Annotated in this window: 29 protein-coding genes and 1 pseudogene (1 of these 30 only partly in view); 19 read left to right on the top strand and 11 right to left on the bottom strand. The window is 60.2% G+C overall.

The window, feature by feature from the left end; genetic code table 11:
- The 3 genes in view from AAGR22_RS01780 to AAGR22_RS01770 are tightly spaced (at most 9 nt apart) and all read right to left on the bottom strand, a layout consistent with a single transcriptional unit that may run on beyond the window.
- Positions 1-549: the 5' portion of an ABC transporter permease subunit gene (locus tag AAGR22_RS01780; RefSeq protein ID WP_345831530.1), read on the bottom strand. It extends 300 nt beyond the left edge of the window; the window shows 549 of its 849 coding nt (coding positions 1-549); it begins with the start codon at positions 547-549; its stop codon lies beyond the left edge, outside the window.
- The gene (locus AAGR22_RS01775; RefSeq protein ID WP_345829930.1) at positions 549-1,364 is read right to left on the bottom strand and encodes an alkaline phosphatase family protein; all 816 of its coding nucleotides are present in this window, start codon (positions 1,362-1,364) and stop codon (positions 549-551) included. Before AAGR22_RS01775 ends, AAGR22_RS01780 begins: the two co-directional genes overlap by 1 nt.
- Positions 1,365-1,373: 9 nt before the next feature.
- Entirely contained in the window at positions 1,374-2,435 is a 1,062-nt protein-coding gene (locus AAGR22_RS01770) for an ABC transporter substrate-binding protein (protein ID WP_067704578.1), read from the bottom strand.
- Between the two features lie 613 nt (positions 2,436-3,048).
- Between AAGR22_RS01770 and tssD the strand changes: the two genes are divergently transcribed.
- Genes tssD through AAGR22_RS01755 form a run of 3 tightly spaced genes read left to right on the top strand, consistent with a single transcriptional unit; the run spans position 3,049 to position 4,378 of the window.
- A complete protein-coding gene (gene tssD, locus AAGR22_RS01765) occupies positions 3,049-3,540 on the top strand; it encodes a type VI secretion system tube protein TssD (protein WP_345829927.1) in 492 nt (163 codons plus the stop codon).
- Between the two features lie 11 nt (positions 3,541-3,551).
- Positions 3,552-3,914 carry a tlde1 domain-containing protein gene (locus AAGR22_RS01760; RefSeq protein ID WP_067704585.1) on the top strand — a complete coding sequence of 121 codons (363 nt, stop codon included), beginning with the start codon at positions 3,552-3,554 and terminating at the stop codon, positions 3,912-3,914.
- Positions 3,911-4,378, top strand: coding sequence for a hypothetical protein (locus AAGR22_RS01755; RefSeq protein WP_067704588.1), 468 nt, complete (start codon positions 3,911-3,913; stop codon positions 4,376-4,378). The genes AAGR22_RS01760 and AAGR22_RS01755 overlap by 4 nt, the downstream gene beginning before the upstream one ends.
- 281 nt (positions 4,379-4,659) lie before the next feature.
- On the opposite strand, the gene AAGR22_RS01750 is transcribed toward AAGR22_RS01755, so the two are convergent.
- Both AAGR22_RS01750 and AAGR22_RS01745 read right to left on the bottom strand, forming a co-directional pair.
- Positions 4,660-4,989, bottom strand: a complete 330-nt coding sequence (locus tag AAGR22_RS01750) for a hypothetical protein (RefSeq protein WP_345829923.1) — start codon at positions 4,987-4,989, stop codon at positions 4,660-4,662.
- A gap of 178 nt (positions 4,990-5,167) precedes the next feature.
- Entirely contained in the window at positions 5,168-5,671 is a 504-nt protein-coding gene (locus AAGR22_RS01745) for a hypothetical protein (protein ID WP_345829922.1), read from the bottom strand.
- A gap of 39 nt (positions 5,672-5,710) precedes the next feature.
- On the opposite strand from AAGR22_RS01745, the pseudogene AAGR22_RS01740 reads away from it, so the two are divergent.
- Both AAGR22_RS01740 and iclR read left to right on the top strand, forming a co-directional pair.
- Positions 5,711-6,545 (top strand): annotated as a pseudogene (locus AAGR22_RS01740) (IS3 family transposase).
- Between the two features lie 139 nt (positions 6,546-6,684).
- Complete coding sequence (gene iclR / locus AAGR22_RS01735) at positions 6,685-7,518, top strand: glyoxylate bypass operon transcriptional repressor IclR (RefSeq protein ID WP_345829921.1); 834 nt, start codon at positions 6,685-6,687, stop codon at positions 7,516-7,518.
- A gap of 462 nt (positions 7,519-7,980) precedes the next feature.
- On the opposite strand, the gene AAGR22_RS01730 is transcribed toward iclR, so the two are convergent.
- A complete protein-coding gene (locus AAGR22_RS01730; RefSeq protein ID WP_345831646.1) occupies positions 7,981-8,130 on the bottom strand; it encodes a hypothetical protein in 150 nt (49 codons plus the stop codon).
- Positions 8,131-9,023: 893 nt separating this feature from the next.
- Here AAGR22_RS01730 and AAGR22_RS01725 point away from each other — a divergent pair.
- Complete coding sequence (locus tag AAGR22_RS01725; RefSeq protein ID WP_345829919.1) at positions 9,024-9,164, top strand: hypothetical protein; 141 nt, start codon at positions 9,024-9,026, stop codon at positions 9,162-9,164.
- 232 nt (positions 9,165-9,396) lie between these two features.
- Here the strand turns inward: AAGR22_RS01725 and AAGR22_RS01720 are convergent, their stop codons facing one another.
- On the bottom strand, positions 9,397-9,540 hold the full coding sequence (locus tag AAGR22_RS01720) for a hypothetical protein (RefSeq protein ID WP_156485047.1): 144 nt from the start codon (positions 9,538-9,540) through the stop codon (positions 9,397-9,399).
- Positions 9,541-10,087: 547 nt separating this feature from the next.
- Here AAGR22_RS01720 and AAGR22_RS01715 point away from each other — a divergent pair.
- The 11 genes from AAGR22_RS01715 (at position 10,088) to AAGR22_RS01665 (ending at position 48,087) form a co-directional block, all read left to right on the top strand.
- Positions 10,088-26,512 carry an SDR family NAD(P)-dependent oxidoreductase gene (locus tag AAGR22_RS01715; protein ID WP_345829918.1) on the top strand — a complete coding sequence of 5,475 codons (16,425 nt, stop codon included), beginning with the start codon at positions 10,088-10,090 and terminating at the stop codon, positions 26,510-26,512.
- Entirely contained in the window at positions 26,509-27,528 is a 1,020-nt protein-coding gene (locus AAGR22_RS01710) for an NAD-dependent epimerase/dehydratase family protein (protein WP_345829916.1), read from the top strand. The genes AAGR22_RS01715 and AAGR22_RS01710 overlap by 4 nt, the downstream gene beginning before the upstream one ends.
- 20 nt (positions 27,529-27,548) lie before the next feature.
- On the top strand, positions 27,549-28,793 hold the full coding sequence (locus tag AAGR22_RS01705) for an aminotransferase class I/II-fold pyridoxal phosphate-dependent enzyme (RefSeq protein WP_345829914.1): 1,245 nt from the start codon (positions 27,549-27,551) through the stop codon (positions 28,791-28,793).
- Between the two features lie 22 nt (positions 28,794-28,815).
- Positions 28,816-29,097 (top strand): acyl carrier protein, encoded by a 282-nt coding sequence (locus AAGR22_RS01700; protein ID WP_067710183.1) that lies wholly within the window; start codon positions 28,816-28,818, stop codon positions 29,095-29,097.
- Positions 29,098-29,167: 70 nt separating this feature from the next.
- Positions 29,168-31,153, top strand: a complete 1,986-nt coding sequence (gene fabD / locus AAGR22_RS01695; protein ID WP_345829911.1) for an ACP S-malonyltransferase — start codon at positions 29,168-29,170, stop codon at positions 31,151-31,153.
- Positions 31,150-36,963: an amino acid adenylation domain-containing protein gene (locus tag AAGR22_RS01690; protein WP_345829909.1), complete on the top strand. Its 5,814-nt coding sequence runs from the start codon at positions 31,150-31,152 to the stop codon at positions 36,961-36,963. The genes fabD and AAGR22_RS01690 overlap by 4 nt, the downstream gene beginning before the upstream one ends.
- A 103-nt stretch (positions 36,964-37,066) precedes the next feature.
- Positions 37,067-40,558: a solanimycin non-ribosomal peptide synthetase SolG gene (gene solG, locus AAGR22_RS01685; RefSeq protein ID WP_345829908.1), complete on the top strand. Its 3,492-nt coding sequence runs from the start codon at positions 37,067-37,069 to the stop codon at positions 40,556-40,558.
- On the top strand, positions 40,555-45,438 hold the full coding sequence (locus AAGR22_RS01680) for an amino acid adenylation domain-containing protein (RefSeq protein WP_345829907.1): 4,884 nt from the start codon (positions 40,555-40,557) through the stop codon (positions 45,436-45,438). Before solG ends, AAGR22_RS01680 begins: the two co-directional genes overlap by 4 nt.
- Complete coding sequence (solI, locus tag AAGR22_RS01675; RefSeq protein WP_067710175.1) at positions 45,431-46,708, top strand: solanimycin biosynthesis cytochrome P450 SolI; 1,278 nt, start codon at positions 45,431-45,433, stop codon at positions 46,706-46,708. Before AAGR22_RS01680 ends, solI begins: the two co-directional genes overlap by 8 nt.
- Complete coding sequence (solJ, locus tag AAGR22_RS01670) at positions 46,701-47,408, top strand: solanimycin biosynthesis MBL-fold hydrolase SolJ (protein WP_345829904.1); 708 nt, start codon at positions 46,701-46,703, stop codon at positions 47,406-47,408. Before solI ends, solJ begins: the two co-directional genes overlap by 8 nt.
- 76 nt (positions 47,409-47,484) lie before the next feature.
- Positions 47,485-48,087 (top strand): MaoC/PaaZ C-terminal domain-containing protein, encoded by a 603-nt coding sequence (locus AAGR22_RS01665; RefSeq protein WP_345829903.1) that lies wholly within the window; start codon positions 47,485-47,487, stop codon positions 48,085-48,087.
- Between the two features lie 66 nt (positions 48,088-48,153).
- On the opposite strand, the gene AAGR22_RS01660 is transcribed toward AAGR22_RS01665, so the two are convergent.
- Positions 48,154-49,548: an MATE family efflux transporter gene (locus tag AAGR22_RS01660; protein WP_345829901.1), complete on the bottom strand. Its 1,395-nt coding sequence runs from the start codon at positions 49,546-49,548 to the stop codon at positions 48,154-48,156.
- Between the two features lie 347 nt (positions 49,549-49,895).
- Between AAGR22_RS01660 and edd the strand changes: the two genes are divergently transcribed.
- Positions 49,896-51,716, top strand: a complete 1,821-nt coding sequence (gene edd / locus AAGR22_RS01655; protein WP_067710169.1) for a phosphogluconate dehydratase — start codon at positions 49,896-49,898, stop codon at positions 51,714-51,716.
- 12 nt (positions 51,717-51,728) lie between these two features.
- Positions 51,729-52,364, top strand: coding sequence for a bifunctional 4-hydroxy-2-oxoglutarate aldolase/2-dehydro-3-deoxy-phosphogluconate aldolase (locus AAGR22_RS01650; RefSeq protein ID WP_067710167.1), 636 nt, complete (start codon positions 51,729-51,731; stop codon positions 52,362-52,364).
- Here AAGR22_RS01650 and aceK read toward each other — a convergent pair.
- From aceK to aceB, 3 genes are all read right to left on the bottom strand, one after another.
- Entirely contained in the window at positions 52,316-54,073 is a 1,758-nt protein-coding gene (gene aceK / locus AAGR22_RS01645) for a bifunctional isocitrate dehydrogenase kinase/phosphatase (protein WP_067710165.1), read from the bottom strand. The two genes, AAGR22_RS01650 and aceK, sit on opposite strands and share 49 nt — an antisense overlap.
- Before the next feature lie 131 nt (positions 54,074-54,204).
- The gene (gene aceA, locus AAGR22_RS01640) at positions 54,205-55,509 is read right to left on the bottom strand and encodes an isocitrate lyase (protein ID WP_345829896.1); all 1,305 of its coding nucleotides are present in this window, start codon (positions 55,507-55,509) and stop codon (positions 54,205-54,207) included.
- A gap of 32 nt (positions 55,510-55,541) precedes the next feature.
- Positions 55,542-57,140, bottom strand: coding sequence for a malate synthase A (gene aceB, locus AAGR22_RS01635; protein ID WP_345829895.1), 1,599 nt, complete (start codon positions 57,138-57,140; stop codon positions 55,542-55,544).
- Positions 57,141-57,671: the final 531 nt, after the last annotated feature.

Genomic DNA, 57,671 nt, shown 5'->3' with positions numbered 1-57,671 from the left:
GGCACCTAATAGCGCCGCCGACTCCTGCCACTCCTTCTTCAGCCCGTCAAAGGCCGGGTAGAGCAGCAGGATCCCCAGCGGGATCTGAAACCAGCTGTAAACCACAATCAGCCCGTCGGCCGAGTAGAGGTTAAAGTTCTGCATCAGGCCATATTTATGCATCAGCAGCGTCACGCAGCCGTTCAGCCCCAGCAAAATCACAAAGGCGAAGGCCAGCGGCACCCCGGCGAAGTTGCTGGTCATATTGGTGAATGACATCAGGAAGCGGTGCAGCCTGCCGCCGCCGAGCTGATGCAGCGAATACCCGCCCGCCAGGGCAATAAGCAGGCCCCAGACGCTGGACCAGAACGAGATATCCAGCGAGAAGCGCATCGCCTGACGGTAAAAAGTGGAGGTCAGAATATCGCTGTAGTTGCCCCAGCCCCAGGCCTCATACATCTCGCTGTAGAAGCTGTGGATGGCAATCCACACCAGCGGCGCAACCTGAAAGGCAATATAGAACAGCGTAAACGGCACCAGGCACAGCAGCGCTAACCCTTTGCCCCTCATCACTCTGCCTCCCGCCGGGCCAGCAGCTCGGGGCAGAGAGGCTTATCATGATCGACGCCGAGAAGTTCACACAGCGTGCCACACAGCTCGGTTTGCAGCGGCGCGGCATCCATTTGCAGTGAAAAGGCCTGGCCGAAAACGAACAGCGGCACCGAGGTTTCCTCCGGCAAAATGCCGCCGTGGCTGCGATCGTCATTCATGCCATGATCGGCGGTGACCAGCACCTGATACCCCGCCTCCAGCCAGCCCGGCATCCAGTGCGACAGATAGCCGTCCGCCATCCGCGCGCGATTACGGTACTGCGGCGAGGAGAGGCCAAACTTATGTCCGGCGTCATCAATATTCATCGGATGGATCAGCAGGAAATCGGGGTTATGGCGCAGCCGCAGGCTTTCCGCATCCTCAAACAGATGGGAATCCGGGTAGCCGTCGTCATAATAGAAATGACCGTACTGGATGGGCAGCGCCGCATCGACGGTATGACGATCCCGGGCGGGCTGCCACGGCGAACGGTTATACAGCTCGCTCACCCAGTGGTAGGCCGCAGCCGCCGTGGTCAGCCCGGCCTCGCGCGCATAGTGGAACACGCTGCGTTCCCGGCTCAGGCGATTGACGCCATTATGCACCACCCCGCTTTTGACCGGCGTGACGCCGGTAAGAATGCACTCATACAAAGGGCGCGACAGCGAGGGAAGCTCACAGGTCAGCTGATAGAGCTGCCCGTTACCCTGCGCGCACTCCGCCTGGAGATAGCCCATCGTCGCCTCAGCCACCTCATAATTCAGCCCGTCCAGCACCACCAGAATCGTTTTCATCCCGACTCCCTACTGCTTCATATTGACGATGACGTTTTCCTGCCACAGGCGCGGCAGCATTTTAGCGGCTTTATCCCACGCAGCCGGATCGGCGATGGGGTGTGCGCTCTTATAGGCGGAGGCGGGCAGCAGTTTGGCCTGCACGTCGGCGGGCAGCGTCAGATGTTCAGCGCGGATCGGGCGGGCGTAGCCGCGCGCAAGGTTAATCTGCCCGGCGTCGGAGAAAATATACTCCCGCGCCAGCTTCGCGGCATTAGGGTGCTGCGCATATTTATTGATGATGGTGGTGTAGCCCGAGGTGATGGATCCATCGGACGGGATAACGACCTCAAAGCGGTTCCTGTCAATGCGATCGCGATAGTTCAGGCCGTTAAAGTCCCACACCACCGCCACCTGAATCTCGCCCTTCTCGATGTTGGCAATCACCGGATCGCTTACCCCCAGCCGCCCCTCTTTCGCCAGTTCGCCAAAGAACGCCAGCGCAGGCTTGAGGTTGGTCTCGCTGCCGCCCAGCGCATAGCTGGCCGCCAGCACGCCGTTGGCCGCCTGGGCCGCCACGCCAACGTCGCCGATGGTCACCACGTATTTGCCCTTTTTCAGATCGGCCCAGCTGTGCGGCACCTCCTTCACCTGGTCCTTATTCACGATAAACGCGATGGTACCGGTGTAGGCCAGCGCCCAGTTGCCCTCTTTATCCTTCGCCCACGCCGGGATCTGCTCCCAGGTGCTGGGCTTATAGGGCTGCGCCAGCCCCTTCTGTACCGCGATCGGCCCAAAAGAGGACCCTACGTCACCGATATCCGCGCTGGCCTGGCTCTTTTCTGCCGCGAACTTCGCCAGCTCCTGCGCCGACGACATATCGGTGTCGCTGTGCTTAATACCGTACCTGTTGCTGAGGTCATCCCAGGTTTGCTTCCAGTTGGCCCAGCTGTCCGGCATCCCGACGCTGTTCACCTCCCCTTCACTTTTTGCCGCTTTCTCCAGCGCAGCGAGGTCGCCGTCCGCCGCGCGGGCGCCGGAGAGGTTCAGAAGAAGGGCACTGACTAAAACAGATGCGAATATTGGTTTCATCACTGCTGCTCCGGGTGGGTCGTTGAAGGGATTTCTGGATTAATCCAGCAAGATCCGCGCCAATCTAACCTGGTGAGATGACAGTTTTATGAAAAGACGCGGGCATGGGCGGATGTCAGGCAGCCAGCGCATGAAGCACGAAACCGCCCTTAACTGAGATAGCAGCCGGCCGGGCTTTATGCGCGGCTTTCGATCCGTTTATGTGCAGCTTCGCACTAAATAGAGGCCTGATAGCCCATGCGCTGAGTCAGGTCGTCCCCGTCGTGCTTCGGGCGTTACCAGGGAGATAAGCAGGACGTTATCACGCGCGGTTAACCAGCCAGTTGTGCTGTCTGCCAGCTGTCAGGCAGCGACGCCAGCTTTCTCCACAGACGACGATTAACTCGTTCACTTACTTCACCAATAATCCTTGTCAGCGTGGAGGCGGCGGGCAGTCATTTAAAACGGTGGCAGAGAAAACGGGCATATCCCGCGCCACGTATTTCCGTCTGAAACGAAAATCAAAAGCAATTCATTCTATTGATCTAAATCAATAAAAAATCAAGTAGTGTTTTCTCCATAAAGGAACAGAAGGTGATAATTCCCCCTTTAATCACGAAAAGGAGTTCACAGAATGGCAATACCTGTTTATTTATGGCTGAAGGACGATGGGGGAAATCCCGTCAAAGGCTCTGTTGATGTGCAGCAACGCGAGGGAAGCATAGAGATAACCGCGCTGGCTCACAGCGTATCTCTCCCCACAGATGATCTGTCCGGTAAGATAACGGCCACTCGCGAACATGCTCCCTTTATCCTCACCAAAGCGCTGGACTCTTCCAGCCCGTACCTTTATCAGTTCGTCAGCGCCGGGAAGCTCTTAAAATCTGCCGAGCTTAAATTCTATCGCATTAATTACGCCGGACAGGAAGAAGAATATTTTAACGTACTCCTTGAGAATGCCCGCATTACCTGTGTCGTCCCCTTTATGGAAGATGTTAAAGACCCGGACTACGAACGTCACGATCACCTTGAATTGCTCGAAATGACGTATGAAAAAATCACCTGGAAATATCTGGACGGCAATATTATTCACTCTGATTCCTGGAAAGAGCGCAGCGCGGCATAGGAGAACAACACATGGCATGGATATACCACCAAAGTACCGGCGAACTGTGGCACAACGGTAAGTTAATGGGTAAAGGTTATTCGGGGAGTCTGACCAACAAAAACAACCCGGATCGTCAACACGTTAAAGGTATGGGGCCAATTCCTCGCGGAACGTATCGCATTGGTGACTATACAAACTCAAAGGGGCCAATGACAATCATTCTGATTCAAACGTCCGGAGAAAGTTTCGGCCGCTCCCTGTTCCGTATCCACGGCGAGAAAAAGCCGCCGAAAGTCCCTGGATTCGCCTCTGAGGGCTGCATAATCATGGGGCCGGTAGTACGCGGAAAAATCATTCATTCCAGTGATAACAAGTTAGAGGTTGTCAGATGATCCGCCGTGGCATCGTTCTCGCAACTTGTCTTCTTTCTGCCTCCTGTATGGCATCAGAAAGCAACTGGGACACATACATTAATCTGGTCGTCAGCGCTGACCCCGCGACAATTCAGGCATTGCCAGCGAAAATTAAAAGCATTGGTGACAGCCTGGATGACAAGCACACGGAACAACTGACGACCGCTATAAGCATGGCTCTGATTAAGGAGCCGGTAGCTGTGCTTAACGTCACCAATCAGTTTAAGACGAGCCCAGACCGTCTACAGCAGCGTTTTGGCACATTACTGATATGCAGCATTCCACTGATGACGAATGCCACAATGACACAAGTTGAGGAGTATTTCGCGAAGGCAGTACCCGTGCTGGAAAAGGCTGGAGCTGCTGCCGCAGAATGTCTGAGCAATATGCGTGACACGATTGACGAGGTCAGACAAGAAACCGCACAAAACCCAGCAAAGTAATCCTCAGAACAAACCTGGCGCTTGCCGGGTTTTCTTAACGAATGCCTAATTAATTAAATTTAATTTAAAACAATACATTATGTTATTAGCGTGGTTTTTTACACGGTTGACCCTCAAACCCCATTATCTGCTCCGGATACAGACCTTCTGCGGCAGTACGCCGCGATGTCGGTCTCACTGAGTGTGGCGGTCTCGATAATCACCGCCAGGCGGGCTTGCGCCGGGCACTGTTCGCTGTTTTTGTCTGCACCCGGCACCGATTGTCCCCTTCTCTTGCCTGACTACGCCAGTTGTAGAGAGTCGCTTCCGATATCCCTTCCATTTGCGCAACTGCGGAGACCGTCATGTTGTAGGGAGGGAGTAATTTGGCCTGTGTGGTAACCTTTCGTTTCGGTGAAATGCGTTTCATACCAGCGCCCCATCGCCTCATTAGCGTATTTGATGGGGTTGACACGTATCCTGACACTGGGGAGATATACAAGATCATGAAGTTGTTCAACATTTGTTAATGATTCATTTTCTTTCTTTTTATGACAGGCAAATTTTAATGCCCAACTATTATTATCAGAAACTACTTTAGATAACACATCTGCTTGAGCATAAAAAATCATACACTTAATAGATACAGAGTAGACAGTTTAACTTTCATCTTTATTCCTTCATTCGTGATAAATAAATAATTCCAACCTTTTCCTAACATACCAGAAAAATAGTTCATCAGAAGATGATCAGCAGCACTAAAAATATATAGAAATGCATTATAAAACAGTTTTTTATAATTAAAAAAAATCAAATGAACCCAGATGACAATGCTTTACTGAGGATATATTCTTTAACTGTATCATCAATGCTAATTGTAAAGCAATCGTCAGCATACTGAATTCTAACATAACAAGCAGTGTTTATAGGATTAACAAATCCTTTGCATAAAGTATCTCCCCCGTTATTGACAAACAACCTAATCCTCCTAACCTCAACAGAAGATCCGAAAAAACGATCAGCTACTTCACCCCGAATTGGCTTTGATTGTCGAGAAATAAAGTCAGAATTACCGTCATAACCACAAAACGTTGAATCAATATGGTTCCCATACACTTCACCTGAAGTAAATGTAAACTTTTCATTAAGAAGTGATGTATAGTCAATATTTTTGAACTCAGAAACCAGGCTAACAACAAAGATGGGATATTTATATGAGTAAATAGATGAATTACTCGCAGCAGGAAACGTATGCTGTTCTGAAAAATATAATCTCGTTATAAGGTAATCCCCCCAAAAAACCGGTGTGTTCATAAGTAGAGTTTTCTCGTAATCTGAACCGGGGAGATTTCTATGAAAAAATCACGTTTTACCGACAGCCAGATAATGGCCATCCTGAAGCAGGCCGAAGCCGGAACGCCAGTGGCTGAACTGTGCCGCGAGCATGGCATGAGCAATGCCAGTTTCTACAAGTGGCGTTCTCGCTTTGGCGGTATGGATGCTTCCATGATGGCCCGACTGAAAGAGCTGGAAGACGAAAATCGCCGTCTCAAGAAGATGTATGCCGAAGAACGACTCAAAGCCGAAATCATTCAGGAAGCCATGGCAAAAGGGTGTACCGGATTTACGGCGAGTTGTCGCTGAACATGCGGATCAAACCGAAAAAACGACTGAAACGGAATAAACCTGATCCGCTAGCTGTGCCTGATAACAGCAACGAATGCTGGTCGATGGACTTCATGCATGAGCAGCTATCGGATGGCCGTTCCGTCCGTTTACTGAATGTTATCGATGATTTTAATCGTGAGGCCCTGGCCATTGAGGTGGATTTTTCTCTGCATGCAAATCGTGTGATGAGGACTCTCAAGCAACTCATTGAATGGAAAGGTAAACCGGCAGCGAAACGATGCGATAACGGGCCAGAATATACCGGTAAGATACTGATATCATGGGCGGCTGAGCAGAATATAACACCTCGCTTTATTCAGCCCGGTAACCCTCAACAAAACGCTTATATTGAGCGATATAACCGGACGGTGCGTTATGACTGGCTGGGGCAGCACCTGTTTACATCACTTGAGGAGTTGCAGAGCTATGCCACGCGATGGCAATGGTTTTATAATCACGAACGTCCGAATAGGCGCTGAATGGCTACACGCCGATGCAGCATAGACAACGCACGATCTGATCCTACTTATCACCTACGTTAAAAATGGGGGGATTACCTCAGCCTCTGCTGCATACTGATCCGACCAGATCGCGCCGCTTGCAAAATCGCCTGATAAAACGAAAATGGTTTCCATAATGTGAAAACGAAGGGATCCGCTATGACCACGCCAGCAGTTATCAAACGCGGCAAGAAACCCCGCGCCGCGCAGGCGCAGCCCGCCCAGCCCGCCGGCCAGGTCCAGTCGCTGACCCGCGGCCTGAAGCTGCTGGAGTTTATTGCCGATGCCCACGGCAGCGTGGCGCTGACCGAGCTGGCGCAGCAGGCGGGATTACCCAACTCGACCACCCATCGCCTGCTGACCACAATGCAGCAGCAGGGATTTGTCCGTCAGGTGGGCGACCTCGGCCTGTGGACCATCGGCGCACACGCCTTTGTGGTGGGCAGCAGCTTTTTGCAGAGTCGTAACCTGCTGGCGCTGGTCCACCCGATGCTGCGCAAGCTGATGGAGGATTCGGGAGAGACGGTCAATCTGGCCGTGCTGGACATTAGCGATCGCCAGGCAGTGATTATCGACCAGGTGCAGTGTACCCAGCTGATGCGCATGTCTGCCCCCATTGGCGGCAAGCTGCCGATGCATGCTTCCGGCGCGGGCAAAGCCTTTCTGGCCAACCTCTCCGAGGCGCAGGTCAGCGAGCTGCTGCACCGGCAGGGGCTGCATTACTACACGCCACGCACCCTGATGTCGCCGCACAGTCTGAAGGAGAACCTGGCGCTGGTACGCAAGGTCGGTTTTTCCTTCGATGATGAAGAACACGCCCTGGGGCTGCGCTGCGTCGCGGCCTGCATCTACGACGAACACCGCGAACCCTTTGCCGCCATCTCCATTTCCGGCCCGGTGTCCCGCGTTACGGATGACCGCGTAACCGAGCTGGGCGCGCTGGTTATCGGCGCGGCGAAGGAGATAACCCGTGAATATGGCGGGTTGAGGTAACCTAAGGTTTCGGGCCAGTAACCCGGTACTGCGCGGTATTGTGGCGGTGATATGCCGCCGCTATGCCGATATATGCGGTCATCATGACGGTACGGCATAAACCTACGCCCTGATTAATAACGCCAATTAACGGCTATTTGAACAGCTGAGGGGCAAAAGTACCGGATTGCCGGCATCGTAAGCCTGGTGCTGAATAACCTTCCGAACGGCGGCAACTGCCGTGCCGATAAAACCGGTCGCGCCTGTAAGAAAAATTCGCATTTTCATCCGTCCTTCTGTGAGTATTAGATGACTTTCACAACCCGATGCGGCTATTTTAGATGCGGAACGTTATACAATCTATGCTGCAAATTCGCCGTTTTATGTCCGATCGTCCGGGGCAGGTTCAGGTTATGGATCCGCCTGGCTTTGCTGAATAAATCAGATTTTTTGGATACGCATCCCCATAGGCAGTGGCTGCTCTCAGGAAATACGCACACTTTCTGGCATTCCTTCCTTCGTCATTTTGTTCAGCGCACGCACCATGGCCAGAGACTCTGTAATCTGACCACGGTTGATAAGAGCGTTGTTGTCGTTGCGCCAGTTGGTGATTCTGAACTTCTGCTTTGCCACGGGACGACCTGTGTTGCAGGGTAATGCGTGCTCTTATCCTTCAACTCAGAAAAAGTTCGATTTATTCAAATAAGCCTTTCTGTGGCAGCGGTAATAGTTTTATCTTCTAGCTAATTGTTGTACGAAAGAAAATACTCATGACCGTTTTCCTTAAGGTTTTTTACTGCCAGTCTGGAAGATGATTACTATAATTTCAGGCATCTGAATTTTTATAAGCCTTCGGCTTCATTTTTGAAATATTTTCCAATAAATTCTCATACTTTAATATTTTACTCTCAATCAATACTTCTTTTTTTTGAGAAGAGTTTGGATTGATCAGTTCACAATGCATCTTTTCATTTTTAACTGAGATGGTTTTTTCTGCAAATTAAATGTAATTCTTATTTTTTTCTGCCAGACTGAATGCAGCATTGCTGCTGTTTAAAATTTTGCATGAAAATAATTGACTATCTGCATCTTGTAATCCTTATGCCCCACCAGGTTAACAATTAATTTTACAAGTTAATTTGAGTTCCGCTTCCAAGTTTATCTACCAGGGCGGTGTTAGAATGGGATACTGGATTACCAGGACCTGATGACACAATCGCTGATACTACGCGCAAATCTACTGCATTATGGCGCCGATGCCCCCTGCTCAATCCGTGTATTGACTGCTTAACGTTATTGATGTTGCGTACCAACTCCGACGATGAATTGGTCTGATTGCGGACGTTTGCAGGTGTGCTGGCGACCCCGTAATTTTGAGAGCCACTACCAATTCCACTTACAGGCATATAAATATCCTCCTTAAAAAAAATATGTTTCAATATTAATAGAGTGGTAGATGAGATTTCTATAAAAAAACGATCATGTATAATTTAACAGTACTGGAAACTATGACATAAGAGAGGCCGGTGTTCGAAATCGCTGCACTGGACATTTATTCAGAATATGCCGCTTTGTCCTGGCTGACGACGGGGGGCAGGACGGAGCTGCTGGCCGGTATCGACCTGCAGGAAATCCAGAGCTACAACGAAGAAACAGCTGACGGCTGAGTGATGCGCCGCAGGGCAGGGAGCTTATCTGATGGTTTCAAGGAGGGTGCCGCAGAAGGGTGAAATCTGGCACGTTAATGGTGATCCGGTTGAAAGGCGCGAATTTAAAGGGCCGCATTATTACCTGGTAATTTCGCAGCGCAAGCTGTTAGCCGCGCTGAACGTATCCTGAGCGGGGTTTTGTTGAATAAATCAGATTTTGGATAAGCATCCCCATAGCCGGTTACTGCTCTCAGGAAATACGCACACTCTCTGGCATTCCTGCCTTCTTCATTTTGTTCAGCGCACGCACCATGGCCAGAGACTCTGCAATCTGACCACGGTTGATAAGAGCGTTGTTGTCGCTGCGCCAGTTAGTGATTCTGAACTTCTGCATGTGCTTTCACGTCTTCAACAAATTCATCATCATTAAACGGCATTTACGATCGGTTCTTTTACTGTGACCCTGCCCCAAAACCTCTGCGACAAACCGCCTGTTGAGGGGACTTTTTAAGCGCGGCTACCGCACCACCCTCCCGATCGGGCTGCCCTTTTATTAGAAACACTAATTTATCGATTCTGAGACCAGCAAAGGTCAGAGAAATGCTTACCCACGCCTTTTCCCTTCAAAGTTACTGAACTCATCAGGGCCGTTCTGGAAACACCGGATGTTTTCAGAATCCCACATCCCTTAGGGGCTTACCGCAGCACTTACTTCTGCGACATAAAACCAGCAGGTCGTGCGACCTAGCGCGTTCAACGAAACATTCAGCAAACAAAATACATACATTAAAATAATATAATTAATGTTATTAATATAATCTGCGATTACCTTACTGGCTAACAAAAAATGTTGTCATTATGAATTATATCCTTTTAATCAGTTAGTTGTATAAATGTCGTGCGTTTTTAAACCACCTGTCAACCTAATCAATGAGAAGTAAATGGACATAGCAATCATTGGAGTTTCTTGTCAATTTCCTGATGCAAAAAATTATAGCGAATTTTGGAATAATGTCATAAACCATCGTAATTCTGTTACTGAAACATCAGGACTGCGCTGGAATAGTTCAGATTTAAGGAAAAATTCAGATGATTATTCTGATTGCGCTCGGTCGCAGTGGGGTGCTTTTCTGGACAGAATTGATTGTTTCGACAACCAATTCTTTGGCGTTATTCCAAAAGTTGCTGAAACCATGGACCCTCAACAGAGGATTATGCTGGAACTCACCTGGTCCTGTCTGGAGGATGCCGGGATACCTCCCTCCACGCTGAGGGGGAGCAAGGTTGGCGTGGTTATCGGCGTTTTCAACAACGATTACAAAGAGCTACAGGAAAACGCTGGCAGCCCTGTTGAGGCGCACCATGCCACCGGCACGGCTACCTCGATTATTGCTAACCGCATCTCACACTTTTTTGATTTTCGCGGACCAAGCATGCCGATCGACTCGGCCTGCTCCAGCTCGCTGAGCGCAATTCACAGCGCGATCCAGGCCATTCAGCACGGTGACTGCGACATCGCCATCAGCGGGGGGATAAACCTTATCCTCACGCCGACCCGGCACACCTCTTTTGAAAAAATGGGCATGTTGTCGCCAACCGGTGCCTGCCACTCCTTCGATGCCGAAGCCGATGGCTACGTGCGGGGGGAAGGCGCTGGCGTGCTGCTGCTTAAGCCTTTAGATAAGGCGCTGATCGACGGCGACAATATCCACGGCGTGATCAAAGGCAGCGCGATAAACCATTGCGGCTCGACCTACACCCTCACCTACCCCAGCGCCTCTGCGCAGGCTGACGTGATAGTAGACGCCCATCTGCGCGCGGGCATTCCCATCAATACTGTTGGCCTGATTGAAGCACACGGCACGGGCACCCCGAAGGGCGACCCCATTGAGTTCGAGGGGCTGGTCAGGGCATTTGGTACCCTGGCGGAACAGCAGAAGGTCTCGCTGGAAAAGGCGTTCTGTGGCCTGACGTCGGCAAAATCTAATATCGGCCACCTCGAGGCTGCCGCAGGCGTGGCGGGGATCATCAAGGTGTTGCAGGCCTTCAAAAACCGCAGGCTGCCCCCGCTGCGCAGCTTTTCGGCGCTGAACCCCCGCATTGACGCCACCGCCACCCCGTTCTTCTTCGTGGATCGGGTAAGTGACTGGGCGCGAATCGAGCCGAACACGCCGCTGCGCGCGGGCGTCAGTTCGTTCGGGTTTGGCGGCACCAATGCCCATCTGGTGCTGGAAGAGCCGCCTGCCGATGCCGATCGCGGGCTCGCGGCAGATGAGCCTGCGGCGTATCGCGACTACCCGATCGCGCTGTCGGCAAAAACGCCGGAGGCGCTGCTGCAAAGCCAGCGGGATCTTGCGCACTGGCTCAGTGAAAATCCCGCTGTGCCGCTGGCCGATATCAGTACCACGCTGCTGACGCGTCGCGACAGCTTCGCCTGCCGTTTTAGCTGCGTAACCCGCGATGTGCCGGGCCTGATCGCCGCGCTGGAAAGCGCTATCGCCCCCGGCCCGCTTAAGGTGCCCGAGCACGCGAGGCAGGAGGCAGAGCAAGCCAGCGTCGAAGCGGCCGCGCTGCTCGATGAAATCGTCGGCGTAGCGGGGGAGTCGGCCGCGTTTGCAGCACTCCTGCAACGGCTGTGCGACTGCTATCAGCGCGGGGCGGAGGGTACCTGGGGCCAGCTGTTTAAGCAGGCGCGTTTCCGCCCAATCGGGCTGCCCGGCTATCCCTTTACCCGCAGCCATTTTTGGATCCCGACAGCCTGCCGCGCCGCGTCACCGCGCGCCGCCCTGCCCGCCCGGCTTAGACGCAGGGCTGACGGCGGGCGCTCCCGCTATCAGGGGCAGCTTGAGGGGGACGAGTTCTTTTTTGCCGATCACCAGATCGCCGGACAGGCTGTCCTGCCGGGCGTGATGTACCTGGAACTGGTTCGCGCCGCCCTCACCGATGCGGCCACGCTGAAAAATGACCACCGGCTGAGTTTTTCACAGGTGGCCTGGCTACGACCGCTGACGTATCGAAACGCGTCGCAGGAGCTGCACGTTCAGCTGGACCCGCAGGAAGCGGCGCACTGGGGCTTTCAGATCCTCGGCAGCGACGACACCCTCTACTGCCAGGGAACGGTAGCGGCAGAAGGGATCGCGCCAGATTCATCTCCGCGTGCGGAGAGGATTTCGTCTGACTTATCTCCGCGTGTGGAGGGAGCTGCGCCTGACGCATCCCCGCGTGCGGAGAGTGATAGCGGCGTGCGCCTGCTGGATGCGGAAGCCTGCTACCAACAGCTCGATGCACTGCAAATGCACTACGGCGAGGGGTTAACCGCTCTGCGTCAGCTTGCTGCCGGCCCGCGTACCTGCGTCGCCAGCCTGGCGCTGCCTGATGCCCGGGGGACGGCCGCCCCTGCCAACTGGGTTATTCACCCCAGCCTGGCGGATGGTGCGCTACAGGCCGCGGTGATTTGGGTCGCCGGAATGCTGGACGCCGTGCAGCCGGACGAGAAGCTGAACGGCCCGATCGTTCCCTTTGCGCTGGAGAGGCTGGAGGTGCTGGGCTCCTGTAGCGCGACGATGACGGCTACCGTCACGCTTGCGGGAGAAAATACGCTTAGCGAAGGCGTGGCCAGGGTAGATATCAGCCTGGCCGATGCGGCGAACCCGGAGCAGATCGCGCTGCGTTTCTATGGCGTTACGCTTCGCCTGTCCGGGGAGCGTGCCGCGCAGGAAAACGCACATCGCGCCGCCGCCCCCTCTCTGACCCCTCATGAAGCGGAGAGCCTTTACCAGCCCTGGTGGATCCCACAGGCGGCGACAGAGGCAGAAGCGCCGCTCCGCCAGGTGCTGATTATCGGTGCAGCGCAGGATACTGAACGGCTCGCCAGCCTGCTGGCGCAGGGGGAAACCCCTCCGCAGATCCAGCAAATTCAGTTTGCATCCGCGGCCAACACCGGGACTCAACAGGGCGTTGTCTCTGTGCGGCCGGGAAACAGTGAAGATTTTATCTCGGCGGTTGATGGGCTGCTGGCGCAGGGCGCCACGCTGGATCGTATCCTGTGGGCCGCCCCCACGCTTGCCGAAGAGGACTTTGCTGCGCGCCTGTGCGCCGGGCCGGAGAGCCTGTTTGCGCTAACCCGGGCGCTGATGCGCAAGGTGAAGAGCGTACGCTTTATTCATCTTCATCTTGTTACCCCGCGCCTGCCCGATGTCGAAGCCCTCAGCGGTTTTTATCGCACCCTGCGCATTGAAAAACCGGCCTACGCGGGCCGCGTACTGTGCTGTGAGGGCGAAAACGACGCCGCACGACTGGCGGCGCTTATCAGCAACGAATTTAGCGACCCTTCAAAAGAGGCCGATGTACGCTACGTGCAGGGCGTGCGCCTGGTGCGCCGCTTTGCCGCCCAGGCGCAGTTGCCTGTTGCACACCAGATGTGGCCACACACTGCCAGCGCCGCCCAGTCCAGCGTGAATCCGTCGCTCTGTGAGCCGGTCAGGCTGCGCCAGCAGGGAACCTACCTGATCACCGGTGGGCTGGGCGGGCTGGGCCTGATCTTCGCCCGCTTCCTCTGTTCGCGCTTTGATGCCACCGTCTATTTGAGCGGCCGCTCGCAGCCCGGTGAAAAACAGCAGCAGCAGCTGATCGCGCTGACCGAACAGGGGGGAACCGCCCACTATGTCGCCTGTGATATCAGCGAGCGCGATGACGTACAGCGCCTGATCGACAGCGTTCGCCAGTCGGGCCGCGCGCTTAACGGCATTATCCACTCGGCGGGCGTGATTGAAGACAACTTCATTCTGCGCAAGAGTCCGGAGGCCTTTAAACGGGTTATCACGCCGAAGCTGATGGGAAGCTGGCTGCTGGATGCCGAAACGCAGGACTGTCCGCTCGACTTTTTTGCCCTGTTCTCCTCCGTTACCGGCGTGCTGGGCAATATCGGCCAGTGCGATTATGCCTTTGGCAACGCGTTTGAGGATTATTTCGCCAGCCACCGTAACCGGCTCCAGCAGCGGGGTGAACGCACCGGCAAAACGCTGTCGATCAACTGGCCTTACTGGAAAGAGGGCGGTATGCGCCTCACCGACAAGGAAGAGGCCATTCTGAACCGCCATTTCGGGATTGTGCCGCTGCTGACCGATGAAGGCACCGCCATCTTCGAATATGCCCTCAACAGCCGCGCCTCGCAGGTGGTGGTAATGCCAGGGGATGCCGCGCGCATCGCGGAAGCGCTGAACGTGGTCGACCCCGCGCCGGTCAGTGAACCCCAGGGCCACGACGAGCCGCTTGCGGTGCAGGATACGGTGGTTGACTATCTTTCCGACCTGTTTGCCCGTCGGCTGCGCATCCCGCCGCATTTCGAGCGCAACGGCTTCTTCCGTGACTACGGCTTCGATTCAGTGGTGGCGATAGAGCTGGTCAGCGAGCTGCAAAAGGTATTTGGCAAATCGCTGCCTATGACGCTGTTCTTCGAGCATCCCACGATGGAAGAACTGAGCCGCTTTCTGGTCGACAATTATCAGCAGGCCTGCTGCGCGCTGCTGCCTGAGACGGCTCCCCCTGCCGCCCCGACCGCTGCCGCCTTACGCCTGGCCCCACAGGACACGGCCGCATCCATACGTCCTGTCCAGCAGGGATCCGCGGTATCCCTGCGCCCTGCACGACAGGACAGCGCGGCCTCCGCCGGGGCAGCGGAGGCGGCGTTAAAAACGCAGCACGGCTATGAGGGGGACATTGCCATTACCGGCCTTGCCGGACGCTATCCCGCAGCAGAAAATCTTGAGCAGTTCTGGCAGAACCTGAGCCAGGGACGTGATTCTGTGACTGAGGTCCCTGCTGAACGCTGGGAAGAGGCGCGCTGGTTCCAGCCAGGGGCGGCAACGCCCGGTAAAAGCTACAGCCGCTGGGGCGGCTTCCTCTCCGACGTCGGGCGTTTTGACCCACGCTATTTCAATATCTCCCCGAAAGAAACGGAGATTATGGATCCCAACGAGTGGCTCTTTCTGGAAACCGCCGCGCAGGCCATTGAGGATTCAGGCTATACCGCTGACCGGCTGGCCTCCCCGCTGCGCGGGCAGGAAAACCGCGTCGGCGTGTACGTCGGCATTATGTGGGGCGACTATCAGCTTCACGCGGTCACCAGCCCCGAGGCGGAGTGGACCACATCGCACTCCTCTTACTGGTCGGTGGCCAATCGGGTTTCGCACTTCTTCAATTTTTCCGGCCCGAGCCTGGCGATCGATACCGCCTGCTCCTCCTCCATTACCGCCATCCATCTGGCCTGCAATGCCCTTCGCAGCGGCGAGATATCGGTTGCCATCGCGGGCGGCGTCAACCTGTCCCTGCATCCGTACAAGTACCATTTGCTCTCTAATATGCACTTCCTCTCGACGGATGGGCGCTGCCGCAGCTTTGGCGAAGGTGGCAGCGGTTATGTCCCGGGTGAAGGCGTCGGCGCGGTGGTGCTTAAACCCCTCGCGCAGGCGCAGGCGGATGGTGACTCTATTTACGGCGTGATCCGCGGCAGCGCGGTCAATCACGGCGGGAAAGCGTCCGGCTTCACCGTGCCGAATGCGAAACGCCAGGCCGATCTGGTGACGGATGCGCTGGCGTCGGCGGGCGTTGACCCGCGCCATATCAGCTACGTTGAAGCACACGGAACGGGAACGAAACTCGGCGATCCTATTGAAATCAGTGGGCTGAACAAGGCTTTCACCGTGGCGGGCGAACCTGCCGGCCGCTGCGCCATTGGCTCGGTCAAGGCCAATATCGGGCATCTGGAGGCGGCTGCCGGGATGGCATCCCTGACCAAAGTGCTGCTGCAACTCAAGCATCAGACGCTGGTGCCCTCCATTCAGTCACAGGTTATCAACCCTTTTATCGACTTTCAGAGCGGTCCCTTCCACGTTCAGCAGACGCTGGCCCCGTGGCAGCGCCCGGTGGTGAACGGCCTCTCAGAGGGAGGCACCGCCGTTCCCCGCGAGCTGCCGCGCATCGCCGGGATTAGCGCCTTCGGTGCCGGCGGCAGCAACGCGCATATGATTGTGGAGGAGTACGCTGAACCCCTGCGCGCAGCGGATGAGACGGGCCAGCCCGCGCTTATCGTGCTCTCTGCCCGTCGCGAAGCGGCGCTGCTGACGATGGCCGAACGGCTGGCCACCTTTATTGAGCAGCATCCTGACCTGTCGCTACAGGACGCGGCCTGGACGCTCCAGGTTGGGCGCGTTGCACACGAACACCGGCTGGCGCTGGTGGCGGAGAAAGCCGGGGATGCCGTCAAAGCGCTGCGCGCCTTTACGCAGCAGCATCTCTCCGGGCTGATGACGGGCCATCGTGATAACGCCCGTCAGGCGACGAACACGCCGCCGCTGGCCGAGTGGATCCGCCAGGGCCGCCTTGGCGCGCTGGGTGAGGCCTGGACGAATGGCCACGCCGTCGACTGGTACGCACTGCACGCCGGTCATTTACGTCGACGCGTCTCGCTGCCCGGCTACGCCTTCCAGCGTCAGGATTGCTGGGCGCCGGCCGCCCCTGCAACACCGCGCACCGCCGCGCTGCATCCGCTGATTGATAGCAATATTTCTACCCTTGCCGAACAGGCTTTTCACAAAACGCTGCGGGCGGATGAATTCCTGCTAAATGACCACCGGCTGGGCGAGAATCGCATCCTGCCCGGTGCCGCCTGCATTGAAATGGCGCTAACCGCCAGCGAACTCGCCCTGAAAGGGAACGCGCTGCCCGCGACGGGCGATTTGCCTGCCCTGTCGCAGGTGGAGGATGTGCAATGGCTACGACCCGTTGCGGTCAGCGGCTCGCTTGAGATTGGCATTGCCCTGCTGCCATCGCGCGGTGGGCTTGAGTTTGACCTCTACCGCACCGAGGCGGAACACCGACACACCTGCGCGCGCGGACGGCTGAGTCCCGGCACCGCATCGCCGCCCCCGGCGGTTGATCTTAATCGCTTTTTTGACGGCGGCCAGATGCTGCAACGCACTGAGCTGGACGCTGAGTTTACCCAGCGTGGCTTCACCTTTGGCCCGGCGTTCCAGATCCTCGAACGCCTCTGGTTCAGTGCCGACGAGGCGCTGGCGGAGCTGAAATTCCCCGGCGGGCTGAACAGGGTTCCCCTGCTACAGCCGTTTATTCTGCCGCCGTCGCTGCTGGATGGGGCATTCCGCACGGTATTAGGCATCGGTGGCCTCACTGCGGCGAAAAACGTCATTGAGGTCCCGGTTGCGCTGGCGCGCTTGCAGGTGTTCGGCCCGGTTAACGCCGTCTGCTATAGCTGGGCGCGCCGTCATACCGCCCAGGCGGCAGGCGCTACCGCCACCCACTACGATATCGATTTGCTCGATAGCGCAGGCGGCGTGGTGGTCAGGATCGAACGGCTACAGACCCAGCTCGCCCCCCACCTGGGGCTTCAGGCCAGCGCGGATGCGTCACACAGTGCCAACCGGGCAGTCAGCGCAGGTATATCGCACAGTGCCAACCGGGCGGTCAGCACAGGCATCGCGCACAGCACGGACATATCACACAGTACAAACCGACCGCCTGGCGCGACGGCGGCTGCGCCGCTTCACGCCGTGGCGGCGGCACCGCAGGCGAAAGCTACCGTTCTGCCTGCGGCGGACTCGCCCCGCGAGAGCGTCCTTAACCTGCTGATCGCCAGGGTTATCGAGGTAACCAGGCTTGATGCGGGAGAAGTGAGTGCCACGACGCTGCTCGCCGATTACGGTCTGGATTCAATCATGATTCTGGCACTGAACGAAACGCTTACGGCGGCGTTCGGAGAGGTGCCGCAAACGCTGTTCTACGAATACGAAGACCTCGCCTCGCTGGCCGACTTCCTGATTGAGACCTGCGGCGACCAGGCCGCCGCCCTGCAGCCAGCGGCCGCCAGGGTAGCGGTAGCGGCACCCGTGCTATCGCTGGTGGCAGCAGAGGCAGCAGGTAAACCGCTGTCGCCACTGATAGCAATGGATGCTGCGGATAAACCGGCGCTGAACCCATTATCAGGGGCGGCGGGGTCGCCTGATGACCTGCCTGGAACGCGCGATCTTCTGTCTGTCATCACCGATGACCTGCCTGGAACGCGCGATACCCTGCTCGCGGCCATGACGGCGGCGCTGGACTCTGCGGCGGCAGGCTGTACCTGCCAAACCCCGCTGTACCTGTGGCCGGTGGATACCATTAGCCAGATCCGGCTTCAGGCCGAGCTGGAGAGGCATTTCGCTGGCGTCAGCGCAAACCATCTCTATTTCCACACGACCCTGGATAGCTGGGCGGCAGAGATTGACGCCGATGACCCGGCGAAAGCCAGTGCGCAGACGACGCGCTCCGCCAGCATCTCTACGGCGGCCAGCGCAAATACGCCTCGCTCCGCCAGCACCTCTCCGGCGACCAGTGCAAATACGCCGCGCTCCGCCACGGCCTCATCGGCAACAAATACGCGTTCGGCGCATAGCGCGCCCGCGTCTGCGCCGCATTTGCGGCTGAGCCTGGCGGAGCTGCTGAATTCATCCCGTGCCGACACGCTGAAGCGACACGCCGGGTTAAGCCCGCAGGAAACGGAGGCCCGGCAGGATATCGCCGTTATCGGGCTAAGTGGCCGCTATCCGGGTGCCCGCAACCTTGAGGAGTTCTGGGCCAACCTCTGCGCCGGAAAGGACAGCATCACGGAAATCCCGCTGTCGCGCTGGGACGTCAGCGAACACTACTCCCCCGAGCGGGGAAGCAAGGATTCGGTGTACAGCAAGTGGGGCGGATTTATTGACGATATCGACCAGTTCGATACCCAGTATTTCAATATTTCTCCGCGCGAAGCGGAGCTGCTGGATCCCCAGGAGCGGCTTTTCCTGCAAACCGCATGGGAGTGCGTTTCCGATGCCAGCTATTCGCGCCAGGCGCTGAGCAGGTCGCAGGTCGGCGTCTACGTTGGCGTCATGTGGGGCCAGTATCAGTTTATCGAGACCACCGCCAAACAGCACGAGTCGGGCTGGGCGATGGCGCTGCACTCTTCGGTAGCCAACCGCGTCTCCTTCTACTTCAACCTTGACGGTCCCAGCGTCGCGCTGGACTCGATGTGTTCATCATCCCTGACCGCCCTGCATATGGCCTGCCAGGCCATTCACAGCGGTGACTGCAACATGGCGATCGCGGGTGGGGTCAATCTCATCGTCCATCCGATGAAATATTACCAGCTGGGTCAGAACCAGTTCCTCTCCAGCGACGGCCGCTGCCGCGCCTTCGGTGAAGGTGGCGATGGCTACGTGCCGGGAGAGGGCATGGGCGCCGTGCTGCTCAAGCCGCTACAGCAGGCGCTGGAAGACGGTGACCAGATTTATGGCGTCATCAAGGCCACGGCCATCAATCACGGCGGCAAAACCAGCGGCTTCACGGTGCCGAATCAGGCCGCGCAAAGCCAGGTCGTCAGCACGGCGTTCCAGCGCGCGGGCTGGCAGCCTGACTCGCTGAGCTATATCGAAGCGCACGGCACCGGCACTTCGCTGGGTGATCCCATTGAAATCGCCGGTCTGACGAAGGCCTTCTCGCGCATTTCGGCTGAAACGGGAGGCGCGCAGCAGCCTCAGCCAGGCCAGTGCCGCATCGGATCGGTGAAAAGTAATATCGGCCACCTGGAGTCCGCTGCGGGTATCGCCGGGCTGACCAAAATCCTGCTGCAAATGCGACATCGCAGGCTGGTGCCGTCGCTGCATGCCGACAGGCTCAACGAGAAAATCAACTTTACCGCCTCGCCGTTCCGCGTGGTACGCGCGCTTGAGAAGTGGGAGTCGACGCCCGATCTGCCGCGACGAGCGGGCCTGAGCGCGTTCGGTGCCGGAGGATCAAACGCGCACGTCCTGATTGAAGAGGGGCCGCGCCCTGCCTCATTCGCCAGTGCGGCTGCTGAACCCCGGCTGTTTGTCCTCTCGGCGGACAGCGACGCGCGTCTGGCGCGCTATGTGGAGCGGATGATCGCTTTTCTGAGCCGCATCGCACGCGACCCTGACGCCGCGCCCGACTTCGCGTCGCTGGCTTACTCCTCGCTGATTGGGCGGGATGCCATGACCGAACGTCTGGCGGTGGTGACGGGAAGCGCGGGAGAACTCCTCACGCAGCTTGAGCAGTACCGCGATAAAGGCGCGGCCACGCAGCTCTACCGTGGGCGACTGGTCGGCAGCAACGACCGGCTGGATACGATCCTGGCGGCGGCGCAGCTTGATGAACTGGTAGATAGCCTGGTTCAGGCGCGGCAGCTGACCCGGCTTGCCCGCCTGTGGACCACCACGCTGGACCTCAGCTGGGATCGCTACGCCAGGCCACTGTTTGACAGCGCCTCCGCGCCGGGCGCGGTGCGGCGCGTCTCCTTCCCGCCGCTGCCGCTGATAACGCGCAGGCACTGGCTGGAACTGCCTTCCGCTCAGCCCGGTCAGGGCCGCGCCAGCGCGCTGCATCCGCTGCTTGACGAAAATATCTCGACGCTCTCACGTCAGGGATTTAGCAAGCAGTTTACCGGGCGGGAAAGCTATCTTCGCGACCATGTGATTGATACCGGCGAGCCGCGGATGATACTGCCTGGCTCGGCCTGGCTTGAAATGGTGCGGGCGGCGGGCGAACGGGCGATTGATGACGGCTGGAGGGTCGGCGCCATCCGCAATCTGATGTGGATGACGCCCGTCGAGGTAGAGGGTACGCCCGTGGATATTGACGTCGGGCTGGCGCATCAGGGCGGTGAGAGCGTCCGCGTGGAGGTGCTAAACCTCGCCACCCACCAGCTGGCCATAGAGGCAGAGGTGGTGTATTACCCCGACGCGTCTGACGCCGCGGACGAATGGATCGACCTTGCCGCGCTGCGCGCCGCCGGGAAACGCGAGGATGACCAGGCCGCGTTCTACGCTGAATTTGCGCAAATGGGCTTTGCTTATGGCCCGAGCTACCGGGTGACGCGTGAGCGCTATCGCTTCGCCGACTCGGCGCTAAGCCACCTCTGCCTGCCGGAGACCGCTGCCGCCACGGCCGATGCGTTTTACCTGCACCCTTCCCTGCTGGACGGTGCGCTGCGCACCTGCCTGGCGGTCGGGCTGGAGCCGTCTGGCTACACCCTGCCGATGGTGCCGTTTTTCCTCGGCGAACTGGCGCTGCGCCATCCGCTGGGCCGTGAGTGTTATGCCTGGGTCACCCCGGCGCAGTCGCGCACCCAGGACGACGACCTTAACAGCAGCGTGCGCAAGTTCGATATTACGCTGATGGATACCGAAGGCCGCGTGCTGGCCCGACTGACGGACTTTGCGGCGCGGATGCTGACCGGCAGTGACAGCAGAGTCAGCAGTGAACGCAATATTAGCAGTGACAGCAGTGACAGCAGTGACAGCAGTGACAGCAGTGACAGCAACGAACGCAATATTAGCAGCGATGGCAACAGCGCGAACGCCGTTCCGGCGCAGCAGGCGGTGCAGTTCTATGGCTATAGCTGGGTTGAATCGCCCCTGCCCGCCGCCCGGTCGGCAGGCGGTGACCTGGCCTGTTCGCGAAGCGGTAACGCCGCCGTGCCCCAGGTGCTGGTCATCAGTCAGGATCCCTCGCTGGCTGAGGCCCTGCGCGGGCTTTATGGCGACAGCGCCAGGGTCATTGCCGTGACGCCAGGCAGTGAGTTTGTTCAGCATGATGCGCACCGGTTCAGCGCCGATCCGCTGTCGATCGCCAGCATGCAGACGCTGTGCGCGCAGCTCGACGCACAGCAGCTCTGGCCCAGCCATATCGTTGAGGCATCCGGCGCGGATACGCACTTTGACCCGTTGCTGGACGACGGTTGTGCCGCACGGCTGCATAGCGGCCTGCAGACGCTGCGCTCGCTGTTCGTTGCGCTGGAGCGGGTGAAGCCGGGCCAGGCCCTGCGCTGCGCCAGCCTGTATGTTGCACAGCCGCACCGGGCCGAACCGCAGAATGACGCGCTGAGCGGCTATGCACGCTCGCTGCTGACCATCAACCACCGCTTTGAGCTGTTTACGCTGCGCAGCGATGCCGGGGACAGCGCCGCGCTGGCCGGATGCGTCTGGCGGGAGTTCGTGCAGCGTTCCGCATCCGAAGCCGGGCTGGAGCTGGCGTACTGGGGCGGCAAACGCTACCAGCGCCAGCTCAGCGAAATAACGCCTCCGGTCGCAAACGACGATGCGCGCCTGCCATTTGTCCGTCAGGGCTGCTATCTGATCACCGGCGGCGCAGGCAAGCTGGGCCTGCTGATGGCCCGCTATCTGGCGTCACACTATCAGGCGCGCCTGGTGTTAAGCGGGCGCGCTGCCCAGCCGGGTGAATCCGTCCAGCAGCAGCTGGCGATAATGCGCGAGCAGGGTGCGGAAGTGTGCTACGTCGCCGCGGATATCGCCCAGCCGGGCGGTGCCGACGCGCTGGTAGCACAGGCGAAAGCGACATTTGGCTCGCTGAATGGCGTGCTTCACTGCGCGGGCGTCGCCAGCGCCACGCCTGTCACCGAGCTGGACGATGCGGAGTTTGCCGCGCTGATTGGCCCTAAAGTCGATGGCCTGGTCGCACTCGATCGCGCTACGGCGCAGGAGCCACTCGCCCTGTTCGTCAACTTCTCCTCTGTCTCGGCGGTGCTGGGCGATCTCGGCTCGGGTGCCTATGCCGCAGGCAACCGGTTTATGGACAGTCATGCCGTCTGGCGTACCGCAATGGTCAGTCAGGGCCTGCGTTCCGGCCAGAGCCTTTCCGTCAACTGGCCGCTGTGGGCCAGCGGGCAGATGGATATCACCGCCGATGATGTCTCGCTGTTTGAGTTTTCCGGCATGGCGGCGCTGGAGGCAGATGCCGGTATTGATGCCCTCAGGCGCGCCCTGCTTGAACAGCGCCCTGAGCTGCTGGTGATGGTCGGCGACCGCGTCAAAATCGCCCGCGCCCTGCGTATCCAGGCCCATCCACGTCGGGCCGATACGGCGAAACCGCAGGGAGATCGCGCGGTGGCTCATGGCGGTGCGGCGGCGGCGCATAGCGCGATGGCTTATAAGGACTCCGCGCCCGCATCGCATAACGCGGCGGCTTCGACCGACGCAGCTTCGGCAGCACAACATCGTGCCCTGACTCAGGCTGAAAACGCGCTCAGGGTGCATATCTCGGCGATCACTAAAATGCCCGCCAGCGAGATCGCCGTGGATGCCACCTTTGAGCAGTTGGGTATGGATTCCGTCATGCTGATGGAGCTGCGCGCGCTGCTGGAAAAAGAGTATGACGGGCTCTCGAAAACGGCACCCTTTGAGTTTGATACCACCTCGAAGCTCGCCGCACACCTGCACCAGCGCTATGGCGCAGGCCTGCCACCGCAAGCAGCGGCGGCACAGCCACAGGCCGCCCTGTCTGCGGCTCAAAGCGCCACCGCAGCGGACACCGCACAGATTGTCGGACAACGCCGCGCAACCGCAGTGAATACGGCACAAATCGCCGGACAACATCGCAGCCGCGCAGCAAATACGTCAGGAATTGCCGGACAACGCCGCGATACGGTAGCGAAAATCGCACAGAATGCCGGTAAGCGTAGCGAATCCGACCACATCCTGCGTTCGCGCTTTGTGCCGACATCCTCCTTACCCGCCAACGTGCAGAGCGACAGCGAGGCGGTGGCGATTGTCGGCCTTGCCGGAGAATTCCCCGGTGCCGACAGCCTGGCGGCGTTCTGGGACAACATCCAGGCGGGCAAAGAGTGCCTCAGCGCCATTCCACAGGCGCGCTGGACGGTCCGGGCGGATAATAACGGGAACCCGCGCTACGTCAATCGCGGCGGCTTCCTCGACAATGCGGATCGTTTCGATCCCGATATGTTCCGCATGACGCTTGAGGAGGCCAGCCGCCTTGATCCCCAGGTACGCGTGCTGCTGCGCTCGGCGTGGCACGCGCTGGAGGATGCGGGCTATACGCCATCGTCGCTCAGGGCGCAGCAGGTCGGCGTTTACGTCGGCGCGATGAACGAGGACTTCACCTGGATTATGTCCGGCCTGTATGCGGAAACGGGCGTCTATCCCGGTGCGGGTTCCGTGGTCAGCGAGCTGGCTAACCGCATCTCCTTTTTGATGAATCTGCGCGGGCCGAGTCTTAGCATCGCGGCGACCTGTGCCTCATCGCTGACCAGCGTGCACCTTGCGCGGCGGGCCATTCTCGGCGGCGAGTGTGATATGGCGCTGGCGGGCGGCATCAACCTCAGCCTGCACCCCAGCAAATATATGCTGCTGCAAAATATGAAAGTGCTGTCGCCGCACGGCAGCGAACGCACCTTTGACGATCGGGCCGATGGGCTGATCCCCAGCGAAGGATCCGGCATGGTGGTGCTAAAAAGGCTCAGCCGTGCGCGGGAGGATGGCGACCATATCTACGGCGTGCTGCGCGGTTCGTGCATCGGCCACGCGGGAACCGGTGCCGGGCAATATATGCCCAGCCTGGCAGTGATGGAAGAGACGGCCAGCCGGGCGCTGAACGAAGCGCAAATTGATATCCGTGAGCTGACCTATATCGAAAGCCACGGTGCCGCGACCGAGCTGGGTGACCCCATTGAGCTGAAGGCGCTGGCTAATGCGCTGCGTCGGCAGACGGATGCCTCGCAGTTCTGCTCGCTGGGAACGAAAGCGAACCTCGGGCATATGGAGGCCGCATCCGGCATCTGTTCGCTGATCAAGGTGCTGTTAAGTATGCAGCATGGGCGGATATCGCCCTGCGCAAACCTGACCCACATCAACGCGTCTTTCGATCATCAGGCATCGCCCTTTACCTTCCCGCGTGAGGCGTGCGACTGGAGCCGCAATGCGCGAGGTTCCCGCCTGGCGGGGATCAACTCCTTCGGCATGGGCGGTTCCACCGCATTTGTCGTTGTGGAGTCGCCAGAGGCCGACGCGCCGCAGCCTGTTGCGGGCAGCGACAGGGATGTCACCCCGCAGATTGTGGTGCTCTCCGCGCGCCGGGCTGAACGCCTGACCGCTTATGCCAGCGCCCTGCGGGACTTTGTGCAGGTGCAGGGCAGCAGGCTGAATCTGGCCGATCTCGCCTGGACCAGCCAGACCGGACGAGTCGCCTTTGAAAACCGGCTGGCGGTGGTGGCAACCAGCAGCAGTGACCTGCTGGCGAAGCTGGGATCCTTTATTGCCGACCCTGACGCCGGCCAGGCAAACCCTGACATTTACAGCGGCAACGTGCGCGAGCGGAGCGAAGTCTCGCAGCTGATCGCCGGTGAGGCAGGAAAAAGCTTTGTCCGCGAACTGGTGCAAACGCAGCAGCTTGCGCGAGTGGCGGCGCTCTGGTGCCGCGACTGTGACGTTGACTGGATGCTGTTATACCGCGATGCCCCGCGTCAGCGCGTGGCCTTTCCTGGCTATCCCTTCGCAAGCGAGCTGTGCGACCTCTATGCCGCCCTGCGTGTTGACGCGCCGCGCCGGGCAGCAGCCGATGAAACGGCCTCTGCTGCGGTGCCGGTTCCGGTGTCCGGGGCGATTGAGGGCCCCGCGCTTCCTCAGGCGTGGTTTGCTTCCCGGCTAAGCGACCGCAAAGCCGTGGCGCTGAGCAAAAAGCAGCTGAAAGCGTTCTGGACGAGCGAAACAGCAAGCTGCACGGAGTCAGGCTCGCTGCTGACCGCCCTGGGCCTTATCACCGGGGAAAGCCAGGAGGACGCTTTCCGCACGTTAGCCGGACATTGTCTGGTGGAGCGGCAGCCGGGTAGCGATACCGTGGCGGTGCTGCAGGCCTGCACGCAGCGTCTGGAAATAAGCCTGGAAACGCTGATCGCCGCAGGCTGGGCGCTGCTGATCAACCGCCATACGAAAGCCACCGCCCCGGAGTTCGGCTGGCTGCGATCCGCCGGATCGGATCGCGAATCGCCGCTAACCCCCCTGCCGGTGAGGATCCAGGCCGTCGGGCGACAGAAGATCGCCCCCTGGCTCGCGGCCATAGAGGAACAGCTTGCACAGCGCCTCGATCATGCTGGCACCGCGCCAGGACAGATTGCGCCGTGGACGCGCGGCATCGCCCCGTTTGAAAGCGCGCTAATCCTGACCGACCCCGCCACAGACACCGTCCCCGCCACGGCTACTGTCAGCGCCAGTGAGGCTCGCCTGGTTGATGATCTTTTCGCCGCTCACCCCACGCTGCATCTGGCGCTGTGGGTCCAGGTTGAGGCACATGGCCTGCATTTACGCCTGGGTTATCGGGCGGACAATCTGCCTGCCGCACCGCTGGAGCCGCTGCTGGAGCAGCTTGAGATCCTGCTTGAAGGACTCGCCAGCCACCCTGACCGCAACCCGGCAGCGCTGACGATGCGCAGCAAACACGAAGGGCGAAAAGCCTTCTGGAACACGCTTGAACAACTTAATCCGCAGGAGCAGGCCCAATGAAAGTATTGCTTACGGGTGCGAACGGGTTCGTCGGACTCAACGTGGTGACCGCGCTGCTGGCGGCGGGTCATCAGGTGACGGCCTGGGTGCGTCCCACCTCCAATCTGACCTTCCTTAAGCCTCTCGGCGTCGACCTGTTGCAGGGAGAGCTGCACGACCGGGTGGCGCTGCGTACGGCGATAGAGAGGCATGACGCCGTGATCCATACGGCAGGGAATACCAGCAGTAACCGTCGTGACTGGCCGCTGCTGGAAGCGGCGAATATTGCAGGCACCCATGCGGTCACCGACGCGGCGCTGGAGAGCGGTATCGCACGCCTCGTCTATACCAGCACCACGTCAACCATTGGTGCCCGTAACGACCCGTACGCCCTGGCGACCGAAGAGACGCCGCTGCGCGGTTTTCGCGCGGGCAATCCCTATGCCATCAGCAAACTCCGCGCCGAGACGCTGGTGCGCCGCGCCTGCGACCGCGGGCTGTCTGCGGTGATCCTCAATCCCGCCGAAGTGCTGGGCGCATTTGATTATTCCATGCAGTGGGGGCGTATGGTGCTGGCGGTTTACCACAACCAGCTCCCCTTTATGCCGCCGGGCGGCGCCAGCTTCTGCTCCGCCGCCGATGTCGGCCAGGCGCACGTCAGCGCGCTGACGCGCGGTCGCAGCGGCGAGAACTACATCATTGCCGGAACCAACGCGCACTATACCGAGCTGATCGCCAAAATCGAATCGGTCCTGCTGCGTAAGGTGGATATCCCGCAAACCCATTATTCGCGTTTCTGGCTGAAAACGCTGTTGCAGGAAAAACTCCCCTGGCTGGTGCGCGGCGAACCGGTAGTCGATGCCTATCGTCTGCGCGTATTCGGCGGGGTTTATTACTTCAGCAGCGCCAAAGCAGAGCGCGAACTGGGCTATCAGCCCACTTCCCTGCGCCGAATGGTAAGCGACTGTGCCTCCTGGTATGAGGCCAATGGCTTTATTGCATCCGGGCAACCTGAAACATCCTCCGTGAAAGAGTAACCCTCTAAGGTGTCGTATTAATGGATTTCCGTGAACTGATTGAACTTGAGCGCAAACCCTTCAGGGAGCGCGTCGAACTGAAATATAGCGCGTACCAGAAAGAGGTCGAAAAGGGCCTGATGATAGGGCGCGAGGGTTCGGGACCGGTCGATGCGAGGATGCAGTATAAGGATCTGCGCGACGAGACCTTCCGCGACGTGCTGGTATTTGGATCGAACAGCTATCTTGGCATGGCTAACCATCCCTATATCAAAGCGAAGGTGATTGACGCGGTAGAGAAATATGGCATCGGCACCGGGGGATCGCCCGCATTTTCAGGCTACACCCGACAGCATAAGGCGCTGGAAAAACGCCTGGCCGCGCTGGCCGGGCATCAGGATGCCGTACTGCTACCCAGCGGCTATATGGCCAACCTCTGCTGGGTGAACGGGCTGATGAATCGTAACGATATCATCATCTATGACCAGAACAGCCACGCCAGCGTGGTGAATGCCATCAGGATGACCGGCGTGCCTTTCTTCACCTTCGATCCGGAACGTCTTGATGAGTTTGAAGCGCTGCTGCCGAAAATTCGCGAGCGATCCAAACCGGGTGCGCAGATCTTCTCAACCGTCGAGGGCGTTCGCTCCACGGACGGTTCGATCATCGATCTTAAGCGCTACATTGAGATCTGTCGCAAAAACGACATCATCACCATCCTCGATGACGCGCACGGCCTGGGTACGCTGGGACGCTCCGGCAAGGGCACGCTTGAGCATCTCGATCTGCTGGGTCAGGTCGACCTGCGGATGTCTACCTGCAGTAAGTCGCTCGGCGCGCAGGGCGCCTTTGTGTCCGGCAGCAATGAGTACATCTTTATGCTGCGCAACTTCTCCTATCCCTATCTGTTTACCTCGGGTCTGGCACAGCCGACCGTGGCGGCCATTTCTGCCGCGCTGGATGTGATGGAAAACGAGCCTGAACGCATGGCGCGCCTGCATGAGAATGTCCGCTACATGCAGGATCGGCTGGAATCAAACGGCTTCAATATCATTCGCGGCGAAGCCGGGATTATCCCCATTTTCTTCAGTAAAAGCGGCGTGGCCGGGAATATCAATCGTCTGATTTATGAGCGAGGCCTGTTCGCCAACATCATGGAATACCCGATGGTTCCGCCCGATAAAGAGCGGCTGAGGCTGTCGCTGATGTCCTCCCATACGCGGGAAGAGATAGACCAGGCGGTAGAGATCATCCTTGATGCCGCACGCGAATTCGATGCGATTTAAACACTGATAAAGAGGGATTGAAATGCGCAGTCAGCAGGAGCTTTTGGCCGTGGTGCTCGACATCATCAACGAGATTATGAAGACCGGCTTTACGCCCGAAACGGTGGATATGGAGTCATTCCTCGGCGGTGAGCTGGGGGTGAACTCGGTGGAGATGCTCGAAGCCTGGTACGGCATCGAGAAGCAGCTAAACATCAGAGTCAATGATGGCGAGAAGCGGGATATCTACACGCTGGGCGACCTGATTCGGGTTATTCAACAGCACCTGCCTGCGGAGGCGCAAGCCTCTGCATTCGGGTCCTGAGCCACAGGCTAGTGACGGAATAACCAGGCGGCGCCTGGTTATTATTCTGGGAAAAGGTAATAGGCGACTCATGTCTTCTTCAATTTGGGTATTTCCCGGTCAGGGATCGCAGCATAAAGGGATGGGAAAGGCGCTGTTCGATCGTTTTCCCACGCGGGTCGACGAAGCCGACAGCGTGCTCGGTTATTCGCTGCGCGAGCTCTGCCTTGATGACCCGCAGGGCGTGCTGAACGAAACCGCATTCACCCAGCCCGCGCTCTTTGCAGTTTCCGCGCTTGGGTTTCTGGCAAAGCGCGAAGCGGGCCTGATGCTGCCTGACGCCTACGCGGGCCACAGTCTGGGTGAGTTTGCCGCGCTGTTCGCCGCCGGGGCCTTTGACTTTGCTACCGGCGTGTCGCTGGTGAAGGCGCGCGGCGCGCTGATGTCAGCGGCACCGCGTGGCGCAATGGCGGCGATCCTCGGCATCGATCGACTGCAAGTGGCTGAACTGCTGGCCTCCTCATCCTTTTCCGGCATTGATATCGCCAACGTAAACTGCGCCCAGCAGACGGTGATTTCTGGCCTGTACGACGACATCGCTGGCTGTGAGTCGCTGTTCACCGGGGCCGGAGCGCGCTTTGTGAAGCTGAACGTCAGCGCCGCGTTTCACTCCCGCTATATGCACGATATCGAAGCGCAGTTCAGCGAGGCGGCCTCGGGCTTTACCTTTCATCCGCTCACGGCGCGCGTGATTTCCAACTACACGTCCCTTCCCTATCCGCAGACTGATTATCTGCCGCTGCTGACGCGGCAGATAAGCCAGCCGGTGCGCTGGTACGAAAGTCTTTCGCGCCTGCTGGCGCAGGGTGACGTCGAGCAGAGCGAGATCGGGCCGGGTCAGGTACTAACCCAGCTGTTCGCAAAAATCAAAGCGCAGCCGATGGCACTGCCAGCGGGTACAGCAGCACCGGGTACGCAGTCGACGCAGCCAGCAGGTGCAGCAGCACCGAATGCCCAGTCGACGCAGCCAGCGGGCGCAGCAGCACCGAATGCCCAGTCGACGCAGCCAGCGACAGCGGATGCCAACGCCGTGCCGGGCAGGCCGCGCCTGGTGTTTATGTATAGCGGGCAGGGATCGCAGTATTACGGCATGGGCCTGGAACTTTATCAGCAAAACAGCGCGTTCCGCAGCGCCATGGAGAGGTGTGATGCCCTGTTTCACCAGCATACCGGCAGCAGCCTGCTGGCACCGCTCTATGACGAGGCCCGGCGGCGAAATCCACTCTCTGATGTGATGCTCTCCCATGCGGCGCTGTTCAGCCTCGGTTTCAGTCTGACCAGCCTGCTTCAGGCCGAAGGGATCGAACCTGACGACGTGCTGGGCTACAGCCTGGGCGAATACGTCGCGGCGACCGTGGCCGGGGTACTCAGCCTTGAGGATGCGATGAATATGGTGGTGTGCCAGGCGAGCCTGCTGAAAGAGCACGCGCAGGATGGCGGCATGCTAAGCGTCCTCAGCCCCGTGACGCACTTCCACCAGCACCCCGAAATTTATCAGGGAAGCGAGCTGGCCAGCATTAACTTCCAGAAAAACTTTGTGGTTAGCGGCGAGCGGGCAAGCCTGCTGGCGGTAAAACAGCGCCTGAGCCAGCAGGGGATCGTCTCGCTGCTGCTGCCGGTTGAACACGCCTTTCACTCGTCGGGCGTTGATGCCATTGAGCAGGCGTTCTGCGCCTTTGCACACACGCTGACCTGCCACCCTGCCCGACTGCCGGTTTACTCGGTCATGCAGGGGACGTCCGTTGAGCGCTGGGACAGCAACCGGTTCTGGCGGGTGGTACGGGAACCGGCTGATTTCTATGGCTTAGTCAACGGGATGCCCGGACGGGAGAATACCTGTTTCATCGATCTTGGCCCGGCGGGCACCCTGTCGACCTTTCTTAAATATGGCTTTGCCGACCGTCTTCAGCACCGCGCGGCGATCAACCAGTTCGGCAGAAACGTTGAAACGGTTTCTGCCCTGGTGAACAGCGTTAAAAGCCTGTCGGGCTGGTCAGAGAGGGAGCAAGGCGCATGACTTTCGAGCAGAATCCATCCTTCGGACAGAATACGTCCTGTTCCTCCACAACAATGCCGCTGCTGACGATGCCGGTGTCGCCTGCGCTGCGGGCGTCGCTGAGCGCACTGGCGCATCCTGAATCTATGGCGCTGGACGCCCTGCTGATCGCCGCCTGGGGCCTGCTGTTGAGCAAGTATAGCGGCGAGGATGAGGTGATCCTGGGCTATCCCGCTGCCGGTACGGCGGGGACCAGCCCGCTGCGCCTGCGTCCGGAGGCAAACCGTCCGCTGGCCGAATGGCTACAGGAGATTGACGCGCAGCTGCGTCCTTATCCGCCGCGACGTGCCAGCAGCGCCGATGGGCTGCCGGACCGTACCGACGGGGTGCAGGAGCCGATGCGTTACGCCTCGCGGGTCAGCATCGGGAACGGAAGCCGCGCCGAAGCACTGTACGGCCAGCCTCCGGCACCTCACGACATCGCCAGCACTGCGCCACTGCATAACGACCCGCTACCGGCACCCCACGGCATCGCCAGCACTGCGCCACTCCACCTTACCCTGCATACCGGGGCGTCAATGTCGCTGACGCTGCGCTATGACCGGGAGGCGTTCAGCGAAGACGGGGCGCGCATGCTTCTCGAGCGTGTGCAGCAGCTCCTCGCCAACATGGTGCAGGACGCCGGGCAACGGGTCGGCGAGCTGTCGCTGCTGAACGCGGCAGAAACGGCACGGGCGATCCATGACTGGAACGCAACCGGGCTGGATATCGCGCGGGATTGCTCGCTGTATACGCTATTTGCGGCACAGGCCGCGGCCCGCAACGAGGCGACGGCGCTGGTGGCGGGCGATCTCCGTCTCAGCTATCGCCAGCTTGCCGACCGTGCCGGGCAGATTGCAGCAGGGCTTAGCCGCGTCGGCGTGGTCAGGGGCGATCGCGTGGCCCTGAGCATGGAGAAAACGCCGGAGCTGATCGCCGCAATGCTGGGGATAATCAAACTCGGCGCGGCCTATGTGCCGGTAGGAGTGGACGCGCCTGCCGAACGGCGGGCGTTTATTTTGCGTGATGCGCAGGTCAACTGGACGCTGACGCGCCGCGCCGACCGGGCACATTTTGCCGCTGATGACGCCCACACCCTGCTGTTTGTCGATGACTACGCCGAAGAGACGCAGGAAGAAATCGCGGTGAACACGCGGGACGCCGTTGATGCGCACACCCCGGCCTATATCATCTATACCTCAGGTACCACGGGCACCCCGAAGGGCGTGGAGATCACCCACCGCAACCTGATTAACTTCTGCGCCTGGTGCGACAGCACCGGCATTTTCACCGCCGGAGAGGCGATCACCCAGTTCGCGCCCTACACCTTTGATGCGTCAGCGGGCGAAATTTTCGGCACCCTGACGCGCGGCTGCGAGCTGCATCTGCTGTCGAATGCGCTGATCCATAATCCGCCGGATCTGATGGCGTACATGGTCGCCAACGCTATTCGTTTTTCTGCCTTTCCTCCCTCCTATCTGCGTCAGCTGGATCCGGCCCGCGTGCCGCAGGGCATGACCATCCTGACCGCCGGTTCGGCCCCCACCGCCGAGCTGATCGCACAGTGGAGCGGGCGCTGCCGCTATATCAACGGCTATGGTCCGACCGAAACCACAATTATGTCCTCGGCGTGGATGCAGGGCTTTGAGCAGGGCGGGGATAACCGCCTGAGCATAGGCCGCCCGATTGCCAATACCCGCCTCTATATTGTCGACAGCATGGGCCAGCTCTGCCCGCCGGGCCTCACCGGTGAGATTTGGATCGGCGGCGAAGGCGTTTCACCGGGCTACATCAATCGCCCGGCGCTGACCGCAGAACTGTTTATTGCCGATCCCTGGATAAGCGGCGGAAAGGTCTACCGCACCGGCGATACCGGCCGCTGGCTGGACGATGGCCGCATTGAATTCATCGGGCGACGTGACCACCAGATCAAGCTGCGCGGGTTCCGCGTGGAGCCGGGTGAAATCGAGTCGCAGATTGCCGCGCTTGCAACGGTCAGTGAGGCTGCGGTGTTGGCCCTTCCGGCCGCAGACGGGGAGATGCGCCTGGTGGCCTGGGTTGTGCCGGCGTCAGCCGACGGAGAGCCTCCGGTCGCCCGCTGGCGCGAGGAGCTGGCGACCCGGCTGCCGGACTATATGATCCCGGCGGCGTTTGTCCTGATGCCCGCGCTGCCGCTGACCGCCAACGGCAAGATTGACCGTAAAGCCCTGCCCGCGCCGGGAGAGAACGACCGGGAACGCCAGGACTATCAGGCGCCCGGAGCCGGTATCGAATCGACCCTGGCGGATCTGTGGCAGTCGCTGCTCGGCATCCGCCAGGTGGGACGGCAGGATCACTTTTTCAGGCTGGGCGGCCATTCGCTGCTGGCGATGCAGCTCTCCGCCAGGCTGCGTGAGCAGAACCTGCATACCGACGTGCAAACGGTGTTTGCTTACCCGGTGCTGGCGGACCTGGCCGGTCGTATCCGTCAGCAGGAGGCGGTGCCGTTGGGTGATGCCCTGCTGCCTGAGCTGATTACTCCCTCAACGACGGTGATCACCCCCGATCTGCTGCCGCTTATCGATCTCACTCAGCGGCAGATTGACCTGATTGTGGCCCGGACCCCGGGCGGCGTGGCCAGCATTCAGGACATCTATGCGCTGACGCCGCTACAGGAGGGCATTCTGTTCCATCACCTGCTGAATGAGCAGGGCGACCCCTATCTCCAGGTGGGCCATCTCTCATTTACCCGGCGGGATACCCTGGAGCGCTATCTGGCGGCGATCCAGCGGGTGATTGACCGACATGACATCCTGCGCAGCGCTTTTATCTGGGAGGGGCTGGAAACGCCCGCGCAGGTGGTGCTGCGCAGCGCACGGCTGCACGTCACCGAGCTGAGCGCGGTTGTCGATACCCCCGCCGTGGCGCAGCTCAGGTCGCTCGTCGATCCGCTGGAAAACCGCATCGACCTGTCACGGCCCCCGCTGCTGCACGTCGCGGTGGCTTACGACCCGACAGAGGCCCGCTGGGAGATGCTGCTCTCCATCCACCATCTGGTGGATGACATCTTTTCACTGCAAATTCTGCTCGCCGATATTCAGGTATTTCTTCACGGCCAGGGCGACGCACTGCCGCCCGCCCGGCAGTTCCGTCAGCAGGTCGCCCAGCGGCGGCTGCACGATGATGCCCGGCGTCAGCAGCTGTTTTTTACGCAGATGCTGGCGGATATTGATGAGCCGACGATGCCGTTTGATCTGCAAAGCGGCCATGCTGACGGGCAGCGGCTGATTGAGTTCAGCCGCGCGCTTGAGGCCCCCCTGGCTGCGCGTTTGCGCGAGCGGGCGCGGCATCTGGGCGTAAGCGTCAGCAGCCTGTGCCATCTGGGCTGGGCCAGGGTTCTGGCGGCCGCCAGCAACCGCGACAGCGTGGTTTTCGGAACCCTTCTCTCCGGCCGTATGCAGCTGGCGGACGGCGAGCTGATTATGGGTCCGTGCATTAATACGCTGCCGCTGCGGCTCGATCTGGGCGGCGTGGACGCCGTGAGCGCCGTCCATCAAACCCATGCGCGCCTGACCGGGCTGATGGATCATGAGCAGACGCCCCTGTCGCTTGCCCAGCAGGCCAGCGGTATCGCGGCCCCCACGCCGCTGTTCAGCGTCCTGTTCAACTATCGCCACAACCGTCCCACAGAGACCAGCGTGACCGGCACTCTCGAGCAGGAGGGTGCGATCTGGCACGGTTTTACCGAAGGCACGCACTACCCGCTGACTCTCTCCGTCGATGACGCGGGCAATGGGTTTACCGTTAACGTGCAGGCGGTCGGCGCCCTCTGCCCAGAGCGCATTTTTGGCTATTATCGACAGAGCCTGCTCAGCCTGGCAGCGGCGCTGGAAGACGGGGTCCTCGCCCCGCCTGCGGCAGCATCCTGCCACACGCCAGTGTGCGGACTGAACATTCTCCCGCCGGAGGAGCGTCAGCGGCTGCTGGAAACCTGGAATGATACGGCCGCGCCCTTCCCGACGGATGCCACCGTCCACCAGCTGTTTGAGCGGCAGGCCGCGCGCCAGCCCCTGGCTCTCGCCCTGCAAATGGGGGCGTGCCGGATCAGCTACGATGAACTCAACCAGCGGGCGAACCGGCTGGCGCACTACCTGATATCGCTGGGGGTCACGCCGGATACGCGCATTGCGGTCTGCACCGGGCGCAGTGAATCAATGCTGGTCGCGCTGCTGGCGGTGCTCAAGTCGGGCGGGGCCTACGTGCCGCTAGACCCGGAATATCCCCCCGCGCGGCTGGCCTGGATCCTTGAGGATGCCGCGCCCGCCGTACTGATGGTCGATGCACGCGGGCGCGAGCTTTTCGCGACGGCGCAGACGGCGCAGACGACGAGCGTCAGGCTGGTCGACCTGGCACAGGATGGCGATCGCTGGGCTGGGCTGCCCGTCGCCTGCCCGGAAGTGCAGATGCTGAACCCCCGCCATCTGGCCTATGTGATCTACACCTCTGGCTCGACCGGCAGGCCAAAAGGGGTGATGGTGGAGCATCGCCAGGTGGTGAATTTCCTCGCCGCCATGCAGACGCTGTTTACCCTGACGCCCGCGGATCGGCTGCTTGCCGTCACCAGCATCTCCTTTGATATTGCCGCGCTGGAACTCTACCTGCCGCTGATGACCGGCGCAGCCGTTGTGCTGGCCAGCCGCGAACAGGGGATGGACCCCTGGGCGCTGCATCATCTGCTGACCACCGCCGACATCACCCTTATGCAGGCCACGCCGACCACCTGGCGTGCGCTGCTGGATACACGCGCCGCCCCCTGCCCGCAGCTGAAAATCCTCTGCGGCGGCGAGGCGCTGCCGAGCGATCTCGCCACGCGCCTTTATGCCTGGGGGGCGTCGCTGTGGAACCTCTACGGGCCGACGGAAACCGCCATCTGGTCAACCTGTAATCGCGTAAAGGCAGAGGATGTGGCGCTGTTCAGCCAGCCGATTGGTCATCCGATCGCCAACACCCAGGTTTATCTCCTGGACGCGCACGGCGAACCGGTGCCAGCCGGAGCGGTGGGCGAGCTGTATATCGGCGGCGAGGGCGTGACGCGCGGCTATCATCAGCGCCCCGATCTGACGGCGGAGCGGTTTATCCCCAATCCCTTTGCCACCGGCGCGTCACTCTATCGCACCGGCGACTTCGCAAAATTTATGCCGGATGGCCGACTGGTCTACCTGGGCCGCGCCGACCACCAGTTGAAGCTGCGCGGGCATCGCATTGAGCTGGGCGAAATCGAAGCCCGCCTGCTCAGCTACCCTGGCGTACGTGACGCCGTGGTGGTGACCCAACCCGATACCGGCGGCCAGCCGCAGCTGGTGGCCTATACGGTGCCGGCCCAGGCCGACGGAGATCGGGTGCCGTTCAGCCGCCTGGCGCTACGCCACTGGCTACAGGCGGCGCTGCCGGACTATATGGTGCCGGCGGCCTTCGTGACGCTCGACGCCCTGCCGCTGACCCCCAACGGCAAGACGGATCGCAGCGCATTGCCGCTGCCGGATGATACCGCCTTTGCCCGACGCGCGTACGAGCCACCGCAGGGCGCGATGGAAACCACCCTGGCCGCCATCTGGGAAACGCTGCTCGGCGTGGAGCAGGTGGGACGGCAGGATCACTTTTTTGAACTCGGCGGCTATTCGCTGCTGGCCGTGCGGCTGCTCGAACAGCTGCGCCAGCGCGGGCTGAGCATTGAGATACGCACACTTTTCGATACCCCGGTTCTGGCCGACCTCGCGGCCCGAACCGTTGAGCTGACGGAGACGCGCTTATGAAGACCCTGATCCCGGCATTTTTGACCCGCGAGCGTACTCGCTTCCTAACGTTGCATGATGAGAGCAGAAATAAACCCATGAATATTAAAAGGAATAAACAGGCATGAGCGATTTCGACCAGTTACTGCTTGCGCTTGAGGAAGCTAAGATCTCGATTTCGCTGGACGGCGACGATCTGGTTATCACGGCGGCGAAAGGCGCCCTGACCAGCGAGATAAAAAGCGCCCTGCGCGAGCATAAGCCGACGTTTATTGATGCGCTGCGCAACGGCAAACGGCTGTCCAATGCCTTTGAGGTGGTGGTACCGGCCAACAAGATAACCCCGGATACCCAGGCGATCGTCCCCGGTATGCTGCCGCTGATCGACTTTACCCAGTCTGATATCGACTACGTCGTTGACCAGGTGCGCGGCGGCGTGAGCAATATTCAGGATATCTATTCGCTGGCCCCGCTTCAGGAGGGGATCCTCTTCCACCATATGCTGGCCAGCAAGGGCGACCCCTACCTGCAAACCGGCAGGATGACCTTTGACAGCCGTGAAAAGGTCGACAGCTATCTGGCCGCCGTGCAGAAGGTTATCGATCGCCACGATATCCTGCGCACCGGCTTTTACTGGGAAGGCGTCTCCACCCCCTGCCAGGTGGTACAGCGGCAGGCGAGCCTGCACGTCCACGAGGTCGAACTGAACCCCGCCGACGGCCCGGCTGCCGAACAGCTTGCCAGCCGCTTTGACCCGCAGCACTATCGTCTGGATCTCGCAAAGCCGCCGCTGCTGCATGCGTTTGTCGCCTGGGACGAGCGTCAGGGCTGCTGGGAGATGTACCGTCTGCTGCATCACCTCATTGACGACATTTCCTCGGTGCTAATCCTCTCCGCTGAAATTCACACCTTCCTGGCGGGACGGGGGGCGATGCTGCCCGAACCTCAGCCCTTCCGCCGCCTGATTGCTCAGGTGCGCCTGGGCAAGACGCCGGAAGAGCATGAGCGCTATTTCCGCAGCACGCTGTCCGATATTGAAGAGCCCACCGCGCCCTACGGCCTGGTCAATATGCTCGACGATTCCGCCATTATCGAGGTCACGCGTAAGGTGCCGCAGCGCCTGAACGACCGCCTGCGCGCTCAGGCCCGCCAGCTTGGCGTCAGCCTTGGCAGCATTTGCCATCTCGCCTGGGGCCAGGTGCTGGCCTGTATCAGCGGGCAGGACGCGGTGGTTTTCGGCACCATTCTGTTTGGCCGTATGCACGCCGGGAAAGGGGCCGACCAGATTATGGGGCCGTTTATCAATACCCTGCCGCTGCGCCTGGATATGTCGGGTGCCAGCGTCGAGGAGAGCGTGCGCACCACCCACAAGCGCCTGGCGGAACTGCTCAGCCATGAACATGCCTCGCTGGCGCTGGCGCTGCGCTGTAGCGGCATTTCTGGCGCCACCCCGCTGTTTAATACGCTGCTTAACTACCGCCATAACCGGGAATCTGAGAGCACCGCGCTGGACTTCGCCTCGCCGGGCGCGGATCAGTGGGATGGCTTTGAGGAGCGCACCACCTATCCGATTACCCTGTCGGTTGACGATTATGGCGATGGTCTGGGCCTGAACGTGCAGGTGGTGGAGTCGCTCGACCCCGAGCGCCTGTTCGCCTATATGCAGCAGACCCTTGAGAGTATCGCCAGGGCGCTGGATGATGCGCCGCATACGCCGATTCAGCAGATCGCCATCCTGCCTGACGCCGAGCGTAAGCAGATGCTAAACGAATGGAATAATACCGCCCGGCCTTATCCGCAGGTGACATACACCCATCAGATGTTCGAGGCGCAGGTCAGGCTGACGCCGACCGCCACGGCGGTACGCTGTGAAGACCAGCAGCTCACCTATGCCGAACTGGACGCGCGGGCGAATCAGCTGGCGCACTATCTCCACCAGCAGGGGGTGAGGCCGGACGATCGCGTCGCGCTCTGCCTCGATCGCAGCGTTGAAATGGTGATTGGCCTGCTGGGCATTCTGAAAGCGGGGGGCGCTTACGTTCCGCTCGATCCGGACTATCCGGTCGATCGCCTCGCCTGGATCCTGGAAGATGCGCAGCCGAAGCTGCTGCTGCTCGACAATCGCGGCCGCGATGCCACGGCAGCGCTCAACACCCGCAATATCGCCACCTTCAGTCTGGATGCCGCGCAGCTGGCTGGGTCATCCCTGCCCGCTTCACCGCTGCCACCGGAGGCGGTGGGACTGACCGCGCGAAACCTGGCCTATGTGATCTACACCTCCGGCTCAACCGGTAAGCCAAAAGGGGTGGAGAACGAACATCGCGGGCTGATCAACCGACTGCAATGGATGCAGGAGGCCTATCAGCTCGACGATCGCGATGCGGTATTGCAAAAAACCACCTTCAGCTTTGACGTTTCGGTATGGGAGTTTTTCTGGCCGCTCTCGGTAGGTGCAACGCTGGTCATGGCACCGCCGGGCGCGCATCGGGACACTCAGGCGCTGGCGCAGGTGATTCAGGCGAACCGTATCACCACCATCCACTTTGTCCCCTCGATGCTGAACCTGTTTTTGCACAGCGGGGATGCCGCCGCCTGCGGTTCCCTGCGTCAGATTATGTGCAGCGGTGAAGCGCTGAGCACCGCCAGCGTGCAGCTCTGCCACAGCGTACTGCCGGACACGCAGCTGCATAATCTCTATGGCCCTACCGAGGCGGCCATCGACGTCACCGCCTGGACCTGCCCGCGGGATATGCCTTCGTCTGCCAGCGTGCCGATTGGTCGCCCCATCGCCAACCTGCGCATCTATCTGCTCGACGGACACCAGCGTCCGGTGCCGCAGGGGGCAACGGGTGAGCTGTATATAGGCGGCGTCGGGGTGGCGCGGGGTTATCTCAACCGCCCTGACCTGACCGCAGAACGCTTCCTGCGGGATCCCTTCTCGCCGCAGGCTGACGCGCGGATGTACCGCACCGGCGACCTGGCGCGCTATATGGCCGATGGCGATATCGAGTACCTGGGGCGCAACGACAATCAGGTCAAAATTCGTGGGTTCCGCATCGAGCTGGGCGAGATTGACGCCGCGCTGCTGAATCAGCCCGGTATTCGTGAAACGGTGGTCGTGGCCCGCGATGATGTGCAGGGCCAGCTGCGTCTGGTGGCCTATGTGGTGCCGGAAGTAGAGGGCGAAGCCGGGGAGCTCGGCACGCCGGTGCGCATCGCCCGGTGGCGTACCGCCCTTGCCGCGCAGCTGCCGGACTATATGGTGCCTGCGGCGTTCGTCCTGCTGGACGCGCTGCCGCTGACCGCCAACGGCAAGCTGGATCGCAAGGCGCTACCGCTCCCGGATGATGCCTCATTCAGCCGCCGCACCTTTGAAGCCCCGGAAGGCGACGTCGAAATCGCCATGGCTGAGCTGTGGCAGACGCTGCTGGGCGTTGAGCGCGTAGGCCGTCATGACAATTTCTTCGAGCTGGGCGGCCACTCGCTGCTGGCGGTACAGCTGATGGAGCTTTTGCGCCAGCGCGATTTGAGTACCGAGATCCGCGCCCTGTTCGAGAGTCCAACGCTGGCCGAGCTTTCTGCCCGCACCATTGAACTCGATGAGATGAGACTATGAGTCATCTGGATCCACTCTTAACCGCCCTCGACGAGGCCAGCATCGCGCTGAGCCTCGAGGGTGAGTCACTGGTTATCAAAGCCCCGAAGGGGGCTTTAACCCCGGCGATCAAAGATGCGCTGCGGGAGCACAAGGCGGCGCTGGTCGCCCTGCTGGGCGAGGGGAAACCGCTCTCCACGCGGGAGGGGAGCCAGGGTTCCGGCGTCCCGGCTAACCGCATCACGGCGGAGATGACCCGGCTCACCCCGGAGAAGCTGCCGCTGATTGATCTTACCCAGCAGGATATTGACCATCTGCTTGCCCAGGTGCCGGGCGGTCTGGCCAACGTGCAGGATATCTACGCGCTGACGCCGCTCCAGGAAGGCATCCTCTTTCTGCATCAGATGAACGAGACGGGCGACCCCTATTTGCAGTTCGCCAAAGTGTCGCTGACCGACCGTGCCGTGCTGACGCACTACGTCGGGGCCGTTCAGCGGACCGTGGAGCGGCACGACATTCTGCGCACGGCGTTTTTCTGGACGGGGCTGTCCACGCCCGCGCAGGTCGTTCTGCGCCAGGCGAGGGTGCGGGTCACCGAAGTGGTGCTCGATCCTGCCGACGGGCCGATTATGGATCAGCTGGTCAGCCGGTACGATCCGTCGCACTTCCGGGTCGATCTCACCCAGGCCCCGCTGCTGAATCTCTTTACCGCGCAGGATCCGCAGACCGGCCGCTTTGAAATGCTGATGATGCAGCACCATCTGATCGATGACATCACCTCGATGCAGATCATGATCCAGGAGATCGCCGCCTTTATGCTGGGCCGGGGCGGCCTGCTTCCGCCGCCGCAGCCGTTTCGCCGTTTAATTGCTAAGGTGCGCAGCAGCGCCTCTGACGCAGAGCAGGCGCGTTTTTTCACCGAGATGCTGGGCGATATCGACGCTCCAACCCTGCCTTTTGGCCTGGCCAGCGCCGGAGTGGATCACGCCAGCGTGGTCGCGCAGCGTGAGGACGTTGACCCGGCGGTGGTTGCGCGCCTGCGCACGCACGCACGCCGTCTTGGCGTCAGTATGGGCAGCATCTGCCACCTCGCCTGGGGACAGGTGATGGCGCGGTCAGCCGACAGCGACAGCGTGGTGTTTGGCACCGTGCTGCTGGGGCGGTTGCAGGCGGGCGAAGGCGCCGATCAGATTATGGGGCCGTTTATTAATACGCTGCCCATTCGCCTTGATCTGGGGGATATCCCGGTTGAGGAGAGCGTACGCATAACGCACCGCCGTCTGGCCGCCCTGCTTAACCATGAGCATGCCTCCCTCGGCCTGGCGCAGCGATGCAGCGGGATTGCACCGCCCACGCCGCTGTTCACGACGCTGTTTAACTATCGTCACAACCGCCAGCGGGAGAGTGAAAACGCGACGCCCGCCGGTGAGCGCGATGCGGTCGAATGGAAAGGCTTTGAGGAGCGCACCGATTATCCGCTGACGGTATCCGTCGATGACTTTGGCGAGCTGCTGCGTCTGGAGGTGCTTGCCGCGGCACCGCTTCCGGCAGCGCGCCTGGCGGGCTATCTTCAGCAGGCGCTGAGCAGCCTGGCCGATGCGCTGGATAGCGCCCCCGCCCAACCGATGCACGCGCTGAACATCGTGCCTGCCCGCGAGCGTCGCAGGCTGCTGGTCGGGTGGAATCAGACGGCCAGGCCCTGGCCTGCGAATGAGACGGTCCACCAGCTGTTCGCGCAGCAGGTGGCACGCACGCCAGACGCCCCTGCGGTTTTCGAAGGCGAGATCGCGCTAAGCTATCGCCAGCTGGATCGGCAGGCTAACCTCCTGGCACAGGCGATCGTCGCGCAGGGCGTGGTGCCGGGCGACTTCGTGGCGATCCTGCTACCGCGCAGCCGGGCGCTGCTGGCAGCGTTGCTGGCGGTCCTGAAAGCGGGGGCCACCTGTGCCCCGCTGGACCCCCAGGCGCCGGGCGAGCGCCTGCGCTGGATGGCGGAAGACTGCGCCGCCCGACTGCTGATTACTGACGCGCAGCAGGAAAAGGTGGAGGCGATTGCCCTGCCGGTTCTCTACGCCGACGGCCCGGAAGTGGCCCGCGCCAGCGATGCGCCGCCGGTTGCGGCGTGTTCCGCGACGGCCCCGGCCTGTATTATGTATACCTCCGGCTCTACCGGCCTGCCGAAAGGCGTGCTGGTGCCACATCGCGCCATCGCACGGCTGGTGATCAATAACGGCTTTGCCGATTTTGGACCAGGCGATCGCATGGCGCTGGCCGCTAACCCGGCCTTCGACGCGAGTACGCTGGAGGTCTGGGCACCCCTGCTCAACGGCGGCAGCTGCGTGGTGATCGACAGCGATACGCTGCTGTCGCCCCCGGCGCTGGTTCGCACGCTGAAGCAGCACCGCGTGAATCAGATGTGGCTGACCGTGGGCCTGTTTAATCAGATTTGGCGCGATCTGGCCCCGGTGATGCCACAGCTGGAGAATCTCTTTGTCGGCGGCGACGCGCTGGATCCGGGCATCATCGCTCAGGTGCTGCGCGGGGCGAGACCCGCCCGGCTGATTAATGGTTATGGTCCGACCGAAACGACCACCTTTGCCACCACCTTTCCCGTTCAGCAGGCGACAGCCGGTGCCGCCAGCATTCCCATCGGGCGTCCGATCGGCAACACCCGCGTCTACGTGCTGGACAGCCATCGCCATCCCGTGCCGCTGGGCGCGGTCGGTGAGCTGTATATTGGCGGCGACGGCGTCGCGCTGGGGTATCTGCATCAGGAGGCGCTGACCGCCGAGCGCTTCATCGCCGATCCCTTTGTCGCCGACCGCCAGGCGCGGCTCTACCGCACCGGCGATCTGGTGCGCTATCAGGAGGACGGCAACCTGCTGTTTATCGGGCGTAACGACCAGCAGGTCAAACTGCGGGGCTTTCGCATTGAGCTGGGTGAGATAGAGGCGCAGCTGGCTGACCACCCCGACGTGGAGAAAGCGCTGGTGCTGGCGGTGGATCATCACGGCAGCAAGCGTCTTATCGCCTGGGTGGTTGCGCCGGAGCGGTCGGATGCGGAAGCCGGGTTACAGGCCTGGCTCGCCAAACGTGTGCCTGATTATATGGTGCCTGCGCGTATCCTGCCCCTGGATCGGTTCCCGCTGACCGCCAACGGTAAAGTCGACCGCAAAGCGCTGCCCGCCGCTGACATTCGCGACAGAATACAGCGTGCGCCGCGCAACGAGCGCGAAGAGGTGCTCTGCGCGCTGTTTGCCGAACTGCTTGAGCAGCCGCAGATTGGGATTGATGATGATTTCTTTGCGCTGGGCGGCCACTCTATTCTCGCCACCGGCCTGATTGGTCGTATTCGCGCCAGGCTCGGCGTGGAGCTGTCGGTGCGGGTGCTGTTTGAGCACCCGACGGTGGCGCGCCTTGCCGGGCAGCTCAACGCCCAGGCTCAGGTTCGTCCGCCGGTGCGTCGGCTGGATCCGCGTCCCGATCCGCTCCCGGCCTCCTATGGCCAGCAGCTGATGTGGGTCGGGCAAAATACCCGTGGCGATAACGCGTCGCTGAATACGCCGATTGTTGTCGCGCTGGAGGGCGAGCTGGATCTGCCTGCGCTCAGGGCCGCGCTCGGTGACCTGGTGGAGCGTCATGAAACGCTGCGCACCCGCTTTGCGGCGGTGCAGGGCCAGCCGGTGCAGCTCGTCGTCCCCTTTACCGACATCAGTCTCGCCATCCCCTGTACCGACGTTGCGCCAGAGCAGGCAAAACAGGCGGTATTTGACGCCATCACTTCGGTGTTTGATCTGGCGGTGGATTTGCCGTTCCGCCCTTCCGTGCTGCGCCTTGGGCCGCAGTCCCATATTCTGGTACTGCTGCACCACCATATTGCCTGCGACGCCTTTTCACTGGCACCGCTGACGCGGGATCTCACCCTCGCCTATCAGGCGCGGCTGGCCGGTAAGGCACCGGCATTCCCGCCGCTTCCCGTACAGTATGCCGACTACGCGGTCTGGCAGCGCAGGCTGCTAGGCGATCCCGATGATGCCGCCAGCCTCTTTTCGCAGCAGCTGACCTGGTGGAAGCATACCCTTAACGGCCTGCCCGCCACGCTGAATTTACCGCTGGATCACCCCCGCCCGGACAAACCGAGCTATCGCGGCAACATGCTGCCGCTGTCGGTTACGCCGGTGCTGCATCAGCGTCTGGCCGGGCTGGCGCGCGAGCGTAATATGACGCTGTCGATGGTATTGCAGGCCGCGCTGGGCATCTGGTACAGCCTGCTGGGCGCGGGCGACGATATCCCGCTGGGCGCGATTTCAGCCGGGCGCAGCGATGAAGCGCTTAACGATCTGGTGGGCTGCTTCCTGACCCAGTGGGTGATGCGCGTCGATACCTCGGGTGACCCGCAGGTCAACGAGGTGCTTGATCGGGTGCGCACCCAGGCACTGACCGCGTATGACTACCAGGATATTCCCTACCTGAAACTGGTCAGCGAGCTGCTGCCCGTGCGCTCACCGTCGCATTATCCACTCTTCCAGACCATGCTGATCCTCCAGAATACGCCGCCAGCCCTGTTTAATGTGCCCGGACTGAAGGCCAGCGTGCTGCCTGCGCACAGCGGTAACGCCAAGTGGGATATCTACTACACGCTGTTTGAAAACCTCTCCCCGACGGGTGAGGCGCTCGGCATGGAGGGGATTATGGAGTACGCAACCGACCTCTTCACCCGTGAGACGGCGGAGCGCATGGCGGCCGGTTTTCTTGCCACGCTTGCCGCCGTCGCCGACGCCCCATTCAGCCCCATTTCACGGCTGGCGGTCGCGGGCCGCGCGACGCCCCTTTCTTCGACGGCAGCGGGTCAGACTCCGGTTTTATCCCCCTTCAATCAACAGGTAAGTGAACATGACTGAGCAATCACCGGCTGCGGCGGAGGATATCAACGCCATCCCGCTGGCGCAGCTTAACCCGGCGCGAAGGGATCGTTTCGCCAGTGATACCGTACTGCCGGTTTTCGCGCGTTTACGCCGCGAAGATCCGGTGCATTTCACCGCCGAAAGTGAATTCGGGCCTTACTGGTCGCTGACGCTGTGGGACGACATTCGGGCGGTGGGCACCAACCACCGCGACTTTACGTCCACGCATAATATCGATCTCAAATCGCTTGAAGAGAAGCACAAGCTTGATGCCGCGCTAAAAGCGCTGGGCCATGAGCGGCGAAAAAGCATCGGCTTTATCACCATGGATCCGCCGGAGCATACCCGGCATCGCAAGGCGGTGGCACCCGGCATGGGGCCTTCAATGCTGGCGACCATGGAGCCGCTGCTGCGCGAGCGGGCGGGCGGCATCCTGGATGCGCTGCCGGTCGGCGAGCCTTTTGACTGGGTGGATCGGGTTTCCAAGGAGCTGACGGCAACGGCGCTGGCGACGCTGTTCGATTTCCCGTTTGAGGATCGCCGCAAATTAACGTTCTGGTCAGATATGCTGATGGCCGAGCCGGGGCACGGCCCGGTTAAGAGCTGGGAGCACAAAGCGGAAGAGACCATTAAGTGCTATCACGCCTTTGAGGCGCTGTGGGAGCAGCGCCGTCATGCGCCGCCCGGGAATGACCTGATCTCGATGCTCGCCCATCACCCGGAGACGCGCGACATGTCGCTGGAGCAGTTTCGCGGCACCCTTGTTCTGCTGATTATCGGCGGCAACGACACCACCCGAAACACCCTCTCTGCCAGCCTGTACTGGCTGAACAAGTATCCCCAGGAGCTGGCGAAGCTGAGGGCCAATCCCAGGCTGATGCTGCCGATGATTTCGGAAACCCTGCGTTTCCAGACGCCGATTTCGTTTATGAGCCGCGTGGCAACGCGGGATGTAGAGATACGCGGCAAAACGATCCGCGAGGGTGACCGCGTGGTGATGTGGTATCTGTCCGGCAACCGCGACGCCTCGGCCATTGACGATCCCGATACCTTTTGTATTGACCGGGAGCGGATTCGCCGACATCTCTCCTTTGGCGTGGGGGTACACGCCTGCGTCGGCAGCCGGGTTGCCGAGATGCAGCTAACGGTTATCTGGCAGGAGATCCTCAGGCGCTTCAGGCGTATTGAGGTCCTGAGCGAGCCTGCGCGTAACTACTCCAACTTTCTGCACGGCTTTGAGAGTCTGCCGGTGATTATCCATGAATAAGCCTGAAAGTGACCCTCTAAACCCGGCCGCAGAGGTGACGATCACCACCATCAAGGTGAGTCGTGACCCCTTTATTAATAACAGCTATATGGTGCTGGATCCGCGCACGGGAAAGGCGTTACTGATTGATCCGGCGTGGGAAATGGCGGCCTATGAACGGGCGCTGGAGGCGGCCAGCGCAGAGCTTGCGGGGATCCTGATCACCCATGCCCATCCCGATCATATCGATCTGGCCGCACCGCTGGCCGAACGCTATCGCTGCCCGGTGTGGATCTCACATCAGGAAGCGGAGTCGTCGGGATTCCGCGTTCCCACTATGCGCACTTTCGGAGAGTGCGCCTGGGAAGTGGGGGGCATCCCGATCCGCCCCATTATCACGCCGGGCCATACGCCCGGCAGCACCTGCTACTGGATCGGTCAGGCACTTTTTACCGGCGATACGCTGTTTATTGAGGGGTGTGGCCTGTGCCCCGATCGCGCCGCCGCAGAGAGCATGTATTCGAGCCTGGAGCGACTTAAGACGCTCCTGCCCGGCGGGGTACGCATTTACCCCGGGCACAGCTACGTGCAGCCACCGGGTTTGACCTTTGAAAAGGTGTTTGATTTTAACCTCTATTTATCGTTTAGCAGCGCGGAGGTGTTTGCCAACTTTCGCCTGCGCCCGGGACAGTCAAAGGCGGGCTGGATGGCCTTTTCATAGCAGGGGGCGGGCAACAAACAGTGCGCAGCGGTATTACGCGTGGTTATTTAGGGGATACTTTTAAGGGGTTTTGATCGTGAACATACGTGGGGAAAATGCGGTAAAAATGGCTTCAGGCCGTGGTAATTGCGGCGCGACGGGGAGTGCGCCGACCACGGGAAACCCGCTGGCGGCAGGGAGTGCGGCGACAGCGAAAAATCCGGTGACGGCAGCAGGTCTGGCGGCGGCGACTGACCCCGCCCCGCCCCGGCTGCATTTTTGCGATCTTACCGTAGGCCAGGTGTTTCACAGCGCTGAGTATTACGTCGGCGCAGATGAAATCATCGAATTTTCAAAAAAATACGATCCCCAACCCTTCCATATGGACGACGAGCTGGCGAGGGATTCTATTTTTAATGGCCTGGCCGCCAGCGGATGGCATACCGTGGGAATTACCATGAATCTGCTGGTAAAAAGTCTGCCGCTGGCGAACGGCATTATCGGGACCGGGGTGGAAAAAATTAGCTGGCCCAGGCCGACGCGGCCCGGCGATATTTTGCGTATTAAAGCTAAAATCACCGAGATTGCGCCCTGTCCGCTGCGGCTGGACAGGGCACGGGTGAAAATTCACATCTGCACCTTCGGGCAGGACAACCGGCTGCGTCAGGATCTGATGGGAAACCTGCTGATCCTGAAATAGCCCATCGGCCGCAGAGACGCGGCGGGTTAATCTCAGCAATATCAGCCCGCGCGATCGTCAGCGAAGCTACTCGTCTGCGGTCGCGTATTTGATGACCTGCGTGTTCTGCCAGTCCGTTCGGTTAAACCACAGGATGGTCATCACCGCCATAAACAGGTTGGTGAGCGGAAAGGCCCACCACAGCCCGGCAATACCCAGCGCGGTATTGTGCGACAGTACCCACGCCAGCGGGATTTGAACCAGCCACTGCGAGATCATTGCCAGCGTCATGGTGGTCATGGTGCGCCCTGCCGCCCGGAAGGTGCCGCAGAGCGCCATTTGCAGGCCAATCAACCCGTAGCTGGGGGCAATCGTCTGCAGGAACTGCGAGCCATAATGGATGATGCTCTGCTGACCGGGCGTAAAGAACGCGATAAGAGAGGGCGCAAAGACAAACGCCAGCAGGCCGACGGCGCTCAGTCCGCAAAACGAAATGATCGCGCTCAGGCGTCCGATGGCGCGCGCGCGCTCAAACTGCCCGGCCCCGATGTTCTGCCCAACCAGCGCAGAGGTGGCTATCGACATGCCAATCGCCGGGACGATAACCAGCGCATTAATATTGTTTACCACCCCGTAGGACGCGGTCACCACCGTGCCCAGCAGCGTCACCATAAACATCATCACGTTGGCGCTCAGCGCATAGGTCACCAGCTCAATGGATGACGGCAGCCCGAGGCGAAATGCGCGGCTGATGGTTTCCAGCCGGGGCTTCATCGCCCGCAGGTGAATGGTGATCCCCACCCGGCCATAGCGCGCAAAGAGCAGCCCTACCCCCATCGCAAGGCACTGGTTGATCAGCGTGGCGATGCCCGCGCCGGTCACGCCAAAGGCGGGGATAATGCCCCAGCCAAAAATAAACAGCGGCGCGATAATCGCATTAAGGATCAGCGTGCCGAGCGTGATTAACAGCGGGATACGCACTTCGCCTGCTCCGCGCATCAGTGATTGCAGCATTGAAAAACCAAAGGTAAAGACCAGGCCACCCAGGGTAATGCGCAAAAAGCTGAGCGCTGCGGCCATCACATCCGCCTCGGTGCCCAGCCGGTGCAGGATCCACGGGGCCAGCAGCTCGCCCGCCAGCGAGACGGGAAGCGCAAACAGCCACGCCAGCAGCAGCACCTGAGCGGCGATCTCATCGGCGAGACGTTGCAGACCGGCACCGATGCACTGGGCCACCAGCGTCGATCCGGCCACGCTCAGGCCAATTCCCATCGCAAAAGCCAGAAAGAAGATCGGCTGACTGACCGAGATCGCCGCCACGGCCTTATCGCCCAGCCGCCCGACCCAGAACGCGTCCACCGTGATATACCCGGACTGTAAAAGATTAGATAAAATAACCGGTATGGCGATTTTCAGCAGGGAGCGCAGTATCGATCCTTCCAGCAGAGTATTCGGTGCATTGTCAGTAACGGCGGAAGCCAAGAGTCAATTCCTTAACCTGTAATAGTAGCGAATCGCCCCGCACGGTGGCGAGCGGAGCAGCAGTAAACCTCATGAATATTGAAGTATTTCTGATAAATTGCCACTACTGAATGCGTTATTGATCCTAAATGCATTTATGAGGGCGCTGTCGCATTAGCCCAGATAGCGTCGGCATGTGCCCCCTTCGATATCTGCTGCACGAAAACTTGCACAAGATCATAAAGAGGTCGATTGGTTATCGCTTCCGATTGCACACGGCGAACTTTCCTACAACAATAGTCATAACCAAATGTTACCGGTAACAAACGGGCCGGGGCATTATGCTTTTTCCTTAGGGGAGCCGGGCAATGAACCTTCTTAACAGCACGCTAAACCGCGTTACCCAGCGTATTATCAAACGCTCTGCCGCCACCCGCAGCCGCTACCTCGCCCGTATAGACGCTGCGCGCGACCATACCGTTCACCGATCCATGCTCACCTGCGGCAATCTGGCCCATGGGTTTGCGGCCTGCCAGCCGGATGATAAGGCGGCCCTGAAGAATTTGGTTCGCAGCGATATCGCCATCATTACCGCCTACAACGATATGCTGTCTGCCCACCAGCCCTACGAACATTATCCTGAGAAAATCCGGCGTGCGCTGCGCGAGGTGGGTGCGGTTGGCCAGGTCGCTGGCGGCGTACCGGCGATGTGCGACGGCGTGACCCAGGGCCAGGACGGGATGGAGCTGTCGCTGATGAGCCGCGATATCATCGCGATGTCCGCCGCGGTAGGCCTCTCTCATAATATGTTCGACGGGGCGCTGTTCCTTGGTATCTGCGACAAAATTGTTCCCGGCCTGGTGATGGCCGCGCTCTCCTTCGGCCATTTACCGGCGGTGTTCATACCCTCTGGCCCGATGAACAGCGGCCTGCCCAATAAGGAGAAAGTCCGCATTCGCCAGCTCTATGCGGAAGGTAAGGTCGACCGCCGCGCGCTGCTTGACGCCGAAGCGGCTTCCTATCATGGTATCGGGACCTGTACCTTTTATGGCACCGCCAACTCCAACCAGATGGTGATGGAGATGATGGGCCTGCATCTGCCCGGTGCCTCTTTTGTGCATCCTGATACGCCACTGCGCGAGGCACTGACCGATGCCGCTGCCCGCCAGGTTACCCGTCTGACCAGCAGCGCGGGCAGCTATATGCCCGTTGGCAGGCTGGTGGATGAGAAAGTCATCGTTAATGGCATTGTTGGACTGCTGGCAACCGGCGGCTCGACAAATCTGACCATGCATCTGGTTGCCATGGCGCAGGCCGCAGGCATACTGATTAACTGGGACGACTTCTCCGAGCTGTCAGAAGCGGTGCCATTGCTGTGTCGGATTTACCCTAACGGCCCGGCGGATATTAACCAGTTCCACGCGGCGGGTGGCGTCGCGCTGGTTGTTCGCGAGCTGCTCGACCATGGGCTGCTGCATAACGAGGTCAATACCGTGGCCGGTTACGGTCTTGAACGCTATACCCAGGAGCCATGGCTCGAAAAGGGTCAGCTGGCATGGCGCGACGGTCCGACGGCATCGCTGGACGATAAGGTGATTGCCCGCGTGGCAGCGCCGTTTGAACAGCACGGCGGGACAAAGGTGATGTCGGGGAATCTGGGCCGCGCGGTGATGAAAACCTCCGCCGTCCCGGCAGACCATCAGCTGATTGAAGCGCCCGCCGTGGTGTTTAACAGTCAGCACGATATCCAGCCCGCGTTCGAGGCGGGCGAGCTGAATAAGGACTGCGTGGTGGTGGTGCGCTTTCAGGGTCCGCAGGCCAACGGTATGCCGGAGCTGCATAAGCTGATGCCACCGCTGGGCGTGCTGCTGGATCGCGGATTTAGCGTGGCGCTGGTGACCGATGGACGTCTTTCCGGCGCATCGGGTAAGGTACCTTCCGCCATTCACGTTACGCCGGAAGCCTGTACTGGCGGTATGCTGGCGAAAGTGCGCAATGGCGATCGCATCCGGGTGGATGGCCGCACGGGCGAGTTAACGCTGCTGGTGAGTGACGCGGCGCTGGCCGCGCGTGAAGCTGACCACCCCGATCTCAGTGCAGAACATATTGGCTGTGGCCGCGAGCTGTTTGGCGCGCTGCGCAGCCAGCTTTCCGGGGCCGAACAGGGCGCCTGCTGCATCAAATTTTAAGGGAACCATCAGATGAAAAACTGGAAAACGAGTGCTGAAACCATCCTGACCGCCGGTCCGGTCGTACCGGTGATTGTCCTGAATAAGCTGGAGCATGCGGTGCCGATGGCCCGGGCGCTGGTCGCGGGCGGCGTGCGCGTGCTGGAGGTGACCCTGCGCACCTCATGCGCCCTGGAGGCGATTCGCGCCATCGCCCAGGAGGTGCCTGAGGCGATCGTGGGGGCCGGAACCGTGATCAATCCGCAGCAGCTACGCCAGGTGACGGAGGCGGGCGCGCAGTTCGCCATCAGTCCCGGCCTGACCCCGGCGCTGCTTGACGCCGCCTGTGCCGGTTCGATCCCCCTGATCCCGGGGATCAGCACTGTTTCAGAGCTGATGCTGGGCATGGATTATGGCCTGCGTGAGTTTAAGTTTTTCCCGGCCGAGGCTAACGGCGGCGTTAAGGCGCTCCAGGCCATCGCCGGCCCCTTCCCGCAGGTGCGCTTCTGCCCCACCGGGGGGATCTCTCCCGCCAACTACCGCGACTATCTGGCGCTGAAAAGCGTGCTCTGCATCGGCGGATCCTGGCTGGTGCCCGCCAGCGCCCTGGAGTCGGGCGATTACGCGCGGATTACCACGCTGGCGCGTGAGGCGGTTGGCGCAGCGTAGCGCTGACAGAAGCGCTGCCGACGGCGATAGGCGTAGACATCCTCAATGTGGCCTTCGCGGATGCGCTGCTGTACGCCCCGCCACCAGGACGCGCTAAACAGATCGCCGTGCATCTCATCAAACAGCGCGGCGATGGCGGGATCGGCGCAGAGATAGTGACGAAACTCCTCCGGGAAAATATCCTCCGGCGACACGCTATACCAGGGCTCGTGACTCAGCTCATCTTCCGGGTAGCGGGCCGTCGGAATATCGCGGAAGTTCACCTCCGTCATCGCGCTGATCTCGTCGTAATCATAAAACACCACCCGGCCATGGCGGGTGACGCCAAAGTTCTTATACAGCAGGTCGCCAGGAAAAATATTGGCCGCCGCCAGCTGCCTGACCGCATTCCCATACTCCTCAATGGCATCGCGCCGCTGCTGCCCGCTGGCCTGCTCCAGCCAGAGGTTAAGCGGCGTCATCCGTCGTTCCAGATAAAGGTGGCTGATAATCAGCCTGTCGCCGTCAATGCGTAGCTTCCCGGCGATCGCCTGCATTTCAGCCAGCAGCTCATCGCTTATTCGCGCGCGCTCGATGGCGAAATGTTCAAATTCCTGCGTGTCGGCCATCCTGCCTACCCGATCGTGCTCCTTCACCAGCTGGTAGCACTGCCGCACCCGCTCCGGGGTCACCTCCTTCTGTGGGGCAAACCGATCCTTAATCACTTTGAACACCCGATCGTAACCCGGCAGGGTAAATACCAGCATCACCAGCCCTCTGACGCCAGGCGCAATCGCAAATTTATCCTGGGTGGTGGCGATCGCAGTGAGATATTCGCGATAGCACTCCGTTTTGCCATGCTTCTGACAGCCGATGGCCATATACAGCTCGGCGGTGGTTTTTTCCGGCAGGATCTCCCGCAGCCACGCCACCAGCGCCGCAGGCAGCGGGGCATAGACCATAAAGTAGGCGCGGGCGAAGCCAAAGACGATGCTCGCTTCACGTTTGCGGGTCAGGCAGGTATCAATCAGCAGCTCCCCCGCCTCGCTACGATGCAGCGGCAGGAGGAAGGCGTACACGCCGGAGGGCAGATGCAGTTTACCTACCAGCCAGGCGGCTTTGTTACGGTAAAAAAGCTCCTGAAAAACCTGCAACCGCCCTGACGCCAGCTCCTGCGCCGGGAAATTTTCATGCAGATGCGCGACGACATAAGCAATGTCCCGCGCCCTGTCCTGCCAGGGCAGACGCAGGGGCAGCTCGCTCAGCACGCCTTCCAGCAGCGACGTCCAGCCGTTTTCAGCGGAAAATTCTTTTGCCAGCGGACGCGGAATAGCGCGGAAGCGCCCCTCCGGCTGGGAACTGAAGATAAACAGCCGCTCGGGCGTCAGCAGCTGATGGCCATACAGGCGGCAGTAAACCGAGTTGAAGAAGCTTTCGGCGATCTCAAAACGCGGATAGTCGGCCAGCATATCGGTGTACAGCGCCTTAACCCGCAGCAGAAAATCACCGTCAAAGGCCTGCTGGCCGGTAATGCAGCGTAATTGTTCCACCACCAGCCCAACGTGGCGATCGTAAAGATGAATACGCGCTTTCATTGCCGCCTGAACGGCTACCCAGTCAGCCTGCTCGAAACGGTGCTGAGCGCCCGCCGTGATATCCAGGAAGCGTCCATACTGCGCATCGAATCCCTGAAGAATGGTTTGAGCGACCAGCGTTTCCAGGTGTGCCATAGCTCCCCCTCTACCCTGTCTGGCCGGCTGCTTTGGGTCAGCCGGCCATGCGCGATTACGTTTGTAATCCGTCACGCCTGCGGGCGCTGAGATATCAGGCGCGGATATGCCTGAGCGCCCTGCTGTCTCCGTCAGAACTGCTGCTCTTCGGTTGAGCCAGTCAGCGCGGTCACGGAGGAGACGCCCCCCTGAATAATGGTGGTGACGCTGTCGAAGTAGCCGGTGCCCACCTCCTGCTGGTGCGAGGAGAAACTGTAGCCCTGCTCGCGCGCGGAAAATTCCGGCTGCTGCACTTTTTCAACGTAGTGGCGCATCCCCTCGCCCTGCGCGTAAGCCTGCGCCAGGTCGAACATGTTGAACCACATGCTGTGGATGCCTGCCAGGGTAATAAACTGGAAGCGATAGCCCATCTCCGCCAGCGACTGCTGAAAATGCGCGATGGTGCGGTCATCAAGATTTTTCTTCCAGTTAAACGAGGGCGAACAGTTATAGGCCAGCAGTTTTCCGGGGAAGCGCGCATGGATGGCCTCTGCAAAGCGCTTCGCCGCCGCCAGGTCGGGCGTGGAGGTTTCGCACCACAGCACGTCAGCATAGGGCGCGTAAGCCAGCCCGCGACTGATCGCCTGATCCACTCCGGCCCGCGTACGGAAGAATCCTTCCGGCGTGCGCTCGCCGGTAATAAATTCGCCGTCGTACGGGTCACAGTCGGAGGTGATCAGGTCGGCGGCATCGGCATCGGTACGCGCTATCAGCACCGTCGGCACGCCCATCACGTCGGCTGCCAGCCTGGCCGCCACCAGCTTCTGGATCGCTTCCTGGGTAGGCACTAATACTTTACCGCCCATATGGCCGCACTTCTTCGCGGAGGCGAGCTGATCTTCAAAATGGACGCCGCCGGCACCGGCCTGGATCATCGCTTTCATCAGCTCAAACGCGTTGAGCACGCCGCCAAATCCCGCCTCGGCGTCGGCCACGATGGGCAGGTAGTAATCGACGTAGCGCGGATCCTCCGGCGCTATCTCGCTGGCCCACTGGATCTGGTCGGCGCGCTGAAAGGTATTATTGATTCGTTCGACCACGTTCGGCACCGAGTTGGCCGGGTAGAGGGACTGGTCGGGATACATGCTGCCAGCGAGGTTAGCATCTGCTGCCACCTGCCACCCGGAGAGATAGATCGCTTCAATGCCCGCTTTCGCCTGCTGGAGCGCCTGCCCGCCGGTGAGTGCGCCCAGGCTGTTGATGTAGCCCTTCTTCGCGCCGCCGTTCAGCAGCGACCAGAGCTTTTCCGCGCCAAGCTGCGCCAGCGTACAGGCCGGGACGATCGATCCCCGCAGTTTTACCACTTCCTCTGCGCTGTAGGGGCGGGTAATGCCCTTCCAGCGTGCGGTTTGCCAGTTCTGTTCTATCTGTTCAGTCTGTTGGGTGCGAGAAGTCATAGCGGGTGCCTCTTTTTGATTAACGTGGGAGATCAGTGAAGTAAGCGATAACCCGGCAGCGTCAGGAATTCGATCAACCCGGATTCCGTGGTTATGTGTTCCATCAGGTCGGCCGCTTCGCTAAAGCGCCCCTGGCAGTAGCGCTGGTCCCCCAGCTCGTCCTGAATGACGCGCATCTCTTCTGCCAGCATCTGGCGGAACAGCGCAGCGGTGACCACCTCGCCGCTTTGGAGCGTTTTGCCATGGCGGATCCACTGCCAGATTGAGGTACGGGAGATTTCAGCCGTCGCGGCATCTTCCATCAGGCCGTAAACCGGCACGCAGCCGTTACCCGAGATCCAGGCCTCGATGTATTGCACTGCCACGCGGATGTTGGCGCGCATCCCCGCTTCCGTGCGCTCGCCGGCACAGGGTTCAAGAAGCTGTTCCGCGGTAATTGGGGGATCGTCCTCGCGCAGCACGTCGAGCTGGTTTTGCCTGTCGCCCAGCGCGTCGCTGAAGAGCGTCATGACGGCGTCCGCCAGTCCCGGATGGGCAATCCAGGTGCCGTCATGTCCGTTAGCCGCCTCACGTGCTTTGTCAGCCCGCACGCGGTTGAGCACCCACTGATTACGCTCGGCATCTTTGCTGGGGATAAACGCCGCCATGCCGCCCATCGCAAAAGCGCCGCGTCGGTGGCAGGTTTTAATCAGCAGGCGGGAGTAGGCATCAAGAAAGCCTTTATCCATTGTGACCAGCTGGCGATCGGGCAGAACGCGATCCGGGTGGTTTTTCAGAGTTTTGATGTAGCTGAAGATATAGTCCCAGCGGCCGCAGTTGAGACCGACGATATGATCGCGAAGATGAAACAGGATTTCATCCATCTGAAATACGGCGGGCAGCGTTTCAATCAGCAGCGTGACCCTGATGGTGCCGCGCGGCAGGCTGAAACGATCTTCAGCGTAGCTAAAGACGCGATGCCACCATGCGGCCTCCTGCCAGCTCTGGGTTTTTGGCAGGTAGAAGTAGGGGCCGCTGCCTTTCGCCAGCAGGGCCTCAACGTTATGGAAGAAGTAGAGCGCAAAGTCGAACAGGCTGGCGGGGATCGGCTCGCCCTGCCAGGTGACGTGTTTTTCCGGCAGGTGCAGGCCACGGACGCGGCATACCAGCACCGCAGGGTCGGGCTTGAGCTGATAGATTTTGCCCGCCTCGTTGCTGTAGCTGATCGTGCCGTTGACTGCATCACGCAGATTGATTTGTCCCTCTATCACTTTTTCCCAGCTGGGTGCCAGCGAGTCCTCAAAATCTGCCATAAAGACGTCAACGTTGGCGTTTAGCGCGTTGATGATCATTTTGCGTTCTACGGGCCCGGTAATTTCCACCCGGCGACGCTGAAGATCGGTCGGTATTGGGCGGATTTTCCAGTCGGCGTTTTTAATGGAATCCGTTTCCAAAAGAAAGCCTGGCAGCTCCCCGTCATCATAACGTGCCTGCGTTCGTTCTCTTTCTTCCAGTAACGCATTCCGCTGGGGGGTGAATTGCTCCACCAGCGCGCTAAGAAAGTCGATGGCCGCATCGGTAAGGATTTCCTTTTCGGCCCTGCCGAAGGGGCGCTGGAACGCCAGTTCCCGGCTGATAACCTGTTGTGTCATAGCTCCACTCCCGTCATCTAAGCTGTTTGCCTGCGTCCCGACGCGGGCCTGTTTTGCCGCTGTGTATTTATTGACCGGCTGTTCCAAATATAATCATTCGATTTCTAAAATCAAAAACTATTTCCATTTTTAGTTGGTGATCGTTGTAACTTTATGATTTTGGGATTAATAAAGTTTATTTATGAAAGGAAGGTGTTTTCATATAAGGGAATTGCGGTCATGGGGGCGTCAGGGTCATTGCGTTCGGGCCGGGGATGAGTAGAAAAAAGCAGGGGAAAGGGCTCTGAAGTTGGCCGGGTTGGCTGGTGCTGCAAAGGTCCGGGGGGTCGCCTGCCGGTAGGGTCCGGTGCTGCGAAGGGCTGGGAGTCGCTTGCGGGTGGGGGCCTGTGCTGCAAAGGCCGGGGAGTCGCTTGCGGGTGGGGCCCGGTGCTGCGAAGTTCGGTGGTATCGCCTACGGGAGGGGCCCGGTGCCTGGCGGTCCTCGCGCCGCGCGTGGCGCGGTTCCTTCGCTCCGTTCGTCGACCTTTCGGA

This window comes from Erwinia sp. HDF1-3R (assembly GCF_039621855.1).
GTDB lineage: Bacteria > Pseudomonadota > Gammaproteobacteria > Enterobacterales > Enterobacteriaceae > Erwinia.
The sequence above is the reverse complement of the archived record's forward strand: the minus strand, read 5'-3'. Positions and strand labels throughout refer to the sequence as shown.

What these genes read in the sequence shown, in the direction of transcription:
- AAGR22_RS01650 (WP_067710167.1), top strand. Translation starts at nt 51,729, where the DNA reads ATGAAAAACTGGAAAACGAGTGCTGAAACCATCCTGACCGCCGGTCCG.
- AAGR22_RS01700 (WP_067710183.1), top strand. Translation starts at nt 28,816, where the DNA reads ATGCGCAGTCAGCAGGAGCTTTTGGCCGTGGTGCTCGACATCATCAAC.
- AAGR22_RS01715 (WP_345829918.1), top strand. Translation starts at nt 10,088, where the DNA reads ATGGACATAGCAATCATTGGAGTTTCTTGTCAATTTCCTGATGCAAAA.
- aceA (WP_345829896.1), bottom strand. Translation starts at nt 55,509, where the DNA reads ATGACTTCTCGCACCCAACAGACTGAACAGATAGAACAGAACTGGCAA.
- solI (WP_067710175.1), top strand. Translation starts at nt 45,431, where the DNA reads ATGACTGAGCAATCACCGGCTGCGGCGGAGGATATCAACGCCATCCCG.
- AAGR22_RS01710 (WP_345829916.1), top strand. Translation starts at nt 26,509, where the DNA reads ATGAAAGTATTGCTTACGGGTGCGAACGGGTTCGTCGGACTCAACGTG.
- solG (WP_345829908.1), top strand. Translation starts at nt 37,067, where the DNA reads ATGAGCGATTTCGACCAGTTACTGCTTGCGCTTGAGGAAGCTAAGATC.
- AAGR22_RS01690 (WP_345829909.1), top strand. Translation starts at nt 31,150, where the DNA reads ATGACTTTCGAGCAGAATCCATCCTTCGGACAGAATACGTCCTGTTCC.
- AAGR22_RS01680 (WP_345829907.1), top strand. Translation starts at nt 40,555, where the DNA reads ATGAGTCATCTGGATCCACTCTTAACCGCCCTCGACGAGGCCAGCATC.
- aceB (WP_345829895.1), bottom strand. Translation starts at nt 57,140, where the DNA reads ATGACACAACAGGTTATCAGCCGGGAACTGGCGTTCCAGCGCCCCTTC.
- AAGR22_RS01720 (WP_156485047.1), bottom strand. Translation starts at nt 9,540, where the DNA reads ATGCAGAAGTTCAGAATCACTAACTGGCGCAGCGACAACAACGCTCTT.
- edd (WP_067710169.1), top strand. Translation starts at nt 49,896, where the DNA reads ATGAACCTTCTTAACAGCACGCTAAACCGCGTTACCCAGCGTATTATC.
- AAGR22_RS01755 (WP_067704588.1), top strand. Translation starts at nt 3,911, where the DNA reads ATGATCCGCCGTGGCATCGTTCTCGCAACTTGTCTTCTTTCTGCCTCC.
- AAGR22_RS01705 (WP_345829914.1), top strand. Translation starts at nt 27,549, where the DNA reads ATGGATTTCCGTGAACTGATTGAACTTGAGCGCAAACCCTTCAGGGAG.
- AAGR22_RS01770 (WP_067704578.1), bottom strand. Translation starts at nt 2,435, where the DNA reads ATGAAACCAATATTCGCATCTGTTTTAGTCAGTGCCCTTCTTCTGAAC.
- AAGR22_RS01760 (WP_067704585.1), top strand. Translation starts at nt 3,552, where the DNA reads ATGGCATGGATATACCACCAAAGTACCGGCGAACTGTGGCACAACGGT.
- iclR (WP_345829921.1), top strand. Translation starts at nt 6,685, where the DNA reads ATGACCACGCCAGCAGTTATCAAACGCGGCAAGAAACCCCGCGCCGCG.
- tssD (WP_345829927.1), top strand. Translation starts at nt 3,049, where the DNA reads ATGGCAATACCTGTTTATTTATGGCTGAAGGACGATGGGGGAAATCCC.
- AAGR22_RS01775 (WP_345829930.1), bottom strand. Translation starts at nt 1,364, where the DNA reads ATGAAAACGATTCTGGTGGTGCTGGACGGGCTGAATTATGAGGTGGCT.
- AAGR22_RS01750 (WP_345829923.1), bottom strand. Translation starts at nt 4,989, where the DNA reads ATGATTTTTTATGCTCAAGCAGATGTGTTATCTAAAGTAGTTTCTGAT.
- solJ (WP_345829904.1), top strand. Translation starts at nt 46,701, where the DNA reads ATGAATAAGCCTGAAAGTGACCCTCTAAACCCGGCCGCAGAGGTGACG.
- aceK (WP_067710165.1), bottom strand. Translation starts at nt 54,073, where the DNA reads ATGGCACACCTGGAAACGCTGGTCGCTCAAACCATTCTTCAGGGATTC.
- AAGR22_RS01745 (WP_345829922.1), bottom strand. Translation starts at nt 5,671, where the DNA reads ATGAACACACCGGTTTTTTGGGGGGATTACCTTATAACGAGATTATAT.
- fabD (WP_345829911.1), top strand. Translation starts at nt 29,168, where the DNA reads ATGTCTTCTTCAATTTGGGTATTTCCCGGTCAGGGATCGCAGCATAAA.